The organism is Pedobacter sp., assembly GCF_035317785.1.
In the GTDB taxonomy this organism is placed as follows: domain Bacteria; phylum Bacteroidota; class Bacteroidia; order Sphingobacteriales; family Sphingobacteriaceae; genus Pedobacter.
In genome coordinates this window covers 1-46,184 of sequence record NZ_DATHGC010000328.1, presented here as the reverse complement: position 1 = coordinate 46,184, position 46,184 = coordinate 1, and the positions used below count along the sequence as shown (strand labels likewise).

Sequence of the window (46,184 nt, the reverse complement as noted above, 5' to 3'; positions counted from 1 at the left end):
GTGTCCGCCGATGGCGGGTGAGGCTCCGGCCCCGGTTCCCCATTCTTGGATTCCTTTTATGGCGGCCTGGATGACTTTGGGGTGCTGGGTGAAGCCGAGGTAGTCGTTGGAGACTACGCTGATGAAGCTCTGGTTGGTGTTGCCGGGGATGTGGAGTTTCATTTCCGGGCTGCAACCGCTGAGTGCGAGTTGGCGGTAGTTCATGTGTCCGCGTGCTCTTTTGTAGGTAGAGTAGTCGTTGAATAGGGCGGCTCTTTTGAATGGGTCAATGCCCGGGATGTCTTCGAAGTCTTTGAAGGAGGCGGTTTCGTAGTTGATTTCCATAATTTTTGTGTTTGTTTTTTTATGGAGGTAAACTTAAGCTGGCTTAATTCCCTGGTCGGGGACTTAGGGGGTAATAGTTTTTCACAACTGGTGGTTTTGGTGGTGTGTTGGTGGATGTTGCGGGGGTGATTGGTGAGTTGCATTATTTTTTGGGTGGATAGCTGTTTTGTTTTTGGGCTTGGTATTTTTTTCTTGGTGAGGGTATGGTGTGTATGTAGGGTGTATAGTTTTCTTTTTGGGGCTTGTTTGGCAGGCTTGGTGAATGGTTGGGTGTGTAGGTATGGTGCGTATGTTAATTGTGTCATTTTTTTTGGTGTTTTATAAAGGCTGCATTTCCATCCGGAGGATGCAGCCTAAACTCGTTTGCCTCCTGTTAACCAAACTGGGGGCTATTATTAACTAACCTATCGTGAAAAAACGACAGTATTTTTATTCATGTAAACTCCCGAATTAGGGAACATAGTTAGTCGATTCTGTTATTTTCATTGTCTAGCTTTGGGAACTAAACTTATTTCGTATGAATCCTGATGGGCGGATACCCGCATCGTTCATCCCTGAACCGTCTAGCTCAACAGGTTTGGACAGACAGACGTACGCCTGTCTTATTCTACCGTTAATGACTGGGCCGGCTATGTCCCCATGTTTTTCTACACTGGCAAAACTATACCCTCTATCAAATAAAATATAACATTTTAGAGCCCATTTATTATACTATTTTATGCCATTAATTTCCTGCTTTACTTTATCCCTATAGTCCCTGGGCCTTAATCCTGTCTTTTGTTTAAAACACTTACAAAACCAGGAAGGATTGGAAATTCCAAGCTCGTAAGTAATCTCCTTTATCTTAAGTGTGGTATGCAGCAATAAGTTGATCGCCTCCTGATGAATCCGCTCCTGGATCAGTTCATAAGAAGTCATTCCTAAGTATGCCCGCAACAACTTATCCAGCCCTTTAACTGTCATGCCAACTGCGGCAGCATAAAACTCATGATTATGCTCCTCCCTGAAATGGTGGTTCAGCAACTCTTCAAACTTCAGTACGATTTTCATGTCCGGTGGCATATAGCCACTTTTAAAAACATTTCTATTATTGTTCATTCTTTACTTTTTCTTTATCTCCCCCTTTTTCACAAACGGTGAATTTCTCCCCCTGCCCAGGTGGAGAGCGGTTTTCACTCTCTCCGGAATTCCGGAGAGATGGTCGAAGACCAGAGAGGTTTATTCGTTTATTGCCGGTTGCTGATGGCTTAATAAATCATATTTTTCAATTCGTTCCGTTCAGTAGTTAACGAGAGACGCTCCTGTGGCGCTGTTCAATTGCGGGTTACCGTAAACAGTACCTTTAACGTTAACTGATCTTGGGTGTTGCTTGCCAATCAAAGATTCTCTATTAAGGACTTTTTTTAGGTTTTTGATTCCGGTAACGTATAATACCAGTTGAATATCCAAAGCAACGACTGAAAAGAGAACTTTTTCTTTTTAAGCTGCACCAATGCGCAGGCATTACGGTCATCAGAAAGCACCACCTTACCATACCTGCAACACACTTTAAAAGCATATTCCATTAACTTTCTGATTCTGACCAATCTTGCTTCATCACGTTTTACTATATAATCTACGCTGGCATTTTGTTCAAAAGCATAGGTTAATATCTCAATAATTCGCGCTTTATCATTTGGTTGTGCTTCTATCATATCTATATTCATGCTAAATGAAAAACACGGCTTGCAAATCCATGCAAAATCCGTGTTCTAACTATAACTATTGTCCTAAATTATTCATGCATTAATTTCTATTGTCTGTCATAAGCCGCAATTATCTTCCAGTTTAGTTTAGGGTCTGATATCAATACCGATTTTTCAATTGTCAATACCTTTCCGTCTTTACTAAGCTTGTATACTTCAACTGCACTAATTTGATGAGGCCTATCCTGAGAATCTTCGTATTCAAAAGACGAGTTTTGAACCATAGTTTGGTTATCATCAATCCAACTAACTACAGATTTTTTTGTTCGTTTATTTTTAACAGATTTAGTAAATGAGTTTCCGTTTAATGCAATCGTCTGTTTGGTACTGGCATCGCCAATATTCATAATGGATACTGAATCTTTTGTTTGAAGTACTTCTAAAACTTCAAAAGCAGCTGTTAAAGGGATTTTTCCAAAAGAGCTGTTTTGGATGTTTAATTTCCATCTACCCGAAAAATCTGGAATAACATTGGCATGCTTCAAAGAATTAAAATGTGCGACATGAAGTAAAGGAATTGTCGCTGCCTTTGTGGTATTGGTTGAGAAAATAATGACCAAAACGCCTATAAGATTTTTAATATTTAATTTCATAATCTTTATTTATTGCCTTTTCTATGTTAAAAATAATTTACAACCTGTACCCCAAAAGCATTTGTTCCTGTAGCTCCAACCAACCCCTTCAATACCAATGCTACGTTCAAAAACCGATTGGTCGCTGTTGCATTAAAGGTATAGGTAAGCAAAATTGCATTCGTGCTGGCGTTTCTGATCTCAAAAATATAAGCTGTCGTACCAGTGGCTTTATTTGGATAGGCTTTCCAGTTTCCAATGCTTTTGTAACTGAAATTATCTACCTCGTTGGTTGTGCTATTCCTTACATTGATCTTCAAAGCAGGGCTATTTGGTGAAAGGTTTACAAAGCGAACGTTCACGACACTGTCAGTAGAAGTAGGTCTGGTTACGTCTGTTTTAATAAAAGGGAAATTATCTTCCTTACGGAACAGCGTATCTACATTCGGATTCTGCCCAGCAAGATATAATGTATAAAATCCTATTCCCAACTCTGCTTTTCTATTGAATAGCATTTTAGTTGTATCTGCTGTTGCAACCACTGTAATTTGTGCCGAGCCACGGGCGGCAGAATAGAACCTGTTTGCACCAAAATTTACAACATCTGTTGTCTTACTATAAACTATAGGTTTTTCTGAAGTACTTGCTTTAACGGATACGACATCGACAGCGGCATTGACTACATTGATCGTGGCTACACTTTGAAATACCTTATCTTCTTTTTTACATGCCATAAAGCCTATGGCAATTAATAATATAATTGAAATCTTCATTCTTTAATTTTTTTTGACTTTGTAAATGGATAAACTAAATCCCAGTCTTAAGGGCATCATTGATCAACTCCACCATCTTGGCGCCATCTCTATTAGGCATTTCAGAAGAAAAAATTCTTCCTTTCCGATCAATTAGCATAACATGCGGAAATCCTTGGAAGTTGTAATTCTTAATAAAAGGATGATCCCAACCCAGACCGCCCGTGTAAAGATTAATGCTTTTTGGATTGGTATATGTGCCAGTTTTTACACTATTTTTCCAGGTCTTCTGATCTTTGTCTACGCTTACACTAATAAATACAACATCTGAATTATTTTTAAATTTTGGTAGAATCTCATGATCTATAACTTCTGCTACTGTTACACAGCTTCCGCATCCCGTAAACCAATAATCTAGGACAACAACCTTATTATTAAAGTCGCTTAAGGATATCATTCTACCAGTTGTATCAGGTAAAATAAAGGAGTAGGCAATCGCACCTTTTCCTTTTGTCTTTAGGACATTAGAGATAATTTCTTTATATTTTGGGTTATTAACAAATATTAGAGCCTCATTAATTTCGTCAACAGTTAAAACATCGTCACCACTGACTTCAGATATGGGTATTGGTAGTGTAACGATATAACGGGTCAACAATTTCTCTTTAAGGATACCGTTTGCTTCCTTCATAATTTCCTTATACCTTTTTTTAGGAGACGATTTTTCCGGATCTGCATTAATCATAGCTGAGAGCTCAGTTCGACTCATTAAAAAAGTTAGGTACCTATTGGAACTAGCAGCAATTGTATCATTACCCCGATAGCCTATGTCTTTAACTTTAGGATAATAGGAACGAATGGCCTGTCTCTTAACTGGATCACTATATAATTTTGTTAAAAAACTAAAACTCATATAGTAAGCCCAGCCAAAATTATCGATTTCAATCATTTTGTACGCATAGGGACTTATTTCATTTTTATATTTATTTAAGATGCGTTTTTGATTTTGCCATGTTGAATCAGCGCGAACAAACAATGTATCTAAATAATTCTGGTTAAAGACCTTAGGTAAATTTGCTAAATTATTAGGCTTTGTGTTTGATACTTCCATATCCGCATTAAGTTTTCCACTTCCCTGACCAGAATAAGTAAGTATTCTTCGTATAACATTACCGGATTTGCTAAGTTTATTGCCGAGAAATGTGATTTTAATATCATCTCCCGGCTCGAGAAGTAGATCCCGATTTAGATTTCCTTCGGAAGAAAGCGTAAGGTTGAACCTCGCCAGAGTTTTTAATTTGGGAATTATAAAAGTATACTCACCACTCTTATTAGATTTGGCGGTGTATGTAATAGATCCAATGTAGTCGGAAATCTCATCTTGTTTTATCTCAATTGTCATTTCCTGATTTAACAGGTTATTATCTATCACATGCACAGTCACTTTTGCATCTCTAATAGTATATTCATTTTGCGCATGCAAGATTCCCGGTATGAACATTAAAAAAAATATGTGCGAGAATATTGTTTTAATAACTTTTATTTTTTTCATAATCAATTCTATCTGATATTTTGTTGAATTCCGCTTCTAGTTATTTCATCATCTGGTATTGGGAAAACATAACGAGGATCGTTAGGGGGAAGTGTGTAGGTAATCCCATCCAATACTCGGGTTAAAGTTATATCTGCCCCTTCGTTATTTAATCGCCTCAAATCATACCAACGCAAGGCTCGCCATACTAGTTCTTTTCTTCTTTCGAGCAACACCTTGTTTAAAGCATCAGTCTGATCAGATGCTGTCAAATCTCTATAATCAGTTGGTGAAAATCGCATTTTTAACAGTGTATTAAGTGTAGTCATGGCCGAGGGGACCTGATTGCGCCTCGCCAAGCATTCCGCTTTTATCAAATATATTTCATCAGTTGCTAGTCCAGTAAATGCTCTGACAACAGGATAGTAGCTTCTATTAAAATATAAATTGCCTGTAGTCGCATTTGTTTTAAAGAATATGTTCAACCTTAAGTCACTTATTTCATAAAGTCTTATCAATTCCGGGTTGACAGTTATAGCAGTGTTCCCATTAAATGGATTGATAATTCCATATGGAGACGCAACTGCTCCATTAATATAAATCGCCTCATCACAGTTAATTGGAAATGGCCCTGTTGAAGTTTTGCTTATTGTATTGTAATCAATTAATTTATTGTATAACTGCAAAGTGCTGTCAGCATAATTTTCTGCCAAATTATATTCCCTCATACTTAGATAGATTCGAGAAAAAAGTGCGTAGGCAGCTGACTTTGATGGTCTATTTCTGTTTATTGGCATACTTGCACTAAGTAATTTCTTTGCTTCGTCAAGATCAGTTAGAATCTGATTGTAGGTGTCTTTTACCGATGACCTCTGTAAGATCTCATCAATGCCCGGCTTTAGACGAATCGGAACGCCCAGATCTGAAGAAGAAGTAGAAGCATCATATGCAGGAGAAAATGTAGACACGAGATCGTATAATATATAAGCTCTTGCAAAAAGGGCCCATCCTTTAACTGTATCATATAAGGCTATGTCTGATTTAGATCTATCAATTGTGCTTATAGTTTCCAGGACATTATTACAGTAGAAGATGGCCTTATAACCGTCATTCCAGTCTTGAATATTTATTTCACCATTGAAAATATCTTTTGCCCAGATATATGAGTTTCGCTCTGTTGCCGTGAATGCACTCTGCCAATTGGAATAGTCAATAAATACATATTCATCTGAACCCATAATAGTGAGTCCTGGTGTATTGGAGGTCAATACATCTGAATTCTCTAATAACATCTCCAAATCCTTCAGATTTGTTGGTGCTACAATTGTCGTCCGTGGTTTTGCATTAAGGAAGTCTTTTTTGCATCCAATACTTGTAGTAACTATTATTGCTAATAAGTATATAATTTGATTTAATCTTTTCATTTTTTTAATATTAAAAGTCAGCCTTTAAACCAATGGACAACATTTTCGGCGCAGGGATGCCATTAGGATAATCCGGGTCGATTTTATATTTCGATGCTTTCCAGATGATCCCAAGATTTGATGCGTACGCATAAATATTGAGATTAGACAGTGGAAGAGTATTTGAACTCTTTTTAATGAGATTGTAGTTTATTCTAATGTCCTGCAATCTGATATGATCCGCTTTTTCTACCAAAATAGCTGAATTGGCGTATATCTGATCGCGCGAACTATTCGCTGGATATATTAGGGATGGGACATCTGTTACTAATTCATCTCCTGGCCCCTTCCATCTTAATTCATAGTCAGATTGCTGAAATGTGGCTAAGGTATTAGGGGTAGTATATAAGGTGCGATTCGCCAGTGATTTTCGGCGATAGACGTAATTAAATTTATACAAGAGATTAAATGAGAATTCAAAAGCTTCATATGAGAAGGTGTTGATGAAGCTTCCATGAATTTTCGGAGTCATCGTACCATTATAGACTAAATTGCTCGGATCATATAAATTCGAGATTTTCGTATAATCCTTACTTATTACTCCACTTAGTAAACTTTGAGGATTCCCCAAATTATCCAATCCCATCCAAGGATAACTGAATAAGGAATAATATGAATATCCTTCTAATGGCTGCGAATAATTTGTGCCTACAATAGCTCCATTATTAGTTGACTTCCCCTTATAACTTGTGATCTTATCTGTATTGTAATTGAACAACACAGTGGAAAGCCATCCAAAATTTCTTACAGTAAAATTCCTAGAATTTAAAACAACATCAACGCCTTCACCATGCATATTTGCAGAGTTTCCAGTAAAAATGGATACACCCGTTTGGGTGGCTATCGGCGATGTCCCAATCAAGTCAATTCCATTTTTAATCCAGTATTCTATGCTACCCGAAATGAAATTGTCTTTTGTTGCAAAATCAACGCCGAAATTAATATTTTTTACTTTTTCCCAACGTAGAGAAGGATTTGGTGGGTTTTGTACTTCTATATATCGAGTACCCCAGTAATTTGTAAAGTTGTTTGAAATTGCAGTGAGGTAAGCAGTAACAGATTTATTCACGTTACCATTGTAACCAAATGTACCCCTCACCTTCAAATATGATAAAACATCAAATTTGTAAAAGTCCTCGCTACTTAAAATCCATGCCAAACCAGTTGACCATAGTGGTACACCTTTTTGATTCGTTTTTACACCAAACAAATTGGATTCATCTTTTCGAGCACTAACCGAAACTATATATTTGGTGCTATAAGAATATGAACCATTAAAATAGTAAGATCTGTATCTGTCTATAGATCCATTATTATTTATATTAAGCGGAATCTTTGTAGAATTTGTATTGTAAAAGTTTTTATATTGTATGGTTGGATTTATGGAGGAATTTAAATTAGACTGGGTGTCGTCGTTATATCCATATAATCTTAGAGCGCTTGAAGAGCGTTGATAGTCTTTAACCTCAAATCCTGCAATGGCACTTATCTCATGTTTTTTTCCAAATGTATTGTTATAATTAAACTGTCCACGACCATAGTGCGAATAGTACGAGTCGCTACCATTCGTAACAATGTCTCCAAGCGGAATTGGATACGTGACACCGGCCGTAGTAATTTGGGAAACAGTGTTGATTTGATTTCTTGTAAAATAAGAATCCAATGTATTGTAATTACTTGATTCTGAGAAACCTTTATCGTAAGAATAGTTTAATGAAAGGCCCAAACCTGAAACAATTTTATAGTTTACACCCAAATTGATTCTATAATCGGTCAATGTGGAACCACTTGAGGAGTACCCATTTTGTATTTCATCCAGTGGCCGAAAATGCCAATCCAGTAATCTGCCCTTCGCAACAGTATCTACATATGGGATTCTTAAGATTCCGTCTGTTATCGCAATCGGATTCCCATTTTCATCAGCAATTTTTTCGTAGGGATACCTTGGAATATACTCAATTCCGTCTTGATTACTTTTGCTTGAAGAGAACAGGACTCCTGTATATAACTCAACCTTATTGTTAAATAGAGATAATGTATTGTTAGCATTTAACGTTAACCTATCACCGCTATTTCTAATGATATTCGCTAGGTTTTTATCATAACCCATTGAGATATAATACTTATTATTCTGTCCTCCTCCATTGACGTTTAACTGGTATTGCTGATTAATACTCTTTCTGTATATGTACTTATCAAGATCAACTCTGTTATCATGAGTAGCTAATTCTGCCAGCCTAGCATCTCTTTCCTGATCGGTAGTAATGACATTCTTTCTTCTTAAAAGCATTATTTCAACAGCAGGCGACAGACTTCCATATCCATTGGTTATGATGTTATTATAGGCCCCCTTATCAAAAAGGAATTGCTCTACATCTATAAATTCCTTACTGCTAATCTGATCTCTATAATACACGTCGGGTTTCTGGCCTATTGTAAGATTGGTATTAAAACTTACGATAGGTTTCTGATTGAAATAACCTTTGTTTGTTGTAATCACTATCACCCCATTTCCAGCCCTAGAACCCCATATCGATGCTGCAGCACCGTCCTTCAAAATGCTTATTGACTTTACATCCTGGGGATTGATGTTGGAAATATCTCCGTCATAAGGAAAATTGTCTAATATAATTAAAGGATCGCTACTGGATGTGATGGTGCTGCGACCTCTTATGCTTATATCAGGGGCAACTCCTCCAGCTTTATTTCTATTAACTATCAACCCGCTTGTCACCCCCTCCAGTCTATCCAATATATTTGTGCTTACTATGCGGCCTAATAATGCGCTATCAATTAGCACAAAACTTCCCGTGGCACGTTCCTTTGGCAAGGTTTGGTAACCTGTTGAGACCACATTAACTTCAGTCAGTTCACCACTGGAAACTTCCATTGATATATTTCCTAAATCCTTCGCCACTTTAATCTCTCTCACTTTATACCCCAAGTAAGAAATCTCCAATACTGCACCCTCATCCACATCCGATAGAGTAAATGCACCGTTATCCCCTGTTCTGGTTACCCTTTCCGTACCCTTGATCTTAACTGTAGCTCCGCTCAATGGCAAGCCCGTTTCATTAACGATCCTCCCAGTGACATCAATCGCCTGAAATCGGGCAATAAGGCTTTCAAAAAAACCTTTTTCTTTCTGTTTCACAATAACGACTTTGCTATTGATCTCATACGAAAATGGCTGCTCCTCAAAAATTTGCTTCAATACATCTTCCACTTCAACGCCATTCACATTGATGTTAACTGGCTTAGCCAGTTTCAGCAGATTGTCTTTGTAAATAAAGTTATAACCGCTTTGCGATTTGATCTCCCTTAGTACAGTAGCCAGAGTTGCATTTGATTTGGACAGACTGATTTTTTGTGCAAAGCCAGCGGCACTGACCTGCATCATGGTAGCTATTAGAATTACGGTGGTTAATCGCATAATCAGCCATACTTTATAGATATAGCCCTTCGGCATATCCGGTTTCATTGTTTGTTTTTTATACATTTCATTTAGTTTGCGACAAAGACTTAGCGGCCAAATGAAAAGACCGTCAATATTGCTTTAATGGGCAATATTGCCTAAGTTTGTTTGTCTGGTTCATTGCAGATTGCCTTTGGTGTCCAAACTGTGGGCATCTGCGGTTCAGTTGATAATTTATTATCGAAGCCAGCTTACCATGTCCCGACTCCAATCGGGATTTGGTTTTTTTATCTGACTTCAGGTCAATTTTCAGCCTTAGCTTTTCTGTCGTATTGTTTTCCCCATCTGGTTTTGTTTAGTTGAATAGTCAGTTAATTGCAATGGGGGATGAATATTTTTATAAGAATAGGACTACTTTGATACATAAATCCGCCTTCCTTCAATCTTAAAGTGCGCCGCACCGGATTGTTCCAAAATCTGTAGTACCTTCGACACGTTATCAAACCTCGACACGCTTCCCGTATAAGTATCGGCAGGTTTTTCTGTGTTGTATATAACCTCAACGTTATACCAACGCTCTACCATTTTCATGATGTTTTCAATATTTTGCTCATGAAACATAAACTCGTTATTTTTCCAGGCCACCGCAAGTTCTGTATCTGCCTCGCTAACTTTTATGCCTTTTGATGAAAATACCGATTGCTGCCCGGGCTTAAGCACAACATTTCTCTCTCCGCTTTGGGGAGAGATGCCGCCAGCGGCAGAGAGGTGAGAAACCTGAACACTTCCCTCCAATAGCGTTGTCTTAATTGCAGGTTCGTCGTTATAAGCATTTACGTTGAAGTGTGTGCCTAAAACTTCTACTTTCTGACCCCCGCTTTCTACTATAAAAGGATGCGCTTTATCCTTAGAAATTTCAAAGTAACCCTCACCGCGAAGCCTGACCACACGCTTCCCACGCTCAATTAAGGAAGCAGCATAGGTCAAGCTTGATGCGGCATTTAAATAGACCAAAGAGCCGTCTGGCAAACGCACTTGATAAGTTTCCCCTTTAGCTGTGGTTAAAGTATTGACTTTGCTCGGATCAGAATCCGATCCTTTAATTTCATAAACCAGCTTTCCATCGGCAGATTTAGTAATGGTTACACCTGCCTCCTCTGCTAACTTTCCATTAACCGCATCCGATAGTCTTATCTTTTTACCGTTAGCTAAAGTTAAAGTTGCTCCGGTTTTGCCCGGAGCAACATCATTTTTGTAAGCAGTCTGGTTAGGATGCTCTTTGTTAATATTTAGGTTGTAATAAAATAATCCTGCACCAAATACGATGGCCGTTATGGCAGCTGCTATGGCGATCCGAGGCCATAGTGTGGTTGTTTTTGTTGGTGTGGTTCCGATATCAAGATTTTCTGCAATTTCTGCTCTTACTTTGAGCAGTTCTGCTTCCTCGATGTTGAGGTCAGCATTTTCTGTCCATTGCTGGACTAGGCTGAGCAGGAAGGTGACTTCTTCCGGGGAAGCGGTTCCTTCTTTGTATTTGGTGAGCAGTTGTTTTACGTCGTAAGTTGTCATAAGCTAATAAGGGATTATGTACTTATTATGACCAAGACAAATTACTCAGAGGTAGGGGGGTAATAAAATTTGTTCTTTTCTTAACCTTAATTTTATGTGGGTTGTTTTTGTCGGGCTTGCTCTAGTAAAAGATCAGGAAGATGAGGAATTTGTAGAGTCCGAATTTCACGCGCAGGATCTTCAGGGCGTTTTTTACGTGGCTTCTTACGGAGTCTTCGCCGATGTTCAGGATTTCGGCGATTTCTTTATGACTCAATTGGTCGTATCTGCTCATTTTGAAGACTTCTCTCATTTTTGGTGGGAGGGATTCAATCTCTTTTTCGATGATGGCCGAGAGCTGACGCTCCCTAGCGAGATTGTCGGTGGTTCCATGGTTGGCATCTGCGATGCTTTGGATGTGGGCGATGTATTTGCCCTGGATTTTTTGGCGGTTGAACCAGTTGAGTACGCGGTGGTGCACGCAGGTATAGAGGTAACCGGATAGGTTGCTTTTGGGTTCGAGTTCTTCTCGTGTACTCCATAGCAGGCCGAACACTTCTTGTATGATATCTCTTGCGTCTTCCCGGTTTGCGAATTTTTTTGCGGCGTGTATATAAAGGATGCTGTTGTAACGGTTGAATACTTCGGTAAATGCAGAACGGTCACCACCCCTGATGAGGATGGTCAAATCATAGTCTGATATTTTACCGTAGTCCATTAATGAAATTAGTTAGCTTCCCCTTATAAATTTAGGGATATTTCTCCAAATCTGACGATAATTTTTGGGATTTTGGTATTTGTTGAGTGATCCGAGTATTGGATTGTCTCAGGATTTTGGGATGCTTTTTATTATTTTGAAAGGGAGCATTAAGGTTTGATAAGTTCGCCGAGACACTGGCTTTCCAGGAAACTTATGTATTCGTGGATTAGCAGTAAGTTGAAGCCCGGAAGTGCTTCTACTTCTGATATTGGTTTTGTAGCCAGTTGTGATAAAGTACGGATACGGAGTGTTTCCGTTGCGGTTTCAAATTCCTTACTCATTCCGATTTCTGCAATAGGTCTTTGCAGGACTTCGGCGGTTAAAAGTTCATTCATGTGTGTTATTGTACCGGTTTTATACTGCCTATCCCCAAACAGTAATTCTAAACGAAATAGCGCGGGACGCAACCAATAATCCGTCTTGGAGGTCCCGCTAAGAACCTTGTGTACAGAAAACAGCTGCGCCCGCGCTGTTGCGCAGGCGAGCAGACTGATTTTCCCTTGTACACTTAAAAATTTAGCGGGTTTCCAAGACAAGTTCAAATAGCTGTCGCTATCAAATATTTTTATGCTACAAACTTAGATATTTCTATTGGTAAGTTTTCTATGAGTTTAGTAAATCCACCGGTGTATAATTTTTGGGTTACAATTAAGGGGCTTACGCCCCTTATGTCTCCGTTTTATTCTTGGTGTAGTTAAATGGTGGATATTGCTCATAATGACTATTTTTTGTTAGCAGCATGAATAAAGGCATTTGCTTGCTCAACCAGTTCTTTTAAGATTGGAGTTCTCTGCAACTGGTTCCAACTGATCGTATTATTTAATACACCATTGTAAACAAAATCGCAAAGTGAGGCTTTAAGATCTGATCTGAGTGTGCCGCCTTCCTTGTCTTTCATAAACCGTCTCTTTTTATCTCCCTTTGAAAAATGCTGGTCGAGATATTGACCGAGTTTTATTTTGCTGGCTTTTGATTCAAACCTTTTTTCTACTTCGGTGGCATCACATTTCAGCGAATTAATGAGCCAGTTTTTCAGGATCTCATCAGGAAGGAGGTTTTCAATTTCCGGTAGTTCCGTTTTAAAGTACTGGAAATTGTCTCGTTTAGCACTGATGTCCTCATAAAAGGCATGGCGCCTGTCTTTGGCAAAGTCCGAATCCGCAAGCAGGAAAATCTTAGAATGCAGGAAAAACGCTTTGATTTGTTTGCCTACCTCCGGATCTTCAGTTTTTAGTCCGTGGTCAAAATTGTAGTGAACAATGTTGTTGCCGGCGTATTCCATAAAACTATAGTTCAGACCTTCCGTTGGAGGAACCAGGGTTCCCTGTTCTTTCCAATATGCTTGCAGGAAAGCGCGCATGTAAAGGCGGTCTGTTACCCCTTCAACCCAGATAGAGCAATTGCTGATTAATACGGATGTGTTAAACACACCAAGCATCTCCAGTGTATGATATTCGTTCCCTGCGAAAGTCAATATGTCTGAAGAGTCTTTGTCCCTTCGGGAAAACACAAGAATTTCTGTTTCGGTGCCCCCTAGCATACCTTCAGTAAGAATATGGTTCGAATGGGTATTGATAAAAAACCTAAGATTTTTTTCCCGTATTTTCGGATGATCTGAAATGGTTCTTATAAACAGATTTTGATAACCGGGGTGAAGATGGTTCTCAGGTTCATCAATGAATATCCAGGTATTTTCGGCGGCTGTGAAAACGGGGAATAGCAGGTTAATGATCCCTTGGATTCCGTCACCTAGATCGTGAATGAGAACATCTGGAATTTCACCCTCGATACTGATCCTTAGATTCGCACTGTTAGTTTCATCACGGACAGCAACAATTTCAATTCTTTTACCTTGAAAAAATGCTTCGCTAATGAAGTTTTCAAAATCTGTGAAGTTTTCCCTCAGCGGGAGCAGGCCGTTTCGTTTTGCATCTATTTTTTCATAGAGATCCAGTCCTGTCTCAAGTGTAAGCTTTGAATTGGGCTCCATCTTATATTGATTCATTAAGGTGTTTTCAAATTCCTTATTCTCTGCCCGTAATAATCTTCTTGAGGTTCTTAGCACCGGTATATAAATCATCGGGACATCATGTAATGTCGGTACTACATCATGGTAAAGTTGAATTTTATCAAAGGCTTTTTTCAAAATATCTAATTTGACCTTAATTTCAGGAATCTGATATGATGCACCTGGAATTGAATAACGAATTCCTGAGTTTAATAATGATGGTCTTTTGGTTCCTAGGTCATTATGCCTGCCTATAACCTTATTTAACCTAATATATGTGTCATAGATCAGTTCGATTGCATCATAAGCTTCGGAAATCAACTTCTTAATTTTTTTTGTATCGTCTTGAGTTGCGCTGGTAAAGAGCAGATCAGTAATGTTTGAGATAAGTATTTGAATACTCATCAAACTTAAGGCCGTACCCTGGTTCTTTTTATTAAAAACATTTGAAATGTTAATATACTTTTCATTACTATACTGCGGAGATGTGAACTCGAATTCTATTAGGTGCATTTCAAACAGGCCCTTGTAAGGTTTGCAGGCCTCTTCGATTTCATTTTTCTGCTGAACAATTTTGTTAAGATCAGTTGGCGTCTTCACAATCAGCTTACGCTCAGTCGCTATGATTTTCCGAAGGAACCGGCTTTTCCTGCTGTTATTTGCACCAATTATAATATTGAGCGGTTTGATACCACCTAAAAATAATGCCTGTAGGTCGTTGGAATAAAATTCTTCGTTTTTATAATTTGAGTCGAGTAAGCGCAGGTGTTCCATACGCTAATGTAGTAATTCTGAGTACCATTGTATAAATCTTATCTGCGGCTTTACACCAGTGCTTTTTGGCTAATCAGATATTTCTTCTGGTGTATACACCGCTTATCGACCAGCCGTTTCCGTTTTGTTGGTATTTCTTTGCTGTCATTAAACTGAAGGAGTGATCCGGTTTTCTGATTGTACATTGTCCTGTTGGGGTGAAGCGTTTTCTGCGGGAGCAGGGAATTATAGTGCAGGGGTTTTCTTTTCCTGATGGTTACGTGCGGCTGTTTGGTAGGGGGATCCTGAGCCTTAGGCATTCAGTTTTGATAGGTATGTAGTTACGCTACGTGGGTAGCCCCGGGTTTTAGTTTTTTGGGAGGCGGATTTTATCCGCCTCCTTTTTTTGTTTTGGTGGTTTTATTTCGGGGTTTGTGTTGGGTTTTACTGGGCTTTTGGTTTTTTGAAATCTTTCAGACTGTTTTTGATATAGATGATCATTTGGTAGGCACTCATTTGTTTGGCCTGGGTGTAGGTGGGGGTGTAGCGTTCCTGGAATTGTTGGAGGGAATCGCCTTGGAGGTGGGTAATGGTGCTGATGAGGGTTTTTGAGAATGTTTTGCTGATGTATCCGGTTTGTTCGTCTTTGAGGAGTTGTCGCTGGAGTTTGCTGGTTGGATTGGTTTTTTTTGTGAACAGGGCGGGAAGGGCTAACAGGTTGATCCCTGCGATGGAAGATGTGGATTGCTGGAATGGGCTATATTGATTATTGTAGCTTACTTTATTGCTGAGTAGGGAGCTGAGGCCGGGGGCTTTGTGTTTGAATATGTTTTCAAATTGTTTCCTGTTGTAGAGGCTGTCCATTTTGGTATTGCGGTATCCTTTGATGTTGACTTCTTTGAGTTTGTAAGGAGCGTTTTGGACTGTATCTGTTTTTATGGTGTCGGCTGGTTTTTTGATTTGAGCATCCGCTGAATATGTAATCAGGAGTATGAAGGCTGTTAGGATCAGCTTTTGTGCAGTTGTGGTTTTTATTTTTTGAGGCATTAACCAAAATAGCGATATGTGTCGTTGGATTATAAATATTAACACTCTTTAACGCAGTGGGTTAGTTGTCTTCGGATGGTTAGCCGAAGATGTCCAGGAAGATGCAGCGGATCTCGAAGGTGTGGTACAGCACCTTAAGGGGCCAGGTATGGTCTGGCTTTTTTCTTTGGTCCGTCTTTTTGTTTTTGATCGGGATCATTTTTGTAGATTTTATTCGCAGTTCCCGGTATTGGGGGGCTTATTTAAATACGGCGAATTTGGTTATTCTTTCCCCGGGGGGCTCTTGAACCATCGGTGGCCAGTTTTAGAGGTATTTGTTCACACTATGCGGATAGCAGAGGTTGGTATTATCCAGCATCTCTTTTTATTTCTTTCCCGGACGGATATTCAAACCTTCAATCCTTAGTTCAGCTTTTCCTTTTACTTTGATCCTTGCTTTTATTCCTAAAAAGGTACTGGCAAATGAGGGCGTAACAGGATTTAAGTTATCGATAGCGTCTTTAATTGATTGTTCATTAACAAAGAAGTGTAGTTGGCCTCTATGAATGTTTTCTAAGATTTTGTGTTTGTTCAAGGCGTTTATGTCAGCTATAAAATACTTTGTACCAAGATGCACTGTTATTTTGAGGTCTTTCAGAGGCATTGTATTAGTTATCCCTCTTCGGTCATCAACATAATACTTCAAAACATAGGGTGGTTGAATAGAAGGTATAGTTACATCTTGTTGATCTTTGTTAAGATCAAAATTAATAGTGTTATCTGCCCATCCAATATTTAAATTGTCTTCGAAATTCTGGCCGTTTATGACAACTTCGTCTCGTATGATAAAAGAATCAGGCTTCGTCATCATAACTGCTCGGTCCATAGTGAATGCCGCTTCAAAAGCAATTGGGCTAACCTCTTCGATTAAAAAGAATATACTATCTAGGTCTGGAAACGCTTTTTGTTCCCGTAATGAATACAATCCAATGTCAAGTGCCTTTGCTTTATTGATTGCCTTTGACGAAAAACCAAGTTTGGAAACAATAATGCCTTTATCAACCTTCAAGTCACCGAGTTTGGAATGGAATCCATCAATTTTATCTATGGATAACTTGGAATTGAAATCCCTAGCCTCCACAACTATTTGAAAGTTATAATCGGAGATTGGCACAGTGATAAGCACATCGACTTCACGTTTGCCATATTTTGTGTCCATCATAACATTTCTCTCAAAAGTCGCTGTGGGGTATTTCTTGTAATACATTTCGAAAATCTCTTTAACGGCGGCTTCAAAATCAACACCTGTATTTTTTTTCTTTGTCATTGCGTATATAACATTGAAGGGGAATATGCTTTAATAATGTAATATCGGCACTTTCTTTTGGATTTAAATCATCTGGTTTTATGAATCATCAAGCGATCAGTCGCATCGACCGGGCGGTTGCCGATAACATTAAAGATATCCAGCGGTCTTTTGGTAGCCAGGCGGGGCTGGTGCAGGATTTTATTGTGTTTATTTCCCGGCGGCTGAAGGTTGGTCTTTTTGGGTATACCCGCTTTACCATGCAGGAGTTTTGTGCGCAGACGGGTAGGACCAGGCAGGAGCTGGCGGTGGTTTGCCCGGATTTTTTATCGGGGAAGGCTTTGGCGCCGGTGATCCAGGGCTATGAGTTTGCTACGGTGCTGGATTATGCGCTGTATTGTATGATGGAACGGAATATTATTTTTTCTTCGCGTTATGATGTTAGGGAGAAGGATGCGGTGATCTCTATGCATAGTTTTCCGATTTTAAAAGACCTCCGGCTAAATTTTAGCCGGTCTGCTAAGGAGCAGAAGGTGTATGAAATCCGGTTGTCGGATGAATTGCTTTCGGGGTTTTTGTCGCGTTATTATACGCTGAATGCGGAGAGTTATAGGGTGGTGGGTAAGGGAAGGGGTGGGGATTCCCGTAAGAAGTTATTGCTGTATTTATCTAAGCTTTCTCATGTAGTGACTTCTTCCGGGTTATCCGAGACGGTGATCCCACTGGACAGGTTGTGTGAGTTTGCCGATATCAGGGATATCCGGGCTTCTCATAAGAAGCAGAATCTGGTTAGAATGCTTTGTTATATCCAGTCGGTGGGTAAGTTTGGGTTTGGGTTTAGTTTTGTGGGTGGGAATGCTTTTATGGTGAGGTTGGTGTTTGTTCCGCTAGCGTCAAAGCGATTGCTTGCTGCTGAGCATTCTTTTTATTTCCGGCTGATGTCGGGACTTCGGATGGTTTATGGGAGTAGTGGTAGGAGTAATGGTGTTGGTGTGGATTCTGATAAAGATCCTTTTCAAAGCTGGCTTGCTGATGTGTATGTGGATACGGAGCTGAAAGCGCAGGTGCTGGCGCAAGCCTACTATGCGGCCATGGGCATCGAAGTTAGTATTGGTCATGCGATGAACTTGGTTCGGTCTGGTGAAATTTTAAAGCCTAGTTAAAGTCTTCACTTCACGATTTTAAGGTTTATTTCTTCTTGGTAACTTTCCAGTATCCGTTAAGCTTTTCAATTTGAACGTTATTAACAGGCACAAACTTCCCAGTCTTTGACGCCGTAGGGTCGGTGCTAGGAAAAAGTTTTCCTTCGCGAGTTAGGTTTGTACCGTTAATGACAATTTTCTTTTTCATGACAGTGCTTTGAGCGCGGCAATGACTATCTTTTTTACATCTTTTTTGCTAATAATATTAGCATTACAATGGTCGGAAATTTTTGTAGTATTTCCACTCTTTTTGATGAACTTTTCTGTTAGAACAGAATAATGCTGACCATTGTTTGACAATTTTATTGTAATTACTTTATCGTCAAGGTCTAAGCTCCAAACATGGACATTAGTAATTACTGCATATTTCCAATCCATCATCTCATCAATTGCACCTAATGCATTTATTAGTTGTAGTGCAGTTTGATACCTATCGGCTTGATCGGGGGAGAGTGCTCGGTTGATCACTTTACGCAAGCCATTTGGAATATGCCAGGAATATTTCTCTCTGGAAGGAAATTCCCCTTTCAATACTGCTTTAACGTAGGAGTCAGTGTCTTCACCATAAACAGCGTACTGAAGTTCGAAGGAATCCAAACCATTGCACATTTTGTAAAGCGTTAGTCCGGCAAGATAGATGTCAAATGCGTATGTATAATCATCACCAGTAAATACTTCAGGAGGTTGCTGTTTACTATAGACAAAATACTGAGCTGCCGTATCATAGATATTCATCGCCTTAGCCAGACCAAAATCAGCCAATACGGCTTCATTTGAATCAGTGATAAATATATTGTCAGGCTTAATGTCGAAATGCATAAGCCGATTAGAATGAATGTGATTTAAGCCTGATAAAAACTGGATCGCATAACGTATGGTTTCTCTGTTAGTTAAAAACCTTTTATCAATTATATCTTTTAACGATCCTCGCCTATAATAGGGCATGGCGATATAGACGTGTTCATCATCCTCGCATCCATAATTTACTTTGGCAACGTTTGAATGTTCATGATTGTAGAGAATCTTAGCCTCTTTATAATAGTCTCCTTCATAGGTAAGACTATCTTTCTTAATTTGCTTGATGACTATTTGACTCTCCAGTTGCTTATCATTGGCAATATAAACACGAGAATTTTTTCCGGCTTGACCGATCTCCTTCAGTGTTTCAAAATTTAAACTAGCTGTTTGTAATCCTAATGGCATATCTATATTAGTTTAAGGGCGCTAAAGGCTGCCAAAAGAGCTTCTCTACTTTCCGGTTTAAAATCAGGCCATTCTTCGATGTTTTCGTAATTAGTAGTTCCAGTGACATATCCTTTAAACTGGTCACGGTTAAAGCCAAGTTTGGCCGAAATACTAGAAATAACACCTACGAAATAATGTTCTATTGAAGAACTGGCGAATAATTCCTGGATTACTGCCTCTATTCCAATCCTACCAAAATGAGCAGACTGAGCATTACTTTCTGTGACCCGTATGCATGCTACGGTGACATCAAATTCTCTCAGAATATCAAGAAATGTGTTTCTAATGAATTTTAATTGTTCCGGAAGACTTAATGCCGCAGGTAAGATTAGTTTATCTACCACTAAAAACTCGATTTGTTCGTCTAGCTCCTTAAGAATTGAATAATACACAACAGATGGAGAAACCCGAATACCAATTGAAATAGTTGTTGCCAAAGCGTAATTTTTTACAATAATATAGAATAAATCGAATATAAACCAAGATTTCTTTGAAGATATATAAGGGTTATTAAGGCACTACAATGTCCGGTAGTTCGGCACTGATGTCGGGTATTTTGATTCTGATGTCGGGTATTTCGGCAATTGGGGTTTTCGATGTCCGGCTTTTCGGCTTTGATGTCCGGTATTTTGATTGGGATGTCCGGTATTTCGGCTTTGATGTCTGGTAATTCGGCAGGTCTATGTTGATGTCCGGTATTTCGGCAGCTGGTCTGCGCTGGTTGTGGTTTGGGTGGGGTTTGATGTCGGGTATTTCGGCCAACATAATAATAGAATATTCTTAAATAATAAATGGGTAGCTGCTGCTGTAAGCGTGCTAGCTGCTGAAAAACAAAATCTATAGGTATGAACAGTTCAATTTCTCTGACACAAAAAGCAAAACAGATTAAGCAGGAGGTTTCCATGGTGGATTTTTTATCCCGGCTGGGGTTTGCCCCTTATGGGAAGCCTGGCAGGCAAACAATGTATCTGAGTATGCTCCGGGATTCGGATACGGACGCTTCTTTCAGCGTGAGCGAGACCCGGCAGTTCTGGTATGACCACGGGATGGGTAAGGGGGGTAACATCATTGACTTCGCCATGCTGTACTGGAAGGGGATTTCTTTTCCGGAAGCAGTGGATAAGATCCAGCAGGTTTGTGACCTGGTGGTTTCTGATAGTTTAGGGGTAAGTGCCGGGGATCGTCCGCGAATCCGGGAGGCGGTGAAGCTGCCCAATTACAAGATCCAAAGCGTTAAGCCATTCGGAACTACCGATGGGATCAATGCATACCTGCGGTCCAGGGGGATCTTTGAGCAGGGCGCGGGAAGGTTGTCCGAGGTTTTTTATTACGTGGAGGATGAGAAGAAGGTGCGCAAGAACTTTTTTGCGGCCGGCTGGCAGAATGAGTTGGGGGGATGGGAAGTGCGGAATAAGTATTTTAAGGGTTGTTTGGGGAAAAAGGCGGTTTCCTTTATTCCCGCTGATCCTAAAAAACTGGTGGTGTTTGAGGGGTATATGAATTACCTGAGCTGGCTTAAGGATCATCCGGGTGCGGGGAGTAGCGTATTGGTGTTGAACTCTCTGGCGCTTTTGGAGTCGGGGATTGCGCTGGCAAAGAATTTTCCGGATATTGGTGTGTACCTGGACCATGATAAATCAGGATATACGGCGTTAGGAGTGTGGATGAAGGCTTTGCCTTATTCTACCGACAGATCAGCGATCTATGAGGGGTATAATGATTACAACGATAAAACCAAAGCGGAGATGAAAGCAGCACGCAGCAGTTATATTGGCCGCTAAAAATGGTACTATATGTGTATCCTTGGATATAAATTATTGATCCGTTATCCTATGCGCAATGCCAATCTGTTTAAAAATCTGTTTTTAGTTTTACTGCTGCTGCCCTTTGGGATTCTGCAGAGTTCAGCCCAGGAGTATATTTCCAAAGATATCCCGGTAATTGAGCTGAGTTTCTTTAAGGGGGCTGTACCTGAAAACAGCGATTTTGCCAGTACTACTTTTATAGATTATTCCTATAAGTTTGCCATCGAACGCAGTACCAGGACTAACCGGGTAAAGGTCAGCCTTACCATGAGTGTTGTTCCAAACAGTGAGAAAAGCTTTTTTGATGTTTCACGGGTCAATAAGGCAGATATTGCCAGGCTGGTTGATCATGAACAGGGCCACATAGTGATCGGTTTTATTATCGGGAAAAAAGTGGAAGATGCGCTGAATGCGGTCAGCTATACCGCAATTATAAAGAAGAGATCCGCGCGAATTATGAAAAGTTTTACGCCAGGTTTGAGAAGATTCAGTTGGAGTATGATAAAGAAACCCGGCATGGGGCAGATCTGGAGGCGCAAGAAAGGTGGAATGAAAAGATCCGCTTGTTGTCGAAAGAGGTATAGTATAGTCCCTCAAATACGCTGATCTGTTTTGCCACCAGTAAGCCGGTTTTTTAAATAATTCTCAGTTGGATTTAGTTATAGCAGATATTTTTTGAATAATTTAGTATCAATCATACTTATTGTTCTCTAATGTCTCTTGTATTAAATGTGCCTTATTCAGATAAGGATGAAGTCAAAAAGCTCGGAGCCTGGTGGATTCCTGAGCAGAAGTCCTGGGTTATTCCCGATCATGTGAAGGATATCAACCCTTTTAAAAAGTGGATTCCATTCCAGGAAGGCTGTATTGTCCGAAAGCCATACCTGGTTGCCTCAGCCGAGATCAGCTGCTGGAAATGCCGCAGGAAAATTCCGGTGATCGCGCTGGGCGCGAAGCATTATTTTTTCCTGGAATATGATGACGATGATGAATCTGATAACCCGGAACCCAAATGGTTTAAGTCAGAAGGACCGACTTTATTTAGCTTCCCGCATGAGATCGATGAGCGGGTGCTGGATCTTTTAATGGTGAATTATCCATTTTATCAGTACCGTTATTCTAAAACTGCAGAGGACTCTTTTTGGGCGAATACCTGCAAGTATTGCGGTATTTTACAAAGCACCTTTGAACAGCATGAAGAGCCGGGCGGTGTGTTTTGTCCTTTGCCGCCGGACTGGGAGCCGAATCCGGTCCCTGTGAGTTTTTCCGAATTCAGTCTGGATCATGATTATCATATCCAGGCTGACCATGGCGGTATGGGATATGATGATTTGGCTTTTCCCTAATTCTGGGCTGAAGGCCCAGCAGTGGCGAACTTCGTTCGCGGGAATCTTCGATTTTCAGCTATGACGCCCGTTCCGGCTTTTACGCTGCAAGATGTCTTTTTGTCCGACAGAAATTCCTTCGGAACCCCTGGCAGACAAAAAGTATCTTGCCTGAACGTTCACCATTCCTAAAGGAAAGGGAACCATCAGGAGTCAAGCTACCTCGCAACTCGGCAGCTTTTAAAACCCAACGCCAATGGAAAGTGTGAGAAAACTGAAAGGCAGACCATCTATGAAGGCCGGCAAGCGTAGTAAAAAAATCGATGCCCGGTTTACAGAAGAAGAATATCAGCAGATCTGCGGGTTGGAGACTGCTTTGGGCGTGTCTAAAACTGAAATCATCCGCATCAGGGTGCTGAACCGCTCATCCCATTTGATCGTTAATGCGAAACTGATGATTACTCAGCTGGATGAAGTGGGAGCGGAGTTAGGACGGTCTGGCAATAACATCAACCAATTGGCTAAATACGCCAATACGATGAACAAACGGAGCCTGCTTTCCCCGCAAATCGTAGAGCGATTTAATATTCTGTTTGACCAGTATATCCGGCAGCACCAGCAACTGGAAATTACCCTGCGCAAGATCATCCGGCAAATGGGGAGCTGATCTGTTGTTCACTAGTTCAGCTGATCTGCCGTTCATCGACTTATCTGATTGCCGGCTCATCTGATCAGCTGGTGGGCAGCTCAACCGTTACTTTGTTCAATTGATACTTTGTTCACCGGTTGTGCGGATCAACTGTTCATCTGATCATTAATTCAACTGTTCAAAGGTTCATTTGCTCAGTCGCTCACTTGTCACCTTATTCACTTGCTCAATAGAAGATCATTTCATAGTAATAAATGAGGGAGATGCTAAATCACTCTAAATCCTTAAATTCACTAGCAAAATACTTTTTGTATGGATATGACTAAATATGTACCGGATCTCGAATTTCTAAAACATCCTGTGAACGGAAATTCAGCTATGTGGATAATGAAACTGTTAGAGGGTTTAATTCGACGAGGTCCATCAGCGTGGACAAGTCTCCATCCGTTTATCCAGAAGTTGTGGAATGCTCAGATTTATTTTGATGATGATTGTTATCTAATAATTGTTCATGAGGCATACCATGTTAGTGGGTCGGTTTATATTACAGATGCGGTAGAGCCCGAATTGATCTCCAAAGCAAAGCTGTTGATAAATGCAACTCCTTACCCCACAATAGAGCAAATTGTTAGTGCTTTTGGTAGTGATGCTTTTTTGGTAGATAAATTCACATACACGGGGAAATTTACGGCCAATAAATTGAGCTTTCATCACCTCCAGGATATTTTACTGGCATATTTGGATATTTACGTTATGCCTGAGATATGGCAGATTAATCAGCAGAGAGTACTTTCTGCGATACCTGTTCCACCGAGTTATAATGTGAAACTGATCCTCAAAAGTATTTTCATAATAGAATCGCCCCAGGGTCTGCAAGGAACTTGCTTTAATTTGGCTGGCCACGGGCTCGTGACGTGTGAGCACTCTATTCGTGAGGACAGTACTGTTTTCAGAGCAGATGAGCTAACCAAGAGGTATCCCGTTAAAATCCTAAAACGGAATGAGACCATTGACCTAGCGATATTTACCGCTGATGGACTGGATTTGGATGAGGGCCTCGTATCAGGTGAAAGTGACAGTATTCAAATCAACGATCATATTGCCGTTGCCGGTTTTCCTAATCATAATTATGGTGACACTGGTATATTCTCACCTGGGTTGATTGTTGGATTCAGAATGGTTTCTTCCATAAGGCGAATGTTGGTTAATACACCGTTAATTGGTGGAACCAGCGGTGGTCCAATTTTAAGTTATGAAAACAAAGTTATAGGAGTGGCGGTGACAGGCGCAGACAAAATGGAAAATGCGGCTTTGACTGAAAATCACGGCGTTATTCCTATCTCTGCATTGAATTTACTTTAATCATCATGCACTAAATCCTTATACGGAGCATCCGAGCCGATGACCCTATGTGTATTTTTTAGATTCTGTTTCTTAAAATGATCGTAAAGATTCTCCAGGCGAGCCGGACCTTTAAGGGGGTCAGGTACAATACCAATAAAGTAGAAAACGATAAGGGGGAACTGATGAAGGTTTCTGGCTTCGGTCCATTACAGGGCCTGACCACCCTAATGCCCCAGGATTATATCAACTACCTGAAGATGGTGTCGGCAAGGAACAAAAGAACGTATTATCCTCAGTTCCATGTGACCATTTCAGCTAAAGGCAAATCAACGGGTAAAGAAGCATTAACTGAAATTGCGACGAACTGGATGAAAGAGATGGGTTACAAAGACCAGCCTTACCTGATCATTTTTCATAAAGATACTGCTAATAACCACGTTCACATTGTATCCACCCGGATCAATAAAGAGGGTAAGAAGATCAACAGCGGTTTTGAAAAGATGCGGGCAATCCAGAACATGAATAAATTGATGAAGCTGGATGCGCTGGAGACGGCACGAATGGACCTGCAAAAAGTACTGGCTTTTAGTTTCAGTACAAAAGCTCAATTTATGCTGCTGCTGGAAGCTAAAGGATATGTGCTGAAGGATTCAGGTGGCAAGATGGATCTGATCAAATTCGGAAAAAAGCTTTTGAGTGTTGAGTTTCAGGATGTCAAAGACCGGATCGCTGGTGCTGTGATTGACAGCAAAAGAGCGGTACAGATCGCGGCGATCATTCATAAGTATAAAAAAGAATATTCCTGCGAACTTCGCTCAGTTGCTATTCCGCTGCCGGGTGGCTTTGAAAAAGCGGGGGTTGGTTTCAGTTCTGATCTGTGCGAGGTATTGCAAGAGAAAATTGGCTTGCAGTTTTTGTTTCACGGCCAGCCGGGAATGGCTCCCTATGGTTATTCGATTATTGACCATGCGCAGGGAATTGTATTTAAAGGAGGTGAGGTGATGGATAAGGAGGTGTTGCTGGCTGAACAGAGAAGTGCCTCTGAAGTTAATATTGGTTTGGATGCTGTGGATGAACTGGACCAGCTTAATAGTAAGATCGAAGCCGAGATCAAATCAGGAATTAGGTATGCCGAGGACCCGGCCGATATGTCCAATCCTTCTTCAGATCATCAGTTCAGCAGTTCAACTGCTCAGCCGTTCCATGAGTCAGGAACTCAGCCAATAAGTTCTGAGCAGTCGTTTGAGCCTTTTCAGCAGCCGATCCAGATTTCAATATCAGATGATATCGATGATGAAGCGATACATGGGCGGAACAGGCATCGGAAACGCCAGGCCAGAACCAATACCAGATAGGTAGCCAAATGGTGATTCTTTTTTTGAATTAAGTCGGAGTTGAATTATTATTTATATATAATTTGATATCGTCTTTTACCAATTCTCAGCAACGTACTTTTACCCCATGAATTTTGAAATTGATAATAGTGATAAAAAAAGTATAGAAGATTTGTTAGCGGTACTTAACGTGGATTTTATAAACCACATGAGGATATATTGGAAGGATGCGGTAAATACTCAATTTAAAATCGTAAAGAAAAAAATTGAGGTTCAAATCCCGGTAATTTATCACGGGGTAGCTTTTAGTATAACCGTAGATTCTGAGAAGATATATTTTAGTGAAATTTCGGGAGCGAACATCCAGACTGAATTGGAGAAATTGAGAAACTCAGTGATTGACTTCCTTTCGGTGTCTGTGGTCTCGGAGTAATCGACCTCTTACCTGAAATCTGAAGTTTGAGTAAATGGAAGTTTCCGGCAAATGATTGCTTTTTATACATTCTATAACTATTCTTTATAATCTACCCAAGTCAGGTTTTCATTGAATTTTGGCACCATCGCCCAGACCTGGCTTGGGGTTTTGCCGCTGGTCATGATAAACCTCCAGTTTTTGCCCGCTGCATCGCTGCTTATGGCCAGGTAGTGTGATATATGTAATGATGTTTTGCCATCGGGGAATTTGAATTTAGTCAGTGACTCAATGGTGCAGTGAAGCTCTTTGCCTGCTCTGTAAAACTTCGATACTTTCCCCAATGATTCGGTTGGCATTGTCAACCCTATGGCTTTAAGGGCCGGTTCACGGGACTGCATTCCCTTGATGAATTTCGCTTTTCCGCCCCTTGATTTGATCTCTGATGGATAAAAATAGTCCACGTAGGCGTTGTAGTCGTTTGCTTTCTCCGCACGGAGCATGGCGGTAGCTGTCTTTTTAACTTCTGCTGCGTATTGGGCGAAGCTGCTGTTGAAAATTAGCAGCAGTGAGATGATGAGGAATGCCTTTTTCATAACGTTAATTTCCAGCCAAAGTAGCAAATCGCTGCGCTATTTACAAAATTCATAAATCTTAATACATGATCATTCTTATCGGAAACCAGAAAGGGGGTGCTGGAAAAAGCACGCTCACTTTACTGCTGGCGAATTACCTGACCTCGGTCAGGAATTGCAAAGTCACAGTCATTGATATGGACTACCAGCAGTCCATTGTACAGAAATACCAGAAAGCGAAACTGCTGGAGAACGCGGAACCATACGAGGTATTAGCGGCGAACCTGGAACAGTTTCCTGCGATGCTTTCGGTGCTGAACGAGAATCCAAATGATCTGGTGTTGATTGATCTGCCGGGAAAGCTGGATGATGACGGGCTGATCCCCGTGTTTCAGTCCGCGGACCTGGTTTTATGTCCGTTCTGTTATGACGAGTTTAGTTTTCAGTCTACAATTCTTTTTGCAGTAGTGCTGCAAAAGATCAATCCCGCGGTGGATATTTCTTTTGTTCCCAGCCGGATCAAGGCGAATGTCCGCTATGAAACCATGACTGAGGTGGATGAGCAGCTGGGAAACTTTGGAATGGTGAGTTTGCCGATTCCGGATAGGGTGGATTTCAGCCGGGTCAATACTTTCAGGACTCCGGTTTCTGTGGTACCCGCGATTGAGCCTGTACTGGACCAGGTGTTTGTCACACATCTTTCTTTCGTTTTGGATGACCTGGCTTTTGATGCCATTAGTAATCCGTCTTATGAGTGAAATCAAATCCCTGGCTGATCAGCTGCGCAGTTCGATCTCTGATCAAAAGGTAATGCCGGTAGTACCGGTAGTTAAGAAACGGGCTGATGGTAAGTCTAATCCTGGTGCGGTGGAGGTTTCTCCAATTTACCGGGAACTTTTGGGCTATGATACTGCTGACCATAAAAGTATGGTTCATGCCCGGCTGGATGCCAAGACCGCTTTGATGCTGAATCATTTTAAAATGGCAACGGGCGTGGACAATATCAAAGTGGTGGCTTTTGCGGTGAAGCATTTGTTTGCTACCCAGCCTGAACTAAAAAAACTGATTAAAAACTTTATAGAAACTTTAGAATTATGACCTGGATTAACTTTTTTACTTTTTGCGGCATTGGATATGCCGTGTATTACTTGATGGTGTTTTTACTGGACAGCCGGGCAGCTCCGGAAGGTGGTGGGGACATTCCTACTGTATTGACCTTCTCAGAGGATGTTGTTCCCGAGAAAATAAGCCTCGCTGATTTTGGGGCAAAAGCTGATGCATCTGTTGAGGCTAAGTTTGAGCCTGCATCTGTTGGAATGGGAGGGGTGTCCATCAAGGAGTTATTTGTACTGGCACAAAAGGATGCCATTCAGTATACCAGGTCAGTGAGCTTCTGATCCTTCTATCTTTGAAAAGAACTGACGTGCTTGATCATCGAACTACCGGCACTGCTGAAGGTAAATATATCGCAGAAATGGTATTCCAGTCCCGATTCAGTAAGCACCGTTCCGCTGACTGCCGCTTCGGGGCCGTGGGTAATCATTTTCGTGATGGTAAGTTGCTGCATTCTGGCAGCATAGTACTGACTTAGGTATGCCAGCGCGGCTTTTTTGTCCGTCTGAATCGTGCCCCCTGGAAACTCCCAGACAAATTGCTCATGCAGAAAATCCATGAGATACCCAGTCTCACCTCGGTAAACGGCTTTATAAAAGTCCTGAAGTAATATTTTCCTTGGCGCATTGCCGCAATCTTTTATTCCTATAAATCCTGCCATTTTCTAATGAATCAATGTGTTAAAATTATGAAATTATTCGATTGGAAACGCTGGTTCTTGTCATTAACTATACCCCTGATGGTGTTCGCAAATGTCCAGGCCCAGCCCGGCATTGCTGAAATGCAGCAAGCGACTGGCCAGTTGAGGGGTTCGTTTTTTTCTGCCCGTGATGCCACCTTGGTACTTGCAGCTTTGTTCGGGATCGCTGGCGCGGTCAATATTTATTACAACTGGCAAATGGGCAAAGGCCATGTAACTCCCGCGGTTGCGGGCTGGTTCTTTGCCAGTTTATTTATGATCCTGTTGGGGCCTTTTTTACAGGGGCTTTTTGGGATTTAGTTACCTCTTTTATTTCTTCTATGTCAGGTCTGTTTCGAGGCCTCCTTTAATGCTATTCTCTATGAACTACGGTGAGAAAAACCAAACATTTACTGGTACTGGCAATCTTGTTTGTCATTACCCACACTTCTTCATTTGCCCAGAGCGGGGTAACCGGCCTGAATGCGGCAACCACTTCCCTTAAAACCTATGTCGGACCTGTTACCAACGTCACCCTGGTGATCGGGGGGATTGTCGGGCTTGTCGGCGGTCTGCGCGTGTATTCCAAATGGAACTCGGGAGATCAGGACATCAACAAGGAGCTGATGGGCTGGGGCGGTTCCTGCCTTTTTTTAGTGCTTTCCTCGCTGATCATCAAGGCTTTTTTCGGCTTGTAGATGGAAAGGGTTTACAATGTATACAAGGGGCTCCAGAAGCCCCTCGTATACAAAGGCTTTGCCGGGAAGTTCATTTACTGGGGTATCGCCTGTTTGCTGGCGGGCCTTGTTCTTGGTTCTCTAGTGATGGCGCTGTTTAGCTTGTTTTTAGGGGTGATCGTGCTGGCGGGCTGCACCTGTGGCGGGCTGTATTATACGGCATCCCAGCAGAAAAAAGGTCTGCATCAAAAGACCCGCTGTAGCGGGCATTATCAATTTCCTTCTAAAATCAACCACCGTATTTATGCAAATAAAGAATGAATTCCGGGTGCCGTATATCGGCATTGATCCCCATCCGGATTATGACCTGCTGTATGGGCTGAACGGGGAATTCTCCGTGGTCATCAGCATGGTCAATCCCGTGGTGCAGTACAGCGGGGCAGTAACTGAATATGATGAGTTTCATGGCCTGTTTAACAATATCATTAAGATCCTGGGCAACGGTTACCTGCTGCAAAAGCAGGATATTTTGTCCCGCTCTGAGTATCCGCATCTGCCCGCGGAGGAATATCTGCAGGGGAAATACAATGCTCATTTTGCAGGGCGCAGCCGCGTGCAGGTATTTACTTACCTCAGCATTACCCGGCAGGTCAAAAAGGGTTCCTTTTACCAGTACGATCCTAAAAGCCTGCGGGACTTCCGGCAGGCGGTCGATAAGGTCATCGCTATCCTGGAGTCCGGAGGGACTAAACCCCGCGTCTTGCGGGAGAAGGAGCTAAATGTACTGATCAAAAGAATACTGGGGATGAATTTCAGCGCTGAGGTGATCAGCCTGGATAATTTCGCGCCTTGTGACACCCATATTGGCTTGGGTGAGCGTGCTTTCAGGAGCATTAGCCTGGTGGACATTGATGCCATTGAGCTTCCTGGAAGTATTGCAGGTCACACCATGCTGGGCGATAATGATTCGGTACGCAGCTTTCCGGTTGACCTGTTGTCCTTTCTGGTCAGGGTGCCGGACTTTGACTGCATTTTATACAACCAGGTCATTGAAATTCCTGAACAGGCAACAACTTTGCGAAAGCTGACTTTGAAGCGCAAGCGGCATTCGGGTATCCCTGATCCGGCCAATCTGCTTTGCGTGGAAGATATCGATCTGCTGCTGAAAGATGTAGCCAAAGACAACCAGCTTCTGGTGAATGCCCATTATAATATCATTGTTTGCGCGGGTAAAGACAAGCTGCAGCCTGCCTGCAATTTCGTGGAAAGCAGTTTGTTTCAAATGGGGATCATACCGGGAAAGAACACCTACAACCAGCTGGAGCTGTTTCGTACTGCTATTCCCGGCAACGGGGTCGAGCTCAAGGCTTACGACTGGTTTTTGACCACCTGCGATGCGGCGCTGTGTTTTTTGTATAAGGAATCGCTGCCGGTAGATGATCCCTCGGATTTTTTGATCCGCTTTACTGACCGCCAGGGCATACCCGTGGGGATCGATGTTTCGGACCTGATGATGCAAATGGGAAGGATCGTTAACCGCAATAAGTTCATCTGCGGACCCTCGGGTTCCGGAAAGTCTTACTTTGTCAATAACCTGGTTGAGCAGTATATGCTGGTGAATATGGATGTGGTGATTGTTGATGTCGGGCATTCCTATTCCGGGTTATGTAAATACTATGGGGGAAAGTACATCACCTATACTGAGCAGAAGCCGATTACGATGAACCCTTTTTCTATTTCGGAGGATGAATACAACATTGAAAAGAAAGATTTCCTGATCACCCTGGTCTGTTTACTATGGCGCGGCGCTGAGGGAACAGTCAGTCATATTGAGCGCGACGTGATTTCCCTGGTCATTTCTTCTTATTATACGCAGTATTTTGGTGGTGGTGGCTCCGAGAGTTTGAATAATGTTTCGGAATTGAGTTTCAATACTTTTTATGAATATGCCCTGGGGCGAATTCCAGAAATCAAGGCTGAGGAACAGATTCCGTTTGATGTGGAAGAATTCCGTTTTGTGCTCAAGAAGTTCTATAAGGATGGTGAATTCCAAAGTCTTTTGAATGAATCTGCGGATAAATCTTTGCTGTCCGAACGCCTGATCATCTATGAAATTGACTCGGTCCAGGACAATAAAATTTTGTTTCCGATCATTACGGTGATCATCATCGATTTGTTCATCCAGAAGATGCGGCACCGTAAAACCCAGCGTAAAGCACTCATCCTGGAAGAGGCCTGGAAGGCAATTACCTCACCCATTATGGCCGGTTTCCTGCTGTATTTAAACAAAACAGTACGTAAGTTCTGGGGGGAGATCATCGAGGTGACGCAAAGTCTGTCTGACATCATTGGCAATCCTATTTTAAAGGACTGTATCATATCTGAATCTGATACGGTGATCCTGCTGGATCAGCGGAAGTTCAAAGACAAGTACGATGAAATCGCGGCCCTGCTTTCCATCAGCGACACCGAGCGCAAAAAGATCTTTACCATTAATCAGCTGGACAACAAGGCTGGTCGGAGCAGATTTAATGAAGTTTACATCAGGCGGGGCAAAATCGGGGAAGTTTACGGTGTCGAGGTCAGCCTGGCCCAGTACCTGACCTATACCACTGAAAAGCCGGAGAAAATGGCGGTCGAGGTATACACCGATTATTTCGGGACTTATCCGGAGGGGCTGGATGCTTTTATGGCTGACCTGAAAATCAGCGGGCTGTCTTTAGGAAAGTTTGTCGCACAGGTTAACCAACGGAAGATCGTTCCTGCCTCGACTAGCCTGCGTATATTCTAGTACTTGTACACCTGCATCAATGCTTCATCTCTTCCATCAATGTAGTTTTTGATCGAGTACTTCACATCGGTATCAGGCTTTAGAGGTCCTTTCTTTCCTTTCCAGGTCTCCCAGTATCTGGTAGAATGGGCAATCACTATCTTAGATTTAGGCAGGCTAAAACCCCTGACTTCGCCATAGTGGTTGATATTGCCACTGGTAGCCTCACCAATGAACATGGCATTCGAGTTTTTTTTCAACTCAACCGCATTCATTACTGCTGATGAGAAGGTTTGTTTGCCAATCAGAACAAAGAACTTTCCTTTCTGATTGAGATAACTGTCTTTGATCTTTTCGATAAATGGATATAAAACTCCAGAATTACCACCGTTATTGTATCGCAGATCGAGGACAATTTTCACAGGTTGCTGCGAAGCTATCAGGGTAAACAGCTCATTATTAAATTTTTCAAAAGGATTGTTCTGCTCATCTCTGCATTCATTGTAATTGAAATAAAGTGTTTTCCTTTCGGAATCATAGTCGGACCAGTAATTTCCTTTTTTCTTTTTAGACAGCAGATCAGAGTTGGCAAAAGCTAATTTTACATTCGCAATATCCTTGTCTTGAATGGCTGCCAACTTGATTTTGATGTGTTTGTTGTTTTTATCAACCAAAGTAAATTCGGCTTCCCCGTCAGAGTCAATGATACCTAAACCCTTTAAAAAAGCGGGGTTATTGATGAAATGGAGAAAATGGTCATCGAAATAAGACTGATTTTCACTTTGAATAACTTCTTTAAATAAAGAAATTACATTATTGACGCTGTTGTTGTTAATGGCTACCAATTTGGCCTGTAAAAAGGCCGAATTGGCCGAATCGATGCCTGTTACGAAAAGTCCTTCCTTAAAGAGTCCAAATTGGATGGGAAGAACTTTAGTGAATTTTGGCTCAACAAAGGTATGTTCGTCGCCAATGCTCACCATTAACTTAAACAGTTCGGTAGTAAAAGTCTCATAATTTAAGTTATCAGCCCTGCTAATAATGGCACCTACCTTCGCCTCGAAATCAGGCTGCGTGATCTTTGCAAAAAGATTGGTATGCTTAACAGGTAAAGTCTTTTTGAGAAATTCTAAATCTTCTATAAAATCAACTTTTGATAAAGTTTGTGAAAAGCAAGTACCGCTAATCAGCGCAAATAGAATGGAAATAAACGTTTTTTTCATATTGGTTTAAGAGCTTACTATAAGTTGGGTCATTCGTGTGGGTCACTGAAAAGACAGATATCTTCTGGGAATGTTGCTCAGGTAGTCCCAATAAACAAAAATAGTTTTCAATCATTTTTATCTATCCAGGAATTTGAAAAGGCGTTTCATAGATTTTGATGAGATGGCGATTGAAGACATGGTTTTATCATTCACTAAAAATAATCAAATGTGTAAATATTTTATCATAGTTATCATCCAAATCGTGCACATTCCGTTGTACGGATTCTCCCAAACCCTTTACGTTGATCCGGTGACCTCAGCAGCGATTTATTCAGGCAGTGCGACCATCGACGGCCAGCTCAACCGAACCAATAACAACCTGACTTTGATCCAGCGCGGACAAATGGCCGTGTCCGGTCAGTTGGTCATCGTAAATGATCTGCAGGACCGGATTTATCGCGGCCTTTCTGAAGTTTCCGGAATCCTGCATTCTCTGACGACCGTGAAAGAGATCACCGACATCGGGATAGATATTGTAAATGATGTCGGAGAGGCGGTGAGCATTGCCAGGTCTAACCCTGTGCTGCTCCTGTTTGCTGAAGAAGGTGCCCGAGAGTTTAAGTTGCGTGCGACGAATTTAGCACTGGAGGTGAGTTCATTTGCGCTTAGAGGCGGTGCGAGTAACCTCATGGATGCCGGAGAGCGGGCGAAGTTACTGAATCATATCGCTTCACAGCTTCGGATCTTACGGGGTATGGCTTATGGTATGCACCGGGCGATGTACTGGGCAAAAATGCAGGGAATCTGGCGGGCACTCAATCCCTGGCAGACCTGGATCAATAACGATGTGCAGATTGCAAATGATGTGATCCGTCAGGCAAAATACCTTAAACGGTAATCATACAAATCACCCGTTTTTTATACTAACCTATGGTATTCCTTATACCAAACCCTCAAATCCTTATACTAAAATTTATGAAAGACGCGCCCATTTGGAAATACTTGAATATTGCATTTCCTTTTTTTTATGCCTTTCTGTTGCTTTCAACTTTTTCTGGTTTTGGACAGAAAAAAGCACTGAACATCGCGGGTATTCACCAATTGGTCGATGCTTCCAAATCAGAATACAGTCTGCAGAATGAGGCGCGGAATCGCCAGGCGGTGACTACCGCCAATGAGCAGCAGAACAAGACGATGCTTGCCCGGCTGAAGATGAAATACCGGGAATTGCAGCAGCGTTACCATGCTTTGGGAACTGTGATCAATGCGGCAAACATCGGGATCCAGGCAACGCCGATGGTCAACAGGATCGTTCAAAACCAGCTGGCGATCTACCAGATGGCCCAGCAGAATCCTGCGCTGATCGGGATGGCTTACCACACCGAGATTGAGTTTGTGAGTAAATCTCGTTCGCTGGTGAATTACCTAATTGGGCTGAGCGTGAGTATTGGCGCAGTTAACCAGATGAAAGCTTCAGACCGTAAAATACTGTTCGATTATGTGCTGACGGAACTTTCCGGCATACAGGAGATTTCAGCAGGGCTGCTGAATTCCATGCAGTATATGGGCACCGCCGGGATGCTGCGCTCATTGAATCCTTTTCAGAATTACATTGACAAGGATAAGGAACTGGTACAGGAGATTATCCGCAATGCGCGTTTTTGAAGTAAAAACAAAAGCTGGTACATCATCCGATGCAGCCAGCCTTCCTTAACTAAAACTAAACTATATTTTTTGGCGTCTATTCCAGATTGGTGTTTGCAAGGCTCATGCCATATGTGAATCTGCCTTTGTGGTATTCTGAGGGTGTTTTTGGTTTGGTCTGCTGTACGGATATGAACAGAACTGAACGATCCCGAACAATACCAGCCTTTCAGGCTGATATATTTTCCTAACCTTTTTTTCGTAATAATGATGAGCTCACAGCATACTTTGATATCCCTTTTAATGGCGGCGGGCCTGATGAACCAGGCAGACGCCCAGCGGGTGGTTTATGACAAGAAACATTTTAAAACGGTCAGTGAAAACGCGGTTGCCCGCCAGGCGGCTGAACTGACGCATAATGAGTACCTGGAGAAGATCGACAAGAATTTGCAGACCATCAATCTGAATGTGGGTTCGGTGGTGCTGGTCCAGACGGTGATCTATGAGAGTTTATCAAACGTGAATTCCGCTTTAAAAAACGGCATTGCAGTTCGGGATATGGGATTGATCATTGCGGATCTGGTGAATTACAGTAACCAGATGCTGGTGATGGCCCAGAGTGAGCCTTACCTGTTGCTATTTGCGGAGGAATTTGGGAACCAAATGAAGGTTCGGTCGGTCCGGCTGGCTACTGATGTTCCAGGCTTTGTGCTGAAAGAGGGCAGTAACGTGCTGACAGATTACAACAGCCGGGATCAGCTGCTCAGAAAGATCACACAGGAATTGCAACTACTTTGTTCACTGGCATACGGCGGCTGGAAAGCGATGTATTGGGCGCGGGAGCGGGGGATTGTTAAGTCGCTGAATCCTTTTCAGGATTTCATCAATCAGGACCGCAGGTATGTTGAGGACATCATCAGGGAGGCGAAATACCTCAAACAATAGTAATTGTTCTTTGCGCTTTTTACGTCTTTAGATACGTTACTCATCCTTTTTGAAGTCGGGCAAGCTTTTCTTTGGCATTCTTATTTTTCTTGTCTTGCTCTATTGCTTTTTTGTATTGCAAGGCTGCATCGTCTTTTTGACCGGTGAGCCTCAATACATCTCCATAGGCTTCAGTCATTATTGATTCGGCCGGAAAGACAGTTAGCCCCGTTTCTATGGCCTGCATAGCCAGTTCTTTGTTTCCAGCAGTAAAAAGATCTTTAGCTCTGTCAATCCAGTCCTGGGGATGCAAATTGTAGTGGGCCTGATCCGACTTTAAACTGTCCACGATTTTGCGGGCAGCATGATTACCCTTGCCAGCTAGGGTAATGGCATAAATCCTTGCTAGAGAAACTTTTTGCTCCAGGGGTGCCACTCTGTTTAATATACGAAGGGCAGAAACAGCTGATGGAATAACTTCTCCTGAACTGATATTGCCAAGCAGTATTACGGTCTGATCCTTGCTGATATTGTGCGCATATTGAGTACCCACACCTGGCCTGCCTCCGGGATGGTAAACGGTTAATCCACCTGTAGTGTCTTTTGGTATGAACCAGCCCAGACCATAGTAGGAAAGTCCATATCCATCGAAGACGATTGTGTTCGCTTTTTTACCATTGTTTAGTACTGACGGAGTCAGTGCTTCTTTTACAGATTGGCTGCTGAGCAGGCGATAGCTGAAAAACGCCTTGTCAAATAAAAGCATGTCATTTACTGTGCTGGTTAAACTTCCCTGGCCGCTGAAGCCCCCGTAATTGTAAATCATCTGATGTTCACCCGGCAAACTGTTGACATTGACCAGGCTGTCTTTAAGAGGAAGGAACTGATAATTTTGCGTACGGTATTTATTCGCCCGGCTGGTGATCAGGTTGTCAACATAGCTTTGTTTCATGCCGGAAGGTTCAAAAATATGAGCATAGAAATATTGCTGTAAAGTCAACCCGGAGCGCTTTTCAATCAGCAGAGCCAGCAAACAAAAGTTCATACTCGAGTAGCGCCAATTCGTTCCTGGCTTGAAATACAGGCGTTTTGGCCAGACTTTTAAAGCGGGAATAATGTCCTCATTTTTATAGATTTTATCAGGATTCGCCTTTGCCAGTGAGTCGAACAGTTCGTATTCAGGAAGTCCTGAGGTATGGTTCAGTAAATGCCTGATGGTGATATCAGGGAACATAAATTCAGGGAAATATTTGTTAAAGGGTTCATCCAGCTTTAGCATTCCTTTTTCCTTTAGCTGGAGTATCGCAGTAGAGGTAAACACTTTGGCAATTGATGCCAGGGCAAAGCCCGATGAGTCTGTATTAAGCTTCTTTTGTTCTAGATCCTGATAGCCGAAGGACCTTTGGTAGACCACTTTTCCTTTGTCTGCTACTAGCAGGTTGCCCATCAGCATTCCATGCTCAGCCTGCCAATTGAAAACGCTGTCCATTTTGCGAACCGTTCCCTGCGCGCGACTTACGGAGTTGCTCGACAGCAGCACGCCAAGAATAAGGATTGTATTAATGAGTTTCATGATTCAAAAGTAAGTCACCGGTTCTCCAAAAAATAGTATGAGATTCATGTTTGTGCTATCGAAACAATTTGACTAATTTAACCTTGTAAACAGACCACATGCAGGTATTAGAAAAAGGAGAATATGTAGGAGGCGTAATCCGTGAGATCAGGGATGAGCAGATGCTCGCTAGTGTGAGTACTTATGACTGCTCGCTTTTCAATGACGCCTGGCACTGCCATGTTAATGCCCATATCAGTTTTGTGCTCAATGGGGGGTGTTCGGAGAAAAAACAATCTTCTTATGAGCGGTTGCCGGGAAAGGCAACCTTTTATATGCCGGGAGAGCCGCACCAGATCATCAATATGCAAAATTCCACACATATTAATTTGGAGATGGACAACGCTTTTTTTCAGCAATATGGGTTGAAAGAAGAAAGTTTTGCGGCGATGATCAATAAAACGCCGGACGCTAAATTCCTGATGCTGCAGGTATTCCAGGAGCTCGGTGCCGATGACACCTTTACAGGAACCTCGATTCATATGTTGTTGCTGCATTATTTGCGGCAGGCGAAACTTTGGGAATCGGACAAGAAGATGCCACCCTGGATCTATACGATTCACAGCCTGCTCCATGACCGCTGGAACGAAAACCTCCAGTTATCGGACCTCTCGGCCGAATCAGGTGTACATCCTGGAACCATATCTCATTATTTTCCAAAATATTTCTCCTGCACCTTGGGTGCCTATATGCGTAAACTGAAAGTTGACAGGGCACTTTATTTGATCAAGTCCTCAGAGATGACCCTCACCGAAATCGCATTGGAATGTGGCTTTTTTGACCAAAGTCATTTCATTAAAACTTTCAAACAACTCACTGGCTATTTGCCGGCCCAATACCGTACGTTGTAGATATTGTCAGAGAGTCAAAGTATTAAAGCAGTAGCCTTATTTTTTGATCCTGCTGTCAAATTCAAAAGGAGAGATGTTCATCACTCTTACCGCTTTAAATTTACTGGATTCTGGATTGATCAAATAGTTGTATTCCTGCTGGACCACTACCGAGGGAACCCTGAGGCAGAGGATCTTTTGGTCTTTAAAGTAGCTGCTGCCGAAATCTTTGGCGGATTGGGGAGCTGGAAGCTGGTCCCAGTCTTGTGGAAGGTCTTTGTCTGGAACGGTCAGGATATCCTTTTCAGGGATCTCATAAGTAGTAACGCTTAGATCGTCCGGAAGAAATTCCAGTTCGACGTTGGAGGCGAATTCTAAAACCGCCAGCGCGCGGCTGGCTGAGGTATAGATCAGTACTGTTCCTTTGTTGTTCCAGCGGCCGCCATAGAGTTTTGCGCCGGTTCCTTCCAGGTCGCTTGCATAGCTGGTTCTGGATAAACGGTATACCAGCATGATTAAGAATAAACTCCGTGCTGGATCCTGCCTATAATGCTTTTGACTTCATCGATTCCAAAAATCGTATCCATCACTTCTAAAGGGATGCGGTTGCCCAATGCCCTGTTAACGGTCTGAACCCATTTATTGAACTTGTCATGGTCACCGAAAACCTGGTAGCCGAAGCTGTAAACATCCATTAAAGCGATCACCTTTTCGCTGATCGATGGGCTGAAAGTATCTTTTCCCTGTTTTTTATGTAAGGTCGTCTTTGTAGTTCCAAGCACAACGGACAGGTGATCGTAATCAATGTTGATGGCCTGCTTAAAAGAAACCAGGCTGTCTTTGCTGATGCCGGTCTTTACGCTGGCCATTTTATCAAAATTCGACCATGACCTGGCAAGCCAGTCCAAAGCTGCATTTGCTGGTTTGTCTTTTCTGCTGTTTTTTTCGGCGGAGTTTGCTGTAATCGTCCTGGTTGCCATAGTAAGATTTTTTACTAAGGTAAATAAAATTATTTACTTAATCAATTTTCAAGCCGGCCCGCCGGTTCACCTTAAAAACAAATTTATGAACAGATTATTTTTTTTAATTGCACTTTTTACTGGTTTGCAATGCACTTATGCCCAAAGGGCAATTGAAGACAAGGCCATGATCTACCAGCAGGAGCGCATGGTTTACAAGCAGTGGGACCGGGGGAAGTTTGAACCCGGTTCGGGCTTTCTGGGGCTTAACCCTTATTACTGGCTGACCTGGGGATTGCATCCCAACTACCCGGATACCGACCGCAGGCCGCTTGTCGCCTGGGGACCGCAGTCGCAGCGGCTGGGCATGGTAGGAACGATGAACGGAGTGAGTAACGGCTATAAGCTGGAAGCGGATACACTTCGCAACACTTCACTGCTGGAAATAGCCAATGTCAGCGGTGCTGTGTCTGCTGCTGATCCATTATGGATCTTGTATTACAATAAGGAGCTGAAGCCGGTAATGGAACATTCCCCTGCTTCGATGTTAAACCCGCTAGCCCCTGCGGTTAGGGCTAAAGTGCTGTCTGAAGGTTTGTACGGCTGGTACAAGCATGAACTGGAAGTGCTGAAGGAGCGGATAGATGGGGCCAGAACAGCAGACATGGACCGGGGTTCCCGGATCCTGGCTTATCACCGGATGCTGCAGGAGTACAGGGTGCTTTCTGCTACCTGGGCGACCAGGACTGCGAATGGAATGAAATCGATCAATTTGACGGGAGAGCGGGATAAGGTAAAGCAGGGGCAGGTACCCATTCAAAACTGGAATCCAGATTCAGATGTAGAGATTGCTAACCAAGTGATTCAAAGTCGAAAGTATTGATTTATTGGCATTCCAATTATTCTTTTTAGCATAGGAATTTGTATATTTGTTCATATGGAAAGCATACTGATACATCCGGAAAGCAACGAACAATTGAAAACGATTAAAGCTGTGCTTAAAGCGTTGAAAGTTCAGTTTGAGCCTCAGGTAGTAGAGACTAAATTGCCTGATCATGTTTTAAAAGGTATTGATAAGAGTTTGCAGCAGTTTGAACAGGGCGAATCCATTTCGCTGGCAGAGTTCAGTAATAAACACCTCAAATAATCTATGAGTTTACCAATTAGGTTTTCTCCTGAATCAGAAGAAACCTTCCAGGCATTGACCTTGCAGCTTGCTGAGCGTTGGGGCGATGCTTTTGTAGCTAAACTAAAAGCAAAGGTCGCTAAAAGCCTCAAGGCGATTTCTAAAAATCCTTTCCTATATGCTGTTGCCGATGAAGATCGGGATGTCAGAAAATGTGTTTTACACGGTAACTGTTCGATGTTTTATAAAGTGACGGAGCATCAAATCATGATCTTGTACTTCTGGGACAATAGGCAGGAGCCGATACTATAAAATTAGCATCTAATATTTTTAATCATTCTGACCGGATCAACCATCCGGTTTTTTTATGCCCGGATTTTCTGCCGGGGTTAATCTTTAAATCAATTTCTTATGTATAAGTATTTATTAACGGCAGTCCTGCTGCTGAGCGGTATTGGTATGTCTTATGCGCAGACCGGAACCCCTGATTACAAAAAGTCCCTGGAATTCCTGCAGGGCAATGGGGTGTATGAGGAAGGGGTGATGGTCTTTTTAAAAGGGATGAAGGACTCGATCTGGACCCATTTCGATCTGTTCATTACCGATGCCAAGGCCCTGGCCGCCATTTTTATGATCATCTTTTTTGCGATTAAATCTTATGAAATGATGTCGGGGGATAAAAAGCTGGAAGTGATGCCGCTTTTGCGCCCCTTTGGTTTGACGATGGTGATCCTCTGGTGGGGTGCCTTCGCTAAAATGATCGCTTTTCCGACTGATCTGATCGCGCTGAAAACCGAGGAGATGTATAGGAGCGAGCAGAGCAACGTGAATAACCTGCGCTTTGCCAGGGCGGATTACATGAACAAGGTGGCCAATGCGCTGTATACCTTCCAGGCGCAGACCGAGGTGGCTGAAAAGGAATCCGACAGCTGGTACGGCCAGGCCTGGGATGCGGTAACCAGTTCGGTGAAGGAAGGTATTTCTACTGTAGTCACCCCGCTGATCGAACTGAAAAACCGGATGGCTATCGGCCTGCAACTGCTGATGACCCAGCTTTTAGAGCTGATCGGCATCTGGATACTGAGAATTGCGGTGTACGTGATCTTTATCATCCAGATCATTTACTCGAGCATCCTGATCATTTTAGGCCCTTTTGCGGTGGCGGTCAGTATCCTGCCTGCATTCCGTGATAGTTTTTCAACCTGGATCGCCCGGTTCATTGCGGTGAACCTGTACACCGGGATCGCTTACCTGGTGATGTACATCATGGCGCTGATGCAGAAATATGCCATGACCTCGGAGATCGGTAAATATAAAGAACTGCTCGGTCCGGAAGGCACTGAAGGCGGCCTGGCTAAAATGGCAGTCTTTGCCGGCAACGGGATCCTGTCCTTTGGGACAGTGATCATTGTTTTCTTTGTCGGGGCGATCTGTATGTTCACTGTGCCAAGTATTTCCACCTGGATCATCTCCACCTCGGGGATCACTTCCGCTGCATCAAGCTTTGGCCGTGGTTCTTCTACCGTTGTGGGGATGGCCAAGAAAGCCACCGGCAAGTTCTTTTAGCAAGCTGCCTTTTGATTGATATTTCTCTTTTATTAAACGCTCCATCTCTTATTTGTAATTCTTTTTTATGCTCATCAAAAGCATTGAAGGCAAGATCCGCCTGGCTTCGCTGGTGTCCGCCGGCAGCCTGCTGGCCTCTGTACTGATCTCTGCTTTGTCACTGTTTTCTGCCTATAAACAGGTAGCTAATGCGAGGCAAAGCGTTTATATCCTGGACAATAATGTTCCGATCCTGGTCCGTCAAACGGACGTGCAGATGAACCGGCCCGCAGAATTTCGCGCCCACATCGATTTGTTCCACGCCATCTTTTTTTCGCTGACCCCGGATGACAAGTACATCCAGTACCAGATGAAAAAGGCGATGTACCTGATCGATGAATCCGGTATACAGCAGCTCAATAACCTCAAAGAGCGGGGTTATTTCAATTCCATCCTTTCCTCCAGTTCGGTGCTGACTTTGGAAACGGATTCTATTGTGCTGGATATTCCCAGGAAGTATTTCCGGTTTTACGGGAAGCTGAAAATTGACCGGCGCAGCGCGACACTGCTGCGCTCGCTGGTCACTGAAGGCTACCTGAAGGACATCCCGCGCAGTGATAACAATCCACACGGCCTGCTGATCACAGGCTGGAAAACCCTTGAAAATAAAGACTTAGAAAATGTTCAGAAAAATTCACTCTAAAAGAGACCCGTCGCATACGCTGTTTTCCGAGATCCGCAAAGAGTTTGCGGTTTACTTTAACAGGGCCTGGGCTTATTTATCCGCCTTGCTGGTTAAATATCCCCGGCAGGTATTTGTACTGATGGTTTTACTGATGCTGTTTTCTATGGCGCTTTCTTTTACTGTCTTCCGGCATTCTGAAAAGAAAGTAACTCCTGCTGAAGCTTTAGGAGCTCAGCGCAACCCCGTGGAAGCCGGGATCTCTGAGATCATGGAGAAAACCAGGGCTTTGCGGGAAATTATTGCTATAAAAAAGCAGATCGAATTTTTGATCGGTAAAGGCAGCTTAACCCCGGCAGACAGCCTGCATCTGGAAAAAGCAATTGACAGGTTACATCAAATCACCATTAATGCCAATAAGTATGATCCCAGATAGATTTAAAAAACCCAAATACGTGATCCCGCTGATCGCCTTTCCTTTTTTGTGCCTGTTCTTTTATGTGTACAGGCTGAACACCGGGGAGCCTGTGGCTGCTGTGAAAGAAAAGGCCGGTATGCAGGATCAGATCGGAAGCGTTTCTACTGAAGTCCAGAAAAGGGACTTTGAGGATAAGCTGGATGCATTTAACCAGCAGTATAAAGAGGCGGACGGGAACTCTGCAGTTAATCCAATAGAAGAGCAAGGGCAGCTGGATTCCATTGATCGGATGATGAAAGAGCGGTTCAGTGGGGTTGGTTCTACCGGCTTGCCGTATGCCAGCGGCCTGTCTGCCCAGCAGCAGGGCATGACCAGGATGTCCAGGCATGACCAGGAACTCAGTTCTGCTTTAGCAGCATTAAAAAATGGTTCTTATGCTGGTGGTAACGCGGGCACTTACTCTGGCGGTAATGCAGGTAAGGGTACCTATGCGGCTCCAGTATATGAATCCCCGCCGCCAGTAAATCAAAAGGATCCCATGGAAATGTTCAAGGCTCAAATGGCGTACATGGACAGCGTGAGTAAGGCTTCTGATCCGGAGTATAAAGCGGAGCAATCTCGGCAGGGGGAACTGAAGAAAATTGAGGAACTGCGTAAAAACCAGCCTAAGCTGGAAGTCATTCGTGAACGGGAGTATTCTGGGGTATTCAATACTTTGCTGCCGGGTAAGACCGAAAGCTTTATTACTGCGGTGATTGATGAAAACATCACCGGGTATGCGGGATCCAGGATTCGGCTGCGGCTGTTGGAAGACATCAGGGCTGGGAATTGTTTGGTTAAAAAGGGAACCTACTTGTATGCGCTGATTTCTGGTTTTGGGGATCAAAGGGTTACCCTTACTGTTCAGTCGATTTTATTTGGGGGTAAGATACTGCCTGTAAAGCTCGACATCTATGATGCGGACGGTTTGCCGGGACTCTATGTTCCCGAATCTGCTTTCCGGGAATTCACCAAAGACCTGGGCGGGAATTCGATGCAGGGGGTAAACCTGCAGGGGAGCAATGCCGGGAACCAGTTTTTAATGAGCAGTATCGATAAAGTGTTTCAGTCCACCTCTTCTGCTATTGCTTCGGTGATCCGCAAGAACAAAGCAAAGATCAAATACAATTCCTATATCTACCTGATCGACCCCGAAGCGCTTCAGAACGCGCAAAAGAACTATTAATCATTCGTTTACTATTTATCCTTTATTTATGAAATCCAGAATTTTATTAGTGGCTGTACTGTTAGCTACAGCCATGACTTCTTACGGGCAGAAATTGCCGGTGGTTTTATTGCCCGAACTGGCTACCATACATTTTCTTTCTCCTGAGCCGATCCAGTACGTGGATATTTCCACCAAATCCATTGCTGGGGATCTGCCCCTGAAAAATGTGCTGCGGATCAAGCGGGCGCCTGATTCGGCAGGTAAAAAAAGTTTTGTTGTTGAGCCTTCGGATGCGGTGATCACCATTGCCGGGGAGAAGTTCATCGCCCAGTACCGGGTGGTCTTTGTCGCTGATCAGGCGGGCAGGGAGTTTCAAACGGAGGTTGAGGTATTGCCCGAACATTCCCGCCCGCTGGAGGTGCCGGGCATTTCTTTATCTCAAAACCAGCTTCGCACCTATGCAACTCAAATGCTGTTTAAAAAGAAACAGAATGACATTGCTCATGCTAAGGCTTATGGAATAGCCGGAAACGTGAATAATTTGGCTACTCTGGGGGATTACATTTTTGTTGACGTGGCTTTTTTGAACACCACTAACCTGAGGTACGATACCGAGGAGGTCCGGTTTAAGGTGGAGGATGAGAAGATCAATAAGGCTTCTACAGTACAGTCTTTTGAGCTGAAGCCTGAGTTTGTGCTTTTCGGGCAGCATAGTTTTCGCCGGAAATACCAGAATATTTACGTGTTCAGGAAATTCACTTTCCCGGGGCACAAGGTGCTGAAAATTGAACTCAGTGAAAAGCAGGTCAGCGGGAGGGTGATCAGTTTGAAATTGAAATACAAGGATGTGCTGGAGGCGGATACCTTATGAATAGAGGCGTTCTCAACAGAAAACCCCCAAGCATCTAAATGTTCTAAATGCTTGGGAGCTAACTGAAAAACTGGCAGAGTGAAAGGGGCTCCAGCTTAATGTCTTTTAGTCTGCCTTATTCCGGTTCTGATCAAAAAAGTTGTCTACCTGACCGATTGCCGTCCTGGTGCATCTCATAATAATATCCTGCAGGTCTGCGCCTGAGCTATGCAGGGGGTCAATAGCTTTTACCAGCTTTGTCCTCAGGATGAAAAGTTCCGCCCGGTTGAATTTATTGGACTCTTTGACCAGTTCCAGTTTCATTCGCTGCTCCTGCTGATCCTGTTTGGGATTAAATATTCCATTCAGCTGACTGCATTGGTCGCAGACGCCATTTTTGTTGACCAGGGCACAACGATGATCAAAAACGTTGGTCAAAGTATCTCTGGATAGGTTCAGCAAATGTTTAACGACGCCTTCAGTTTTTTCCAGGATGAGGCATATTTCTTTGGTTTGAAAATCGTAAATGTCCTTTAAGATCAGTGCGACCTGGTTTTCTATGGGCAGGGTTTTCGAGATGCAGGTGAAACAAAAGTCAATGTGCTCTTTCATTTCATAGGCCCCTGCACTGGAGGTTTGGTGAACGGTCCCGAATGACTGCTGAATGTCTTCGCTGCCGATGGCTAAAACCGCTCCCTGATCCTGGGCGTCAGCCGGCCATCTCTTTGATTTTCTTAAGTGATCATAAGCCAGGTTGGTTGCTATTTTGAACACCCAGGTTTTAAGGGAGGAATCCTGGTTGAAGGTGGATATTTTGTCAAATGCCCTGATGAAAGTATCATGTGTCAG

At 42.6% G+C, this 46,184-nt stretch carries 51 protein-coding genes and 1 pseudogene; 27 read left to right on the top strand and 25 right to left on the bottom strand.

What is annotated here, in order from left to right:
- The 15 genes and pseudogenes from VK541_RS20635 to VK541_RS20565 all read right to left on the bottom strand — a co-directional run.
- Nucleotides 1–324 (bottom strand): annotated as a pseudogene (locus tag VK541_RS20635) (2-amino-3-ketobutyrate CoA ligase); the annotation flags it as partial.
- A gap of 711 nt (nt 325–1,035) precedes the next feature.
- The gene (locus VK541_RS20630; protein ID WP_324372364.1) at nt 1,036–1,422 is read right to left on the bottom strand and encodes a helix-turn-helix domain-containing protein; all 387 of its coding nucleotides are present in this window, start codon (nt 1,420–1,422) and stop codon (nt 1,036–1,038) included.
- 305 nt (nt 1,423–1,727) lie between these two features.
- A complete protein-coding gene (locus tag VK541_RS20625) occupies nt 1,728–2,018 on the bottom strand; it encodes a hypothetical protein (protein ID WP_324372363.1) in 291 nt (96 codons plus the stop codon).
- A 98-nt stretch (nt 2,019–2,116) separates the two neighbouring features.
- Nucleotides 2,117–2,662 carry a hypothetical protein gene (locus tag VK541_RS20620; RefSeq protein ID WP_324372361.1) on the bottom strand — a complete coding sequence of 182 codons (546 nt, stop codon included), beginning with the start codon at nt 2,660–2,662 and terminating at the stop codon, nt 2,117–2,119.
- A 26-nt stretch (nt 2,663–2,688) separates the two neighbouring features.
- On the bottom strand, nt 2,689–3,414 hold the full coding sequence (locus tag VK541_RS20615) for a hypothetical protein (protein WP_324372360.1): 726 nt from the start codon (nt 3,412–3,414) through the stop codon (nt 2,689–2,691).
- Between the two features lie 34 nt (nt 3,415–3,448).
- A complete protein-coding gene (locus VK541_RS20610; RefSeq protein ID WP_324372358.1) occupies nt 3,449–4,945 on the bottom strand; it encodes a TlpA disulfide reductase family protein in 1,497 nt (498 codons plus the stop codon).
- 8 nt (nt 4,946–4,953) lie between these two features.
- On the bottom strand, nt 4,954–6,348 hold the full coding sequence (locus VK541_RS20605) for a RagB/SusD family nutrient uptake outer membrane protein (protein ID WP_324372357.1): 1,395 nt from the start codon (nt 6,346–6,348) through the stop codon (nt 4,954–4,956).
- Nucleotides 6,349–6,358: 10 nt separating this feature from the next.
- Nucleotides 6,359–9,886, bottom strand: a complete 3,528-nt coding sequence (locus VK541_RS20600) for a SusC/RagA family TonB-linked outer membrane protein (RefSeq protein ID WP_324372355.1) — start codon at nt 9,884–9,886, stop codon at nt 6,359–6,361.
- Nucleotides 9,887–10,213: 327 nt separating this feature from the next.
- A complete protein-coding gene (locus VK541_RS20595; RefSeq protein ID WP_324372354.1) occupies nt 10,214–11,371 on the bottom strand; it encodes a FecR family protein in 1,158 nt (385 codons plus the stop codon).
- Between the two features lie 121 nt (nt 11,372–11,492).
- Entirely contained in the window at nt 11,493–12,068 is a 576-nt protein-coding gene (locus VK541_RS20590) for an RNA polymerase sigma-70 factor (protein ID WP_324372352.1), read from the bottom strand.
- 149 nt (nt 12,069–12,217) lie between these two features.
- Nucleotides 12,218–12,445, bottom strand: a complete 228-nt coding sequence (locus VK541_RS20585; RefSeq protein ID WP_324372350.1) for a hypothetical protein — start codon at nt 12,443–12,445, stop codon at nt 12,218–12,220.
- Nucleotides 12,446–12,831: 386 nt separating this feature from the next.
- A complete protein-coding gene (locus VK541_RS20580; RefSeq protein ID WP_324372349.1) occupies nt 12,832–14,892 on the bottom strand; it encodes an AAA family ATPase in 2,061 nt (686 codons plus the stop codon).
- A gap of 50 nt (nt 14,893–14,942) precedes the next feature.
- Nucleotides 14,943–15,191 (bottom strand): hypothetical protein, encoded by a 249-nt coding sequence (locus VK541_RS20575; RefSeq protein WP_324372348.1) that lies wholly within the window; start codon nt 15,189–15,191, stop codon nt 14,943–14,945.
- A gap of 124 nt (nt 15,192–15,315) precedes the next feature.
- A complete protein-coding gene (locus VK541_RS20570; protein WP_324372347.1) occupies nt 15,316–15,918 on the bottom strand; it encodes a hypothetical protein in 603 nt (200 codons plus the stop codon).
- A gap of 364 nt (nt 15,919–16,282) precedes the next feature.
- A complete protein-coding gene (locus tag VK541_RS20565; RefSeq protein ID WP_324372346.1) occupies nt 16,283–17,224 on the bottom strand; it encodes a restriction endonuclease in 942 nt (313 codons plus the stop codon).
- An 80-nt stretch (nt 17,225–17,304) separates the two neighbouring features.
- Between VK541_RS20565 and VK541_RS20560 the strand changes: the two genes are divergently transcribed.
- Entirely contained in the window at nt 17,305–18,366 is a 1,062-nt protein-coding gene (locus VK541_RS20560) for a hypothetical protein (RefSeq protein WP_324372345.1), read from the top strand.
- 183 nt (nt 18,367–18,549) lie between these two features.
- Here the strand turns inward: VK541_RS20560 and VK541_RS20555 are convergent, their stop codons facing one another.
- From VK541_RS20555 to VK541_RS20545, 3 genes are all read right to left on the bottom strand, one after another.
- Complete coding sequence (locus VK541_RS20555) at nt 18,550–19,608, bottom strand: serine/threonine-protein kinase (RefSeq protein ID WP_324372344.1); 1,059 nt, start codon at nt 19,606–19,608, stop codon at nt 18,550–18,552.
- A 2-nt stretch (nt 19,609–19,610) separates the two neighbouring features.
- Nucleotides 19,611–20,087, bottom strand: a complete 477-nt coding sequence (locus VK541_RS20550) for a hypothetical protein (protein WP_324372342.1) — start codon at nt 20,085–20,087, stop codon at nt 19,611–19,613.
- A 73-nt stretch (nt 20,088–20,160) separates the two neighbouring features.
- The gene (locus VK541_RS20545; RefSeq protein ID WP_324372340.1) at nt 20,161–20,415 is read right to left on the bottom strand and encodes a hypothetical protein; all 255 of its coding nucleotides are present in this window, start codon (nt 20,413–20,415) and stop codon (nt 20,161–20,163) included.
- Nucleotides 20,416–20,495: 80 nt separating this feature from the next.
- Between VK541_RS20545 and VK541_RS20540 the strand changes: the two genes are divergently transcribed.
- The 7 genes from VK541_RS20540 to VK541_RS20510 all read left to right on the top strand — a co-directional run bounded on the left by VK541_RS20540 (nt 20,496) and on the right by VK541_RS20510 (nt 26,540).
- Nucleotides 20,496–21,431, top strand: a complete 936-nt coding sequence (locus VK541_RS20540; RefSeq protein ID WP_324372339.1) for a CHC2 zinc finger domain-containing protein — start codon at nt 20,496–20,498, stop codon at nt 21,429–21,431.
- A 12-nt stretch (nt 21,432–21,443) separates the two neighbouring features.
- The gene (locus VK541_RS20535; protein ID WP_324372338.1) at nt 21,444–22,061 is read left to right on the top strand and encodes a hypothetical protein; all 618 of its coding nucleotides are present in this window, start codon (nt 21,444–21,446) and stop codon (nt 22,059–22,061) included.
- A 107-nt stretch (nt 22,062–22,168) separates the two neighbouring features.
- Nucleotides 22,169–22,801 (top strand): DUF5710 domain-containing protein, encoded by a 633-nt coding sequence (locus VK541_RS20530; protein WP_324372337.1) that lies wholly within the window; start codon nt 22,169–22,171, stop codon nt 22,799–22,801.
- A gap of 235 nt (nt 22,802–23,036) precedes the next feature.
- Entirely contained in the window at nt 23,037–23,447 is a 411-nt protein-coding gene (locus tag VK541_RS20525) for a plasmid mobilization protein (RefSeq protein ID WP_324372336.1), read from the top strand.
- A 294-nt stretch (nt 23,448–23,741) separates the two neighbouring features.
- Nucleotides 23,742–24,791 carry a serine protease gene (locus VK541_RS20520; RefSeq protein WP_324372335.1) on the top strand — a complete coding sequence of 350 codons (1,050 nt, stop codon included), beginning with the start codon at nt 23,742–23,744 and terminating at the stop codon, nt 24,789–24,791.
- A gap of 77 nt (nt 24,792–24,868) precedes the next feature.
- Entirely contained in the window at nt 24,869–26,128 is a 1,260-nt protein-coding gene (locus tag VK541_RS20515; RefSeq protein WP_324372334.1) for a relaxase/mobilization nuclease domain-containing protein, read from the top strand.
- A gap of 187 nt (nt 26,129–26,315) precedes the next feature.
- Entirely contained in the window at nt 26,316–26,540 is a 225-nt protein-coding gene (locus tag VK541_RS20510; RefSeq protein ID WP_324372332.1) for a hypothetical protein, read from the top strand.
- 77 nt (nt 26,541–26,617) lie between these two features.
- Here VK541_RS20510 and VK541_RS20505 read toward each other — a convergent pair whose 3' ends face one another.
- Nucleotides 26,618–27,115 carry a hypothetical protein gene (locus VK541_RS20505; protein ID WP_324372331.1) on the bottom strand — a complete coding sequence of 166 codons (498 nt, stop codon included), beginning with the start codon at nt 27,113–27,115 and terminating at the stop codon, nt 26,618–26,620.
- A 65-nt stretch (nt 27,116–27,180) separates the two neighbouring features.
- Between VK541_RS20505 and VK541_RS20500 the strand changes: the two genes are divergently transcribed.
- From VK541_RS20500 to VK541_RS20490, 3 genes are read left to right on the top strand one after another with little or no spacing between them, the layout of a single operon-like run.
- Complete coding sequence (locus VK541_RS20500; protein WP_324372330.1) at nt 27,181–27,852, top strand: ParA family protein; 672 nt, start codon at nt 27,181–27,183, stop codon at nt 27,850–27,852.
- Nucleotides 27,845–28,192 carry a hypothetical protein gene (locus VK541_RS20495; RefSeq protein ID WP_324372329.1) on the top strand — a complete coding sequence of 116 codons (348 nt, stop codon included), beginning with the start codon at nt 27,845–27,847 and terminating at the stop codon, nt 28,190–28,192. Before VK541_RS20500 ends, VK541_RS20495 begins: the two co-directional genes overlap by 8 nt.
- Nucleotides 28,189–28,491: a hypothetical protein gene (locus VK541_RS20490; protein WP_324372328.1), complete on the top strand. Its 303-nt coding sequence runs from the start codon at nt 28,189–28,191 to the stop codon at nt 28,489–28,491. Before VK541_RS20495 ends, VK541_RS20490 begins: the two co-directional genes overlap by 4 nt.
- A gap of 5 nt (nt 28,492–28,496) precedes the next feature.
- On the opposite strand, the gene VK541_RS20485 is transcribed toward VK541_RS20490, so the two are convergent.
- Nucleotides 28,497–28,868 carry a nuclear transport factor 2 family protein gene (locus tag VK541_RS20485; RefSeq protein WP_324372327.1) on the bottom strand — a complete coding sequence of 124 codons (372 nt, stop codon included), beginning with the start codon at nt 28,866–28,868 and terminating at the stop codon, nt 28,497–28,499.
- Between the two features lie 27 nt (nt 28,869–28,895).
- Between VK541_RS20485 and VK541_RS20480 the strand changes: the two genes are divergently transcribed.
- From VK541_RS20480 to VK541_RS20465, 4 genes are all read left to right on the top strand, one after another.
- Nucleotides 28,896–29,207: a DUF4134 family protein gene (locus tag VK541_RS20480; protein WP_324372325.1), complete on the top strand. Its 312-nt coding sequence runs from the start codon at nt 28,896–28,898 to the stop codon at nt 29,205–29,207.
- Nucleotides 29,208–29,278: 71 nt separating this feature from the next.
- Nucleotides 29,279–29,584, top strand: a complete 306-nt coding sequence (locus VK541_RS20475) for a DUF4134 domain-containing protein (RefSeq protein WP_324372324.1) — start codon at nt 29,279–29,281, stop codon at nt 29,582–29,584.
- Nucleotides 29,585–29,884, top strand: a complete 300-nt coding sequence (locus VK541_RS20470) for a plasmid transfer protein (RefSeq protein WP_324372323.1) — start codon at nt 29,585–29,587, stop codon at nt 29,882–29,884.
- Nucleotides 29,868–32,354 (top strand): TraG family conjugative transposon ATPase, encoded by a 2,487-nt coding sequence (locus VK541_RS20465; protein ID WP_324372322.1) that lies wholly within the window; start codon nt 29,868–29,870, stop codon nt 32,352–32,354. The genes VK541_RS20470 and VK541_RS20465 overlap by 17 nt, the downstream gene beginning before the upstream one ends.
- On the opposite strand, the gene VK541_RS20460 is transcribed toward VK541_RS20465, so the two are convergent.
- Nucleotides 32,351–33,556: a hypothetical protein gene (locus VK541_RS20460; RefSeq protein ID WP_324372321.1), complete on the bottom strand. Its 1,206-nt coding sequence runs from the start codon at nt 33,554–33,556 to the stop codon at nt 32,351–32,353. The two genes, VK541_RS20465 and VK541_RS20460, sit on opposite strands and share 4 nt — an antisense overlap.
- Before the next feature lie 208 nt (nt 33,557–33,764).
- Here VK541_RS20460 and VK541_RS20455 point away from each other — a divergent pair, with 208 nt between their 5' ends.
- The 3 genes from VK541_RS20455 to VK541_RS20445 all read left to right on the top strand — a co-directional run bounded on the left by VK541_RS20455 (nt 33,765) and on the right by VK541_RS20445 (nt 36,127).
- The gene (locus VK541_RS20455) at nt 33,765–34,436 is read left to right on the top strand and encodes a hypothetical protein (protein ID WP_324372320.1); all 672 of its coding nucleotides are present in this window, start codon (nt 33,765–33,767) and stop codon (nt 34,434–34,436) included.
- A gap of 77 nt (nt 34,437–34,513) precedes the next feature.
- Nucleotides 34,514–35,203, top strand: a complete 690-nt coding sequence (locus VK541_RS20450; RefSeq protein WP_324372319.1) for a hypothetical protein — start codon at nt 34,514–34,516, stop codon at nt 35,201–35,203.
- 246 nt (nt 35,204–35,449) lie between these two features.
- A complete protein-coding gene (locus VK541_RS20445; protein ID WP_324372318.1) occupies nt 35,450–36,127 on the top strand; it encodes a hypothetical protein in 678 nt (225 codons plus the stop codon).
- Between the two features lie 40 nt (nt 36,128–36,167).
- On the opposite strand, the gene VK541_RS20440 is transcribed toward VK541_RS20445, so the two are convergent.
- Nucleotides 36,168–37,679 carry a serine hydrolase gene (locus VK541_RS20440; protein ID WP_324372317.1) on the bottom strand — a complete coding sequence of 504 codons (1,512 nt, stop codon included), beginning with the start codon at nt 37,677–37,679 and terminating at the stop codon, nt 36,168–36,170.
- A gap of 98 nt (nt 37,680–37,777) precedes the next feature.
- Between VK541_RS20440 and VK541_RS20435 the strand changes: the two genes are divergently transcribed.
- A complete protein-coding gene (locus tag VK541_RS20435; protein WP_324372316.1) occupies nt 37,778–38,569 on the top strand; it encodes an AraC family transcriptional regulator in 792 nt (263 codons plus the stop codon).
- Between the two features lie 36 nt (nt 38,570–38,605).
- Here the strand turns inward: VK541_RS20435 and VK541_RS20430 are convergent, their stop codons facing one another.
- Both VK541_RS20430 and parS read right to left on the bottom strand, forming a co-directional pair.
- Nucleotides 38,606–39,061, bottom strand: a complete 456-nt coding sequence (locus VK541_RS20430) for an RES family NAD+ phosphorylase (RefSeq protein ID WP_324372315.1) — start codon at nt 39,059–39,061, stop codon at nt 38,606–38,608.
- 2 nt (nt 39,062–39,063) lie between these two features.
- Nucleotides 39,064–39,528: a type II toxin-antitoxin system Xre/ParS family antitoxin gene (gene parS / locus VK541_RS20425; RefSeq protein ID WP_324372314.1), complete on the bottom strand. Its 465-nt coding sequence runs from the start codon at nt 39,526–39,528 to the stop codon at nt 39,064–39,066.
- 85 nt (nt 39,529–39,613) lie between these two features.
- Between parS and VK541_RS20420 the strand changes: the two genes are divergently transcribed.
- From VK541_RS20420 to VK541_RS20385, 8 genes are all read left to right on the top strand, one after another.
- Complete coding sequence (locus VK541_RS20420) at nt 39,614–40,390, top strand: hypothetical protein (RefSeq protein ID WP_324372313.1); 777 nt, start codon at nt 39,614–39,616, stop codon at nt 40,388–40,390.
- A gap of 54 nt (nt 40,391–40,444) precedes the next feature.
- Nucleotides 40,445–40,654: a DUF2683 family protein gene (locus VK541_RS20415; protein WP_324372311.1), complete on the top strand. Its 210-nt coding sequence runs from the start codon at nt 40,445–40,447 to the stop codon at nt 40,652–40,654.
- Nucleotides 40,655–40,657: 3 nt separating this feature from the next.
- A complete protein-coding gene (locus tag VK541_RS20410) occupies nt 40,658–40,945 on the top strand; it encodes a hypothetical protein (protein ID WP_324372310.1) in 288 nt (95 codons plus the stop codon).
- 99 nt (nt 40,946–41,044) lie between these two features.
- A complete protein-coding gene (locus tag VK541_RS20405; RefSeq protein ID WP_324372309.1) occupies nt 41,045–42,199 on the top strand; it encodes a plasmid transfer protein in 1,155 nt (384 codons plus the stop codon).
- 67 nt (nt 42,200–42,266) lie between these two features.
- On the top strand, nt 42,267–42,881 hold the full coding sequence (gene traK, locus VK541_RS20400) for a conjugative transposon protein TraK (protein WP_324372308.1): 615 nt from the start codon (nt 42,267–42,269) through the stop codon (nt 42,879–42,881).
- Nucleotides 42,859–43,296 (top strand): hypothetical protein, encoded by a 438-nt coding sequence (locus VK541_RS20395; protein ID WP_324372307.1) that lies wholly within the window; start codon nt 42,859–42,861, stop codon nt 43,294–43,296. The genes traK and VK541_RS20395 overlap by 23 nt, the downstream gene beginning before the upstream one ends.
- On the top strand, nt 43,283–44,503 hold the full coding sequence (locus VK541_RS20390; RefSeq protein WP_324372306.1) for a conjugative transposon protein TraM: 1,221 nt from the start codon (nt 43,283–43,285) through the stop codon (nt 44,501–44,503). Before VK541_RS20395 ends, VK541_RS20390 begins: the two co-directional genes overlap by 14 nt.
- Before the next feature lie 28 nt (nt 44,504–44,531).
- A complete protein-coding gene (locus tag VK541_RS20385; protein WP_324372305.1) occupies nt 44,532–45,356 on the top strand; it encodes a DUF4138 domain-containing protein in 825 nt (274 codons plus the stop codon).
- A 105-nt stretch (nt 45,357–45,461) separates the two neighbouring features.
- Here the strand turns inward: VK541_RS20385 and VK541_RS20380 are convergent.
- On the bottom strand, nt 45,462–46,184 hold a 723-nt coding region (locus tag VK541_RS20380; protein ID WP_324372304.1), incomplete at its 5' end, for an RNA polymerase sigma factor.

What these genes read in the sequence shown, in the direction of transcription:
- VK541_RS20630 (WP_324372364.1), bottom strand. Translation starts at nt 1,422, where the DNA reads ATGAACAATAATAGAAATGTTTTTAAAAGTGGCTATATGCCACCGGAC.
- VK541_RS20625 (WP_324372363.1), bottom strand. Translation starts at nt 2,018, where the DNA reads ATGATAGAAGCACAACCAAATGATAAAGCGCGAATTATTGAGATATTA.
- VK541_RS20620 (WP_324372361.1), bottom strand. Translation starts at nt 2,662, where the DNA reads ATGAAATTAAATATTAAAAATCTTATAGGCGTTTTGGTCATTATTTTC.
- VK541_RS20615 (WP_324372360.1), bottom strand. Translation starts at nt 3,414, where the DNA reads ATGAAGATTTCAATTATATTATTAATTGCCATAGGCTTTATGGCATGT.
- VK541_RS20610 (WP_324372358.1), bottom strand. Translation starts at nt 4,945, where the DNA reads ATGAAAAAAATAAAAGTTATTAAAACAATATTCTCGCACATATTTTTT.
- VK541_RS20605 (WP_324372357.1), bottom strand. Translation starts at nt 6,348, where the DNA reads ATGAAAAGATTAAATCAAATTATATACTTATTAGCAATAATAGTTACT.
- VK541_RS20600 (WP_324372355.1), bottom strand. Translation starts at nt 9,886, where the DNA reads ATGTATAAAAAACAAACAATGAAACCGGATATGCCGAAGGGCTATATC.
- VK541_RS20595 (WP_324372354.1), bottom strand. Translation starts at nt 11,371, where the DNA reads ATGACAACTTACGACGTAAAACAACTGCTCACCAAATACAAAGAAGGA.
- VK541_RS20590 (WP_324372352.1), bottom strand. Translation starts at nt 12,068, where the DNA reads ATGGACTACGGTAAAATATCAGACTATGATTTGACCATCCTCATCAGG.
- VK541_RS20585 (WP_324372350.1), bottom strand. Translation starts at nt 12,445, where the DNA reads ATGAATGAACTTTTAACCGCCGAAGTCCTGCAAAGACCTATTGCAGAA.
- VK541_RS20580 (WP_324372349.1), bottom strand. Translation starts at nt 14,892, where the DNA reads ATGGAACACCTGCGCTTACTCGACTCAAATTATAAAAACGAAGAATTT.
- VK541_RS20575 (WP_324372348.1), bottom strand. Translation starts at nt 15,191, where the DNA reads ATGCCTAAGGCTCAGGATCCCCCTACCAAACAGCCGCACGTAACCATC.
- VK541_RS20570 (WP_324372347.1), bottom strand. Translation starts at nt 15,918, where the DNA reads ATGCCTCAAAAAATAAAAACCACAACTGCACAAAAGCTGATCCTAACA.
- VK541_RS20565 (WP_324372346.1), bottom strand. Translation starts at nt 17,224, where the DNA reads ATGACAAAGAAAAAAAATACAGGTGTTGATTTTGAAGCCGCCGTTAAA.
- VK541_RS20560 (WP_324372345.1), top strand. Translation starts at nt 17,305, where the DNA reads ATGAATCATCAAGCGATCAGTCGCATCGACCGGGCGGTTGCCGATAAC.
- VK541_RS20555 (WP_324372344.1), bottom strand. Translation starts at nt 19,608, where the DNA reads ATGCCATTAGGATTACAAACAGCTAGTTTAAATTTTGAAACACTGAAG.
- VK541_RS20545 (WP_324372340.1), bottom strand. Translation starts at nt 20,415, where the DNA reads ATGTTGGCCGAAATACCCGACATCAAACCCCACCCAAACCACAACCAG.
- VK541_RS20540 (WP_324372339.1), top strand. Translation starts at nt 20,496, where the DNA reads ATGAACAGTTCAATTTCTCTGACACAAAAAGCAAAACAGATTAAGCAG.
- VK541_RS20535 (WP_324372338.1), top strand. Translation starts at nt 21,444, where the DNA reads ATGTGTATCCTTGGATATAAATTATTGATCCGTTATCCTATGCGCAAT.
- VK541_RS20530 (WP_324372337.1), top strand. Translation starts at nt 22,169, where the DNA reads ATGTCTCTTGTATTAAATGTGCCTTATTCAGATAAGGATGAAGTCAAA.
- VK541_RS20525 (WP_324372336.1), top strand. Translation starts at nt 23,037, where the DNA reads ATGGAAAGTGTGAGAAAACTGAAAGGCAGACCATCTATGAAGGCCGGC.
- VK541_RS20520 (WP_324372335.1), top strand. Translation starts at nt 23,742, where the DNA reads ATGGATATGACTAAATATGTACCGGATCTCGAATTTCTAAAACATCCT.
- VK541_RS20515 (WP_324372334.1), top strand. Translation starts at nt 24,869, where the DNA reads ATGATCGTAAAGATTCTCCAGGCGAGCCGGACCTTTAAGGGGGTCAGG.
- VK541_RS20510 (WP_324372332.1), top strand. Translation starts at nt 26,316, where the DNA reads ATGAGGATATATTGGAAGGATGCGGTAAATACTCAATTTAAAATCGTA.
- VK541_RS20505 (WP_324372331.1), bottom strand. Translation starts at nt 27,115, where the DNA reads ATGAAAAAGGCATTCCTCATCATCTCACTGCTGCTAATTTTCAACAGC.
- VK541_RS20500 (WP_324372330.1), top strand. Translation starts at nt 27,181, where the DNA reads ATGATCATTCTTATCGGAAACCAGAAAGGGGGTGCTGGAAAAAGCACG.
- VK541_RS20495 (WP_324372329.1), top strand. Translation starts at nt 27,845, where the DNA reads ATGAGTGAAATCAAATCCCTGGCTGATCAGCTGCGCAGTTCGATCTCT.
- VK541_RS20490 (WP_324372328.1), top strand. Translation starts at nt 28,189, where the DNA reads ATGACCTGGATTAACTTTTTTACTTTTTGCGGCATTGGATATGCCGTG.
- VK541_RS20485 (WP_324372327.1), bottom strand. Translation starts at nt 28,868, where the DNA reads ATGGCAGGATTTATAGGAATAAAAGATTGCGGCAATGCGCCAAGGAAA.
- VK541_RS20480 (WP_324372325.1), top strand. Translation starts at nt 28,896, where the DNA reads ATGAAATTATTCGATTGGAAACGCTGGTTCTTGTCATTAACTATACCC.
- VK541_RS20470 (WP_324372323.1), top strand. Translation starts at nt 29,585, where the DNA reads ATGGAAAGGGTTTACAATGTATACAAGGGGCTCCAGAAGCCCCTCGTA.
- VK541_RS20465 (WP_324372322.1), top strand. Translation starts at nt 29,868, where the DNA reads ATGCAAATAAAGAATGAATTCCGGGTGCCGTATATCGGCATTGATCCC.
- VK541_RS20460 (WP_324372321.1), bottom strand. Translation starts at nt 33,556, where the DNA reads ATGAAAAAAACGTTTATTTCCATTCTATTTGCGCTGATTAGCGGTACT.
- VK541_RS20455 (WP_324372320.1), top strand. Translation starts at nt 33,765, where the DNA reads ATGTGTAAATATTTTATCATAGTTATCATCCAAATCGTGCACATTCCG.
- VK541_RS20450 (WP_324372319.1), top strand. Translation starts at nt 34,514, where the DNA reads ATGAAAGACGCGCCCATTTGGAAATACTTGAATATTGCATTTCCTTTT.
- VK541_RS20445 (WP_324372318.1), top strand. Translation starts at nt 35,450, where the DNA reads ATGATGAGCTCACAGCATACTTTGATATCCCTTTTAATGGCGGCGGGC.
- VK541_RS20440 (WP_324372317.1), bottom strand. Translation starts at nt 37,679, where the DNA reads ATGAAACTCATTAATACAATCCTTATTCTTGGCGTGCTGCTGTCGAGC.
- VK541_RS20435 (WP_324372316.1), top strand. Translation starts at nt 37,778, where the DNA reads ATGCAGGTATTAGAAAAAGGAGAATATGTAGGAGGCGTAATCCGTGAG.
- VK541_RS20430 (WP_324372315.1), bottom strand. Translation starts at nt 39,061, where the DNA reads ATGCTGGTATACCGTTTATCCAGAACCAGCTATGCAAGCGACCTGGAA.
- parS (WP_324372314.1), bottom strand. Translation starts at nt 39,528, where the DNA reads ATGGCAACCAGGACGATTACAGCAAACTCCGCCGAAAAAAACAGCAGA.
- VK541_RS20420 (WP_324372313.1), top strand. Translation starts at nt 39,614, where the DNA reads ATGAACAGATTATTTTTTTTAATTGCACTTTTTACTGGTTTGCAATGC.
- VK541_RS20415 (WP_324372311.1), top strand. Translation starts at nt 40,445, where the DNA reads ATGGAAAGCATACTGATACATCCGGAAAGCAACGAACAATTGAAAACG.
- VK541_RS20410 (WP_324372310.1), top strand. Translation starts at nt 40,658, where the DNA reads ATGAGTTTACCAATTAGGTTTTCTCCTGAATCAGAAGAAACCTTCCAG.
- VK541_RS20405 (WP_324372309.1), top strand. Translation starts at nt 41,045, where the DNA reads ATGTATAAGTATTTATTAACGGCAGTCCTGCTGCTGAGCGGTATTGGT.
- traK (WP_324372308.1), top strand. Translation starts at nt 42,267, where the DNA reads ATGCTCATCAAAAGCATTGAAGGCAAGATCCGCCTGGCTTCGCTGGTG.
- VK541_RS20395 (WP_324372307.1), top strand. Translation starts at nt 42,859, where the DNA reads ATGTTCAGAAAAATTCACTCTAAAAGAGACCCGTCGCATACGCTGTTT.
- VK541_RS20390 (WP_324372306.1), top strand. Translation starts at nt 43,283, where the DNA reads ATGATCCCAGATAGATTTAAAAAACCCAAATACGTGATCCCGCTGATC.
- VK541_RS20385 (WP_324372305.1), top strand. Translation starts at nt 44,532, where the DNA reads ATGAAATCCAGAATTTTATTAGTGGCTGTACTGTTAGCTACAGCCATG.